Below are 41,876 nucleotides of genomic sequence, written 5' to 3' on the forward strand. Positions count from 1 at the left end.
ATGAGTGCCAGCAGGAAATCCGTCTCCGCGTACATTCAGCGGCCGGCCTCGTCTATCGCCGCGTTCCGCGCACCGTGGCGGAGTTCTTCGGCCGTCTTCTCGACGTCCGCGAACTCGGTGCGGAGCGCATCGAGCGGGTCATCCTCGATTGGAATCAGCTTGATACCGTCGTGCAGTTGGACGATGTGGTAGTGTTCGCCGTACCGCTCTCTGATCTCTTTGGGGAGCGTGAGGCGTCCGCGACCGTCCAGCGTCGCTTCGGACATACGCTCACTACGGTGGGTATACTGAAGTAATTTCCCCACATCTCGATCACTACCCACGCGGAGCGGACCGTCTCGGTCGGTGCGCTCCCGCTGTCGTGTCGCTCGTGTTCTGTCCGGTGCTAAGAGGTTTGACGGAGACGGATTATTCGAATTATTCGGAGCGTTCCTCGTCGACGCCGCGCTGTTCGAGGACGCGTTCGACGATTTCTTCGGGGTGTTCGGTGGCCACGTCGAGCGCGGCGTTGTGGAGTTCGCTCTTCGTGACGCCCTTGAGCCCGTGGTCGCGGGTCAGGTCCCGCTCCACGTCGTAGGTGATGATGTCGTCGAACTCGTCGGCGACCGCTTCGAGCACGTAGAGCGCCTTGTGGACGGTCTCATCGAACTCGAACGCGGGGCGCTCTCGGGGGTCGACCTCCTCGACAGGCTCCGGTTCTGTCCCTCCTTCCGATTCGACCGCGTCGTCGGTGCCGGCGTCTTCGGACGCTGGTTCGGGTTCCGGTTCGGGGTCCGCCGCGGACTCCCCACTCCCCATCGCGGCGTCGAGGTCGCCGAAGGGGTCTTCGCTCATCGGGCCACCTCGCCCTCTTCGACGATTTGCGCGAGTTCATCGTAGCACGCCAACTGGTCGCAGGTGCTGTCGTAGTCCCGAAGCGGCATGTGCTCGCGAATCGACGCGTCGATGGCCGAGCGGTGTCGAATTCCCGGCTTCGGCAGGTCGTCGTCCCACTCGCCGTTGTCGATGGCCTCGAACACTTCCGGGTCGGTGTACGCGAAGTTCGGGAGCTTCGACGCGATGTTCGGCTTCGAGACGAGCGCCTCCACGAGCCGTCTCGTCGGACGGTCGTGGTCGATTCGGTCCCGGAGGTCGGTCGGCACGACCGCGAGGATTTCGAGGTCGAAGTGTTCGCGCGCGGGCGTGATGAGTCGCTTGACGGTCTTTTCGAGTCCCGAGAGCGCCCCTGACTCGGGTCGCATCGGCAAGACGAGGTTCTGCGTGGCGTACAGCGCGTTGTCGTTGAGCTTCCCGCGCGCCGCGGGGCAGTCCACGACGACGTAGTCGTAGTCGTCGCCGAGAAGCGGGTCGATGACGCGCTGTTTGAGCCGCGCCGACCCCATCATCACGCCGCCGAGGTCCGACTCGACCTGCTCGATGCGGTCGTTCGACGGGAGGAGGTCGATTTCGAACTCGGTCTCCAAGATGAGCTCCCGCGGCTCCAACTCGGCGTCGTCGAGGAGCACGTCGCCGAGATGCGCTTCCGAGTAGAACTCCTCGCCGAACCCGAGACCCGTCGTGGTGTGTCCGTTCGGGTCGAGGTCCACGAGCAGTACGTCGCTTCCCCGGTGTGCGAGCTCGCGGGCGAGGTTGATGGAGGTCGTCGACTTGCCGATACCGCCTTTGAGGAGACAGACGCTGACTGCACGTGACATGATGGGGATATCCGTGATAGCGAGATTCTCGGCACAGTTGAAATAATTATGGTTACTCCGGCCCTTTGGACTGCTCAAACAATCCAAATAATTCAAATAATTCAAATTGGGGTTGTCTCTCCTCGATTCGCGCTCTTCCCTCGATTGGCGGCCCGAATTGTCGCCGGCAGTAGCTATTTGGACCCGTTGTGTGCAGGTACGTTCGTGATAGATTGGTTGCCCGACCGAGGGCTGCGCGCCCCGGAGCTCTCCTCGCAGACGGTGACGCTCGTCGCCGCCGCCGCCCTGCTCCTCGCAGTCGTCGGGCTCCACCCCGTCTCCGTCCTTCCGGTCCGGTCGCAGTACGCGCTTTCGGTTTTCGTCGTCGCGCTCCTACTTTGGTTGACCAAACCGGTCCCGTACGCGATTTCGAGTCTGGCCTGTGTCTCCTTGTTGTACGCTCTCGGCGTCGTGGACTCCTTCGAGGCCGCGGTCAGCGGCTTCACCTCCTCGCTCGTCTACTTCCTCCTCGTGTTGTTACTCCTCGGCAACGCGGTCCGGTCGGTGGGGTTGGATACCCGGTTAGCGAACCGACTGCTGTCCCCGGACAGCACCCCTCGTGGGGCGTTTCGATCCATCGCCCGGAACGTGCTCGTACTGGCGCTGTTCATGCCGTCCGCAATGGCCCGTGCGGTCGCGTTCATCCCCATCGTCGAGGAGGTGACCGAGGAGTTCGACCTCCCGTCGGGAAGCGGGTTCGAGCGCGCGTCGTTCCTCCTCTTGGGTCACATCAACCCCATCGCGTCGATGGCGCTCATGACCGGCGGCGGGATGGCGCTCGTCACGTCGGGCATCCTCTCGACGAGCGTCCGACCGCTCTCGTGGGTCGAGTGGGCTGTCTTGATGATTCCGCCGACAGTGGTTCTCTACGCGCTCGCCGCCGCGGCCGCTGGTCTCTTCAACGCCGTCGATGCCGACTCGACTGTTGACCCCGGGAAGCCGGGGATTGCGGACGCGCCCTCCGACGGCGAGTTGACTCGCGAGCAGGGATTCGTCGCGGTGGTGATGGCCGGGACCGTCCTCGCGTGGGTCGTCGGCTCGTTCGTCGGTCTTCCCGAGATTTTCCCGGCAGTCGTCGCGGTCACCGTCCTCGCGCTCCCGGGAGTCGACGTTATCGACACCGACGACGTCAAGGGACTCAGCTGGGGCGTCCTCTTTCTCATCGGCGCGACGCTATCGATTCTGGACGCCTTGGAAGCGACCCAAACCATCGCGCTCGTCGTCGACCTCCTCGCGCAGTTCGTCCCGTTCGGGGCGTTCAGTCACTGGCAACTCGTCGGATTGCTCCTCGGGTTCGCGGTCGCCGTTCGCGTGCTCTTTTCGACCGGGTCGGCCGCCATCGTGGTGATTCTCCCCATCGTGCTGCGGTTCGCGGAGACGTTCGGCGTGACGCGGCTCTATCTCGGACTCGCCGTCCTCCTGGTGGTGGGGTCGACCACGATTCTCCCGTTCAACACGACCGCCGTGCTCGTCTCGCTCGACCGCGGACCGCTGACGAATCGGGACGTGACGCTGTTCGGGTTCGTGACGATGGGCCTGTCGCTCGCCGTCGTGACTCTCTCGTGGCTCTTCTACTGGCCGCTCGTCGCCTGACTCGGCGGCCGGCCCAGTGCCCCGTCCGCGTGAACTCGGCCCGGTATCGCCGCCCGTTGCGGCAACCACCTGGCTATTTATAGGTGAACGGTATCTGGCCGGTACGGGTGAGTTCGTATCTTACGTGTTGAGTTTACGACGGCTCCGACCGGCGTCATGTCGAAGATAGATCGCCGCCTGCGAGACGCCCGGAGCATCGAGTTGGACAACGCGTTTTACGTCGAGGACGGGACGTGGATCGAGTCGCTCACCATCGCCTCGAACGGCCCCTTCGACGTGGAGTCCCTCCTCGCCGATATCTCGGGTGTGACCGTCTTCTACGACGAGGAGATCCCGACCGCCTCGACCGACGTGCAGATACGCCGAGTGACGATTCTCGCCAACGAGTCGTACCCGTTCATCCTCGGACTGGTGCTCAGACAGGAGACGATTCCGAACCGCATCGTCCTCCAAGACGGCGTCTTCGAGGTCGTCGCCACCGCACAGGATTGGGACCACTTCAGGGAACTCGCCGACGAGATTCAGGAGACGCTCGGGGAGTTCGAACTCCGCTCCGTGACGCAGGACGAGGCCCCCGGTGAACCGCTTGACAGCGGCCGATTAAAGGAGGTGTTAATCTCCAAGCTGACCGACGACCAACTCGCGGTTCTCGAGACGGCGTTCAACCACGGCTACTTCCACATTCCGCGGGAGACCTCTGAGACCGAACTCGCGGAGGAACTGGGTATCGCTCAGTCCACGCTGAGCGAACGACTCCGGACCGCGGAGCGAAATCTGCTCGAACTCATCTACGGCCCGCGACAGGAGTAGCTCACACCTTGCTGGAGAATGTTGCCGATTTTCACCGGACCAGTATATAAAGAGCGATAGATATCGGGGCGTATCGGGAACAGCACCATGGAAGATACTCCATAACAAGCGGTCGCAATGTCGGAGAAAAATCGTGATAGTTCAGGTGTCGAACGTGGAACTGGCCTTACGCGACGCGACTACGTGGCGGCGACTGCGACCGCCCTCGGCGTGACCGGACTCGCGGGGTGTACCGGTGGCGGCGGCAACGGGAGCGGCGGGAGCGACGGCGGGTCGAGTCTCACCCCCGACGTTCCGTCCGGGACCCCGGAGACGGTCGAGACGAAGTACTGGCGCGAGTGGGAGACCATCGACGCCGACGAACCGCCGCTCGACTACAGCGCGACCGCCGGCGCGGTGTTGGACCCCGTCCCGCTCGAATTCTCGAGCGAGGACGACCCGTGGATGCGGGAACACGCGCTCATGGTCCAGCGCGGGCTTGACGCCCTCGGCGTCGGGACGCAACTCAACGACCGACCGCTGAACCAACTGTACGCCCAGAGCTGGGACACGAAGGGACTCGAAGCGATCATCTCGATGAGTACCCACGGTCCGGACCCGCAACGCGGGCTAGACCCGAACCCGCTTTTGATGCGGCGGACCGAGACGAGTCTCTCGAACTACGACAACTACTACCACCCTGACCTGCAGGAGGTGCTGACGGAACAGAGTCGGGCGACCGACCGCGCCGAGCGCGAGGAGCTCGTCGCCGAGGCCCAGCGCATCTTCAGCGAGGACGTGGGCGCGCTCATCACGCTGTTCCCCGATATCATCACCGCGGTCAACACGGAGCGCTGGAGCGGCTACGTCCAGACGCCGGGCAACGGCCCGACGAAGGACTCGTTCGTCTGGTCGGAGGTGAACCTCCAACCCCAGACCGACGACCGGACCTACATCAAGGGCGTGACCACCTCGATGAACTCGCTGAACCTCCCGTGGGCCGCCGGCGGCGCGGAGGCGAAGCGACTGACGTTCATCTACGACGGCCTCTTCGACGCCACGCCGGACCTCGAAGTCGTTCCCGCGCTGGCGACCGGCGGCGGGTTCGTCGACGACACCACTGTCGAACTCACCCTCCGCGAGGGCGTCGAGTGGCACGACGGCGAGCCGTTCACCGCGGAGGACGTGAAGTTCACCGTCGAACTGTACAAGGAACACTCCTCGACCAGTCAGACGCCGTTCTACGAGCCGGTCGAGTCAGTCGAGGTGCTCGGCGACCACGAGGTTCGGTTCAATCTGAAGGGCCCCGACGCGGCGTTCATGACCCAGCGCGTCGTTCGCAGCGTCATCATTCCCAAGCACAAGTGGGAGGACGTGGAGAACCCGTCCCAACACAACCCCGAGTCGCCCGTCGGCACGGGGCCGTTCACGTACGAGAACTGGGAGCAGGGCACTCGCTTCGAGGTGTCGAAAAACGAGGGCCACTGGATGTTCGACGACGACTGGCGGGCCGACGTGCTCGGCGACCAGGCCACGACCGGCGAGGGCGTCGACCGCGTCATCTGGATAAACGTCGGCAACATCGACTCCATGATCGGCTCGCTGCAGGGCGGCGAAATCGACGCCATCGGCACGACGCTCTCGAACTCGCAGGCCGACCGCGCCGCGAGCACCGCCGGCGTCGAGAAGATGACCTCGGGCAACTTCGCGCCGCTCGACACGAAGCTGATGTTCTCCTGTCCGCTCGTTCGCGACAAGGAGTTCCGCGTCGCTCTCGCCAAGTCGGTCGACACCGAGGGCTTCGCCACCGACGTGTTACAGGACCGCGCGACCGTCCCGAGCGGGGAGAACCCGATTTCGGACCTCACGCCGTGGCACACGTCGGATACCACCCACTACGAGTTCGATATCGACGGAGCGAAATCGAACCTCGAACAGGCCGGCTACACGTGGGACGACGACGGAAACCTCCGGTTCCCCAACGGGGACGCGTGGGCCGCCTTCGTCGAGCGCATCCAGCCCGGAAACATGCACCAACGCCGCGACGAACTCGGACAGGCGGACTTCTCGTGAGGTAACGAGCATGTCGAACACTACCCATTCGCGCCGTCGGGGGGTCCGACCATGAGTGAGTTCCAGCGCTTCCTCGCGAAGCGACTCGCCATCTCCATCCTGCTCACCCTCGTGGCCGTCTCGGTCATCTTCGTCGTCCTGCGGCTGCTTCCGGGAAGCCCGTTCGAGTCGCTCGTCACCGCGGGCAATCTGAGCCAGCAGCAAATCACCGAGATTCGGGCGATGTACGGCCTCGACCAGCCGATGTGGCGGCAGTACCTCAGCTACCTCCAGAGCATCCTGCTGTTCCAGTTCGGCTACTCCATCCTGCGGAGTCAGCCCGTCTGGGGAGTGTTGGCCCCGCGGCTCGTCAACACGCTCATCCTGCTCGTCCCCGCGTTAGTGACGACGGCGGTCCTGAGTTCCCTCCTCGGGATGTACGTCGGCTGGAACCGGGGGAGTAAACTGGAGAAGCTCAGCATCATCGCCACGACGTTCCTCCGGTCGACGCCGGTGTTCATCACGGGCATCCTGTTCGTCATCATCTTCGCGTACAACCTCGAACTGGTGCCCGCCTTCGGGATGCGCTCTATCAGCGCCTCGCCGGAGGGCTACGTCGAGACGTTCGCCTCGCTCGACTTCCTGCACCACTACATCCTTCCGTTTACGGTGTCGGTGCTGTACTACAGCGGCGATTTCCTTCTGTTGGCGCGCAACGGCGTCGTCGAAAAGCGGGGCTCTGAGTTCCTCAAGCTTCACCGCGCAAAGGGGCTCTCGGAGATGCAGCAGCTCGCGCGGGCGGGTCGGAACTCCATGCTGCCGATTTTGACCTACTTCGCGCTGCGTCTCGGGATGATCTTCCAGGGGCTCATCCTGCTCGAAGTCGTCTTCGGCTGGCCCGGCATCGGCCGCGAACTCGTGCTCGCCATCCAACAGCAGGACTACCCGCTGGTGCAGGCGGCCGTGTTCATCATGGCGCTCGCGGTCATCGTGGCGAACCTCGTCGCCGACGTGCTGTACGCCTACTTCGACCCGACCGTCTCGACCAGCGGAGGTGGTGCCGCGTGAGCACCGAGACGAAGCCCGAAGCCGAACTCAAAAAGCGCGTCGAGGGTGTCACGGAGACGCTCCGCAACCAGTTCACGTTCCTGCGGCGCGACCGTCTCGCGTTCGCCGGCGTCGTCATCGTCGCCGCGTTCGTCTTCCTCGGTCTCCTCGGGCCCGCGCTCGCCCCGCACGACCCCATCGAGCACACCGTCCGCGACGACACGGGTTCGATGCTGCGGCTGTCCGAACCAACCGGTGCGGCCCCGTTCGGGACGACCGCCTACGGCAAGGACGTCCTGAGCCAGTTCCTCGCCGGTGCGCAACCGACGTTCATCGTCGGACTGTTCGGCGGCATCGGGACCGGCGCGCTCGGCTTTCTCGTGGGGCTCGTCAGCGGGTACTACGGCGGCTGGGTCGACGAGGTCCTCATGCGTCTCACGGACCTTACGTTCTCCCTGCCGTTCACGCCGATGGCGCTGTTGCTCCTGACGTTCGTGACGCCGAGCGTCTGGCTCATGACGGGCATCATCGTCGCGTTCCTCTGGAAGATGCCCGCGCGCGTCGTCCGCTCCGAGGTCCTCTCCGTCAGAGAGCGCACCTTCGTGAAGTCGGCGCGCGCCAGCGGCGCGAGCGACCTGCGGACGATGCTCTACCACGTCGCGCCGAACGTGCTCCCCATCGGCTTTCTCTACACGGCCTACGGCATCGCGTGGGCCATCGCCGCGCAGGCCAGCCTGGCGTTCCTCGGGTTCGGCGACCCGACCGTCACGAGTTGGGGCCGGATGCTCCGACAGGTGTTCGAATCGGGCAACATGCGTGTCGCTTGGTGGTGGGTGCTCCCACCCGCACTCGGCATCGCGGCCATCACCACCTCGGTGTTCCTCATCGGCCGCGCCTACGAAGAAGTCATCAACCCGGAGATCCAGACCGAACAATGAGCCTCCTCGACATCACAGACCTCACGGTCACGTACTCGACCGACAGCGGAACCGTCCACGCCGTCAACGACGTGTCGTTCAGCATCGACGAGGGCGTCAACTACGGCCTCGCCGGCGAATCCGGCTCGGGGAAATCGACGCTCGCCGAGGCGGTTCTCGGTCTCCTCCCGAGCAACGGCTCCGTCGAATCCGGCAGTATCGAATTCCAGGGCCGCGACCTGACCGATCTCAGCGAACGCGAGCGTCGCGACGTGCTCTGGGAGGATATCGCCTATATCCCCCAGAGCGCGATGGACTCGCTCGACCCGGTGATGTCCACCGGCGCGCAGATTCGGCAGGCGATTCAGACCCATCGGAACGTCACCGACGACAAGGCTCGCGCGCGAGTCCGAGAACTGTTCGAAATCGTCGGGCTCGACCCCGACCGCATCGACGACTACCCCCACGAGTTCTCCGGGGGGATGCGCCAGCGCGTGACCATCGCGATGGCGCTCGCGCTCGAACCGGACCTCATCATCGCCGACGAGCCGACCACGGGTCTCGACGTCATCGTCCAGGACAAGATTATCGACAAGATTCTGGAGATACAGGACCGGATGGACAGCTCGTTGCTGCTCATCACCCACGAAATCGGCGTCATCGCCGAGACGTGCGACGAGCTTTCGATTCTCTACGGCGGGAAAGCCATGGAGCAGGGGAGCGTCGACAACGTCCTCGTGAACCCCACGAATCCGTACACGATGGGGCTGAAGAACTCCTTCCCGGAGATTGAGGAGGGCGACCAGGACCCCGTCTCGATTCCGGGGTCGCCGCCGAACCTGAGCGAGTCACCCAGTGCCTGTGTCTTCAAGGACCGGTGTCCGTTCGCCACCGAAGAGTGCGAGGCGTCTCATCCGGACCTCGTCGACCTGCCGAACCGCAACCACCGCTCGGCGTGCCACCACGTCACCAAAGCCGCCCAGATGCGGCGTGACGCCACTGACCCGGAGACGTGGGGCATCCCCGATAGTCACGACGAATCGGACCGCGGCGAGGTGCTTCTCGAAACCGACGGCCTCGAAAAGTACTACGAGCAGAGCCAGCCGCTCTTGGAGCAACTCAGGGGGAACGACCCGAACTATGTTCGGGCCGTCGACGGCGTTTCCCTGCGCGTCCGGCGGTCCGAAATCCTCGGCATCGCCGGCGAGTCCGGCTGTGGGAAGTCGACGCTCGGCGAGACCATCGCGCTCCTGAAACAGCCGACCGGCGGCGAGTTCGTCTTCGACGGCGAGCCCTACGAGCACTACGCGGACGGGAACATGCGCGAGTTCCGCCGGAAGGTCCAGATAATCTTCCAGGACCCCTTCGACTCGCTCAATCCGAGACAGACGGTTCGGCAGTTGGTCGGCGAACCGCTCACTATCCACGACTACCGGACCGAGGAGCGCGAACGGGCAATCATCGAGACGCTGGAGAAAGTCGGGCTCACGCCAGCGCGGAAGTTCCTTGACCAGTACCCACACCAGCTATCGGGGGGCCAACGCCAGCGCGTCGCGGTGGCCAAGGCGCTCGTTCTCGACCCCGACTTCCTCATCTGCGACGAGCCGGCGTCGATGCTCGACGTGTCGCTGAAGGTGAACCTGCTGAATCTCCTTCGGGAACTCGCCGACACAGAGGACATCGGCATCGTCTACATCTCTCACGACCTCGCCAGTCTGGTGCAGGTGTCGGACCGACTCGCGATTATGTATCTCGGGCGGGTCATCGAGGAGGGCGACGTCGAGTCCATCGCGGCCGAGCCGAAACACCCGTACACCACCTCGCTCCTCGCGGCCGCCCCCGAGAAGGACCCGACGGTCGACCGCGACCGCGTTCTGCTCGACGGCGAGCCACCGGACCCGGTCGACCTCCCGTCGGGGTGCGTCTTCGCCCCGCGGTGCCCGAAGGCCGAAGACGAGTGCCGGGAGAGCGAACCCGGACTCGATACCGTCCGAAGCGGCGAGCACCGCGCCGCGTGCTACTTCCCGGACGGGGAGACCCCCGCCGCAGACGACCTCGCCGACGACCGCTCCGGCACATACGGGGACCCTGAGTTCTCGTCGCCGGCTAGTGGTGATTCGGCGAGCGACTGACGCCGCCCTTCGACTCTCCTCGCTTCGTCTCTTTGACGACCTCCCGGTAGCGCCGCGTCCCGATTCAGGTCCGAGGTTCGCCCCGGTGCATCAAAATTGTATAAAATAAAAAATTCTGCCGAAGGAAATATCCAAACAGTTTTCAAATCATTGGGTGTGTACTCCCGAAAAATGGTCTGTAATGGAATCATAAACTCCAAATAGGGGATATTTGACCACAAACATTAGAAAATATGTGTTTCTTTTCCATTCAGAACGGTTGAAAGCCCGAACTATGTACTATATGCGTACTTTAGTGGTTAAATAGCCGTCTTCGACCGAAGATAATATTGTTGTATATTTGGATTTCTATCTCTGGTTTGAACTGCTATCGACCGAAACTTCCCTTACGCCAACTCCGAGATATCGAACACCGGCTTGCACGTCCCTCCTTCGATGAACGTCTCGAAAGCCTCGTCGGCTTCGAGCAGTGAGAACCGGGTGTCGACGAACGTCTCGCAGTCCACGTCGCCGTCGCGAATCAGGCGGAAGGAGCGCTCGAAGTCCTCGTACATCGAGGCGTACGAACACTGCAGGTCGATTTCGGCCCGGACGAGCGGGGAGTAGGGCATCGAGGTCTCACCGGTCTGCCCGACGAGGACGATTTGGCCGCCCTTGCGGACCTCGTCGACAGCCGTCGTGAGCCCCGAGGGGTGGCCGGTCGTGTCGAACACCACGTCGTAGCCGACGCCGTCGGTGTGTCGCTCGCGGCGCGCCTCGGTGTCGTCGTCGGCGACGTTGACGGTCTCGAAGCCGAGTTCCTCCGCGAGCGGGAGCCGATAGTCGGCGTCCTGTCCCACGCCGGAGACGACGACGGTGCCGCCCTGTGCGGCCGCGACCTGGGCCGTGAGCAGACCGATTGGACCGGGCCCCTCGACCAGCACGCGGTCGCCCGCGCCGACGCGAGAGTTCTCGATGACGGCGCGTGCGGCGATGCTCGTCGGTTCCGCGACCGCGGCGTGTCGCTGTTCCACGTCGTCCGGAATCGGGTGCAGGGCACGCTCCGGGACGGCGATGAACCGCTCGTAAGCGCCGTCGTGGTCGACGCCGGTGATGACCGCGTCCTGGCAGACGTTCTCCTCGCCGATGCGACACTGATAACACTCGCCGCAGCCCCGAATCGGGCGTTCGACCACGCGGTCGCCGACGCCGAACTCAGTCACGCCGTCGCCGACTTCGACCACGCGCCCGGCGTACTCGTGGCCGATGACGGTCGGGAGCTCCATCCGCTCGAAGGCGGATTCGAACTCGTAGATACCCGCGTCACTCCCGCAGAGGCCGGCGTAGTCGACCTCTACGAGCACTTCTCCCGTGCCCGGCTCCGGTTTCTGTCGCTCGACGAACTCCATAGCGCCGGAGCTACGCTCCACTTTGGCAAGTCCTCGCATGAGAGCACATGTGGCACGGGCCGGTAAAAACGTATTGCATGCGGCACTCCCATCGCTCGTTCCGCAACTATCATGTCGGCACCGTGCGGACTGGAACCATGGTCGCATATGAGCACACGCCAGTCTCCGTCAGCGACAAGCGCGTAGTCGTCGTCGGCGGGACAAGCGGCATCGGACAGGCAATCGCTCTCGGATTCGCGAGCGAGGGCGCGGACGTACTCGCAACCAGCCGACGCCAGTCGGCAGTCGACGAGACGGCCGACGCAATCGAGGAACTCGGGGCGAACGCGGTTCGGGAGACGTGCGACGTGACCGACCCGGCCTCGCTCGAACGCGTCCGCGAGCGCGCAGTCGAGGAGTTCGGCGGCATCGACGTGGTCGTCGCCTCGCAGGGTGCGATTTCCCGCAAGACGGTCCGTGATATCGACGACGACGCGTGGGACCACGTCACCGACATCGCGCTCGGGGGCGTCCGCCGGGTGACGCAGGAACTTGCCCCGGCCGTCGCCGACGGCGGGTCGATTATCAACATCTCCTCGTTGGCCGCGCGGCTCTCGATGGCGAACCTCCCCGCCTACTCGGCGGCGAAGGGCGGCGTCGAGGCGTTCACCCGCGCGTCCGCGAAGGAACTCGCGCCCGAGATACGCGTCAACGCCATCGCGCCGGGCTTCGTCATCACCCCGCAGAACGCCGACACCTACGCCGAGGGGACCGAAAAGCGCGAGCGAATCGACGAACGAACGCCGCTCGGTCGGGTCGCGGAGCGAGAGGAGATCGTCGGCGCGGCGGTCTTCCTCGCGAGCGACGCGTCTTCGTTCGTGACCGGTGAAGTCATCACCGTCGACGGCGGGTTCGCGGACAGCGCCTTCTGACGGCCCCCTCCGTATCTTCCTCGCGCGTCGTCATCCCATCGCCGGCCGAGAGGGTTCTCTGGAACACCCGTGCTGTCTTCGACGCGCGGTCACCGCCGGCTCCGAAGGGTGACCCGATAGTTGTTCTGTAATGGAGAACAGAGGCTGAGTCGCGGAATCACACTCGGTCTCGCGTCACGACTCCCCTCGACGCTCTCTAGTCCGGTCGCTTTCGCCGGCGTCCGCCTTTCTAGATTACAAGCGTACCTGTGTAATCTCGACCGCGACCGCCCAGAGTCAAGCGCTTGAGTTGTGCACGTTCCCGTTCGATATCGATTCCCCACTGTTCTGTAATAGAGAACTTTTGGATTCGGTCGAGCCCAGGCCGACGATAAGTCGAATGTCCACGATACGCACGCAAAGAGGAATTATCTCTCCTGTCTCTGGCAGACGTGTCTCTTCGGGGAGGCCAACAGACCCGGTGGAGACACGTCCGAAACGGCTGAAATCGTGAACGTCGAACGTTCCGTCTCTCTGCGCTCGCGTTCTGAAAATGAGAACGCCTCTGTCGGATGCCAGCACGACGGTTCCGAGCCCTCGGTGGTCACGTCGCGGCCGCCGGTCGGCAGGTGGCTCCCTATCGCTCGGATACTATCTCCTCTCGAACTCGCTCACGTCCCGCGATTCCGCGCCGTTCCCGCCAGTTGGCGTCCACGTCGGGACGTACTTTTATAACAATCGATGGTAATTGGGATACTGAATGCAGTACCACCAGTTAGAGGTGTCGGGAGAGCGCCGTCTCACGGTGAGTCGCGACTCCACGACCTACGACCTCACGACCGCTGACGCCGACCTTCGGACGTTCGGCGACTTGGCTCGCGTTGCGAGTATTGCCCGCATTCCAATCGACCGACTCGCCGCCGAACTCACAGAAGCCGCCGACGTGATCGACGAGGCGTTCGTCGACCAGCACGCGACCGTCCCGGTCGACGCCGAGGAAGTCTGGGCCGCCGGCGTCACCTACCAGATCAGCGAGCAGGCGCGCGAGGAAGAGAGTTCCATGCCGGACATGTACTACGACGTCTACGACGCCGACCGGCCGGAAATATTCTTCAAAGCCACGCCCTCTCGGACCGTCGAACCGGGCGATGCCATCGGCGTCAGAGACGATTCCGAGTGGGACGTCCCCGAACCGGAACTCGGTATCGTCCTGCGGCGCGGCGAAATCGTCGGCTACACGGTCGGCAACGACGTGAGTAGTCGGTCGATAGAGGGCGAAAACCCGCTGTACCTGCCGCAGGCGAAGGTTTACGACCGCTGTTGTTCGCTCGGCCCGTGCGTGGTCACGCCGGAGGACATCGGCGACCCCCACGAGTTGGAGATGAGCATGACCATCGAACGCGACGGCGAGGTCGTCTACGACGACGCCACCAACACCAGCGAGATGGTCCGTAGCTGTGAGGAACTCGTCTCGTACTTCACACGCCACAACACGGTGCCCGAACTTGCGGTCATCCTCACGGGCACCTCGCTCGTCCCCGAACAGCCGTTCGACCTCCAAGAAGGCGACCGCGTCGACATCACCGTCGAGGGCATCGGCACTCTCTCGAACGGCGTCACCACCGTATGACCTCCACACCCACCGACATCACAGACGAGTTCACGCGCCGCGACTGGCAGGGCGACGACGTGACGGGCACCGTCAGGCTCGCCATGATCGGCCTCGGCTGGTGGACCCGCGACGAGGCGATTCCCGCGGTCGAGGAGTCCGAGTTCTGCGAGACGACGGTCGTCGTCAGTAGCTCGAAGGAGAAAGCCGAGGGCGCGAGGGAGTTGGCCGAGTCGATAACCCACGGGCTCACCTACGACGAGTTCCACGAGGGCGTCGCCGCCGACGCCTACGACGCGGTGTACGTCGTCACGCCGAACGGGTTACATCTCCCGTACGTCGAGACCGCCGCCGAGTTGGGGAAGGCGGTCCTCTGCGAGAAACCGCTCGAAGCGTCGGTTGAGCGGGCCGAGAAGCTCGTCGCCGCCTGCGACCGAGCTGACGTGCCCCTGATGGTCGCCTATCGGATGCAGACCGAGCCGGCCGTCCGGCGCGCCCGCGAACTCGTCGAGGCCGGCGTCATCGGCGACCCGGTGTTCGTCCACGGCCACATGTCCCAGCGCCTGCTCGACGAGGTCGTCCCCGACCCAGACCAATGGCGGCTCGACCCCGAACTCTCCGGCGGCGCGACCGTCATGGACATCGGGCTCTACCCGCTGAACACCGCCCGGTTCGTCCTCGACGCCGACCCCGTCCGCGTCAGAGCGCGCGCCCGCGTCGACGACGAGGCGTTCGAGGCCGTCGGCGACGAACACGTCAGCTTCGGCGTCGACTTCGACGACGGCACGCTCGCGGTCTGCACCGCCAGCCAGTCGGCCTACCAGTCGAGCCACCTCCGAGTGACCGGAACCGAGGGGGAACTCGAAATCGAGCCCGCGTTCTACAACCGCCAGCAACGCGGCTTCCGGCTGTCGTGGGGCACTCAATCCGTCGAGTACGACTTCGAGCAGGTGAACCAGATGACCGAGGAGTTCGACTACTTCGCGTCCCGCCTTCTGACGGAGACCGAGCCCGCGCCCGACGGCGACCACGCACTCGTGGATATGCGTGCGATGGACGCGATTTACGCCGCGGCGGAGCGCGGCACCGATGTCGCCGTCGACGCTGACGTCGCCTCCGCCTCCGACGAGGCGTAAGCCCCGATTCGACGCGTTTTCGCCCGGAGTTTTATTATCGGGGTCGCCGCACCTCCCCGCATGCAGTTTGGTATCCTCGGCACCGCAGGTATCGGCATCGAATCGGTGATTCCGGCCATTCAGGCGAGCGACCACACGGCGGCGGCCATCGCGTCCCGCGACGAGGCACGGGCGAGCGCAGTCGCCGACGAGGTCGGCATTCCCACCGCGTACGGTAGTTACGAGGCGCTGTTGGCTGACGACTCCCTCGACGCGGTCTACATCCCGCTTCCCAATAGCCTCCACGCCGACTGGGTCCGGGCGGCCGCCGACCACGGTCTGCACGTGCTCTGCGAGAAGCCGCTGACCGCCAGCGCCGACGAGACGGCCGCCGTCTTCGACTACTGCGATGACGCGGGCGTCACGCTGATGGAGGGGTTCATGTATCGCTTCCACCCGCGGACCGAGCGGGCCGCCGAACTCGTCGCGTCGGAACTCGGCGAAGTCGTCTCGGTCACCTCGAACTTCTCGTTCCGTCTGCCCGACGGGGCGGAGAACATCCGCATCGAACCCGAACTCGCGGGCGGGAGCGTCATGGACGTCGGCTGTTACGCCATCAGCGCGGCGCGGCTCTTCCTCGGGACGCCCGACCGGGTGTACGCGACCACGACCGACACGCGCGACTGCGGCGTCGACACGCGGATGTCGGGCGTCTTGGAGTACGACTCCGGCGCGAGCGCCAGCGTCGAATCGTCGTTCGACACGCCCGAGACGCAGTACTACCGCGTCCAGACCACCGACGGCTGGCTGGAGGCGAAGACCGCGTTCAACATCGAGCCGACGGCGTCCGCCGAACTCACCTATGCCACCGACGGCCGGGTCGTCACGGAGACGTTCGACCCGATAGACAACTACCGCAGCGAGGTCGAGGCGTTCGCCCGCGCCGTCGAGACCGGCGAGACGCCGCGAATCGACCGCGAGGAGTCCGTCGACCTCATGCGGACCATCGACGCGGTTTACGAGAGCGCCGACACCGGGCGCGCGGTCGACCTGGACTGACCGTCCGCGGCCGCTGTCCGCTCCGGCTCAGTCCAGCCGAACGTCAGAGCGAAACTCGGGGCGACCGGACGCCGCCACGTCGAGGCGGAACAGCGCACCCGCGTCCTCGTCCTCGTCTGCTCCGCCGTCCGGGTCGCCGCCGGCGGTCGTCACGTAGAGCGAATCGAGGTCGGGTCCGCCGAACGCGACGCTCGTCACTTTCTCCGTCGGCACGTCGAATCGTTCGAGTTCGGTCCCGTCGGCGTCGTACTTGACCACACAGCCCCCCTCCCAGCGGGCGGACCAGATGTCGCCCGCCGAATCCACCGTCATGCCGTCCGGTAATCCGGGCGTCGCCGGCGATTCGACGAACCGCTCGCGGTCCGAGACGGCTCCCGTCTCTTCGTCGTAGGCGTACCGATAGATGGTGTGTGCCTCCGTTTCCGTGAAGTAGAATCGTTCGCGGTCGCGGGTGAAACCCATCCCGTTCGGGATGCCGACGCCGGTCTCGACCGTCGTCACCGTCCCGTCGGTGTCGAGACGGAACAGCCGCCCGTCCCCGGATTCCGCTGGCATCGTCCCGCAGAACACCCGTCCGGCGGGGTCGGCGATAACGTCGTTGAACCGGGTCGGCGATTCGACGATTTCGGTCACTCCCGTGAGTTCGCCGTCGACGACGCGCCCGACGCGGCCGCGGTCCATGAACGCCAACAGCGACCCGTCGCGCTGAATCGTCACGCCGGCGAGAACCGACGTTTCGATGGGACAGTCGTGCGCTCCCGTCTCGGGGTCGTAGCGGTGGAGCCGCCCGCTTTCGATGTCTACCCAGTACAGCCGCTTTTCGTCGGGGTGCCAGACCGGCCCCTCGCCGAGTCGGCACGACGTGTCGACCACTCGCGTGACAGTCATGGCCGTTCGTTCGCAACCGACCGCAAAATACGCTTCCCCGTTTTCGGGGGTCGCCGCCGCTCCTGTCGCCGCCTTCAGAAGTGCGAGAGCTTGTCCCGCCGGTAGAGGTCGAGCGAGAGCACCGTGTTCGGCGACCGCTGGCGGACCGCGTAGGCGATGGCGTCGGCGACCTCTATCGCCTCCGTCACCGACCCCTCCTCGAACGACTCTTCGAGCGTCTCGCCGCTCTCGGAGCCGAACTCGGTTCGCACCTCGGTCGGGTTGACGCAGGTCACGCCGACGTTCTCCTCGCCGATGGACCCCTGCAGGCTCGATGCGAACCCGCGGACCCACCACTTCGTCGCGGCGTACACCGGGTTGTGGGGTCGCGGGTGGTTCCCGGACATGCTCCCGAGGAAGACGATATTGCCCTCCGACTCCACGAGGTGCGGAATCGCCTCTCTGGCCGTGTAGAACATCCCGTCGACGTTGACGCCGGTCATCAGTCGGTACTCCTCGTCGGTGAGCTCCGCGACCGGTTTGTCGACGCCGAGGCCGGCGTTGCAGACGACGATGTCGAGCGAGCCGAACCGCTCGACCGTCGCGTCGACGAGCGCCCGGACCGCGTCGGGGTCGGTCACGTCCGTCGGCACGACGCTCACGGCGGCGTCCGTCGCCGCGCGAATTTCGTCCGCGAGCGATTCCAGTCGCTCGACTCTGCGGGCGGCGAGACACACGTCCGCGCCGTCCTCGGCGAGCACGCGCGCCGTCGCCGCGCCGATTCCCGAACTCGCTCCCGTGACGAGCGCCGTCCGCCCGTCGAGCGGGTTTTCCAAAGCGGTTGGTCGGTCGACCATACGCCGTGATTGTGACCCTGTCCCATACGTGTTTTCCCCGTGGCAATCCGGCGACGGACGCTTGGAACACGTTTAATAGACTTCCGTCGATTGTCATGGTATGGCACGTATTGCGGTCACTGGAGCGGCTGGCAACGTCGGGAGAGTCACAGTCGAGACGCTGGAATCGGACCACGACGTGACGCCCATCACACACCGAGAACGCGAGGGGCTCGACAGCGTCATCCTCGACGTTCGCGACGAAGACGCGCTGACGGAGGCGTTCGAGGGCCACGATATCGTCGTTCACCTCGCGGCCAACCCGAACCCCGACGCGGCGTGGGACAGCGTCTACGAGGTCAACATCGGCGGCACGTACAACGTCTACGAGGCGGCGCTGGCGGCCGACGTCGACCGACTCGTCTTCGCCAGCACGAACCACGTCCACCAGATGTACAACATTGCCGACCCGGCCCGTCCGGAGACGCTGGCCGCCGACGCCGAGGCGATCAGCGTATCGGACCCGCCGCGCCCCGACTCGTACTACGGCGTGAGCAAGGTGTTCGGCGAGGCGCTGGGCAACTACTACGCGGACCGACACGGACTGGAAGTACTCAACCTCCGCATCGGGTGGCTCCTGACGGCCGAAGAGGTCCGCGAGAAGATGGACGAGGAAGAAGCGGTCGCGCGCTACGTCCGTGCGATGTGGCTTAGTCCCGACGACTGCGCACAGGGGATGCGTCGGGCCGTCGAGGCTCCGCTTCCCGACTCGCCGCTCGCGGTCAACCTCGTCTCCGCGAACGACGACCGGTATCTCTCGCTCACGGAGACGATGCGCGCCATCGGCTACCGCCCGCGAGACAACTCGGCGACTGTCGTGGAGTGAGCGGCGACCGAGGCGTGACGTGAGCGGGAAATCAACCCGTCGCGAGGTACGCCGCGGCTGACGACGTCCCTCCCCGCTTGCCGGTTGGTTCGGTCGTCGAACGCGGTTTGGAATTATTTTTCAGAACATACACTATGAAATATTTTTGAAACGCATTGATTCAACCCTTCCGTTTTTATATCATCATCAGTCATCCACAACCTATATATGAGGGAAGATAACATGGATACAACATGGCTGAGCATGGCTGTAGCGATGAAAGTGTGAACCGTCGAAAGTACCTGAAGGCCCTGTCCGTGGGTGCCGCTGCCGGCCTCGCTGGATGTACCGGGGGTGGCGGCTCCGACACCGAGACCACCGAGGGCGGGAGCGACTCCGGCGGTTCCGGCGGCGACACCGAGACCGGTGGGGACAGTTCAGGCAGCACGTGGGACTCGCAGCTCGAAGTCCTTCACGGCTGGGCCGGCGGCGACGGCGAGGCGGCGGTCACCGCGCTCATCGAGGCCTTCGAGGAGGAGCACCCCGAGATGGATACGAACTTCCAGGCGGTCGGGGCGAGCGCGAACGTGAACCTCAACGCGACGATTCTCCGACGGCTCGCGAACAACAACCCGATGAGTTCGTTCGCCAACTGGCCGGGGAAGAACCTCGAACGGTACTCGGGCGCGCTGATGGACCTCGAAGCCGACGTGTGGGACGCCGAAGGGTTCAAAGACACCATGCAGGCCCGCGCGGTCGAACTGTGTAAGTTCAACGACAAGATGCCGGCGGTCCCGCTCGGGTCCCACCGGATGAACAACCTGTTTTACAACACCGCCGTCTTCGAGGAGGCCGGCATCGACGCGTCGAGCCTCGACAGCGTCGACGACGCGCTCGACGCGCTCGAAACCATCGACCAGAACACGGACGTGACGCCGATGGCGCAGGCGATGGTCGCGCCGTGGACGAACCTCCAGCTCTGGGCGCAGATTCTGACGAGCCAAAGCGGCGTCGACGCGTACATGAACTTCATCGAGGGCAACCCCGACAGGGCGGCCGTCGTCGAGGCGCTCGAGGCGCTGAAGACGATCAACGAGAACTACATCACCGCTGACGCCTCGTCCATCAGCTTCACGACGGCGGGCCAGAAGGTCATCTCGGGGAAAGCAGCTACCATCCACCAGGGGAACTGGGTGTACGGTATGTTCCGCGCCGACGACAGCTTCAACTACAAAGAGCAGTGGGACTGGATACCGTTCCCGGGCACGGAAGGTATCTACTTCTACCACGTGGACTCCATCGTCGCGCCGAGCAACAACCCGAGCCGCGAGGAGACCATCGCGTGGCAGAAGTTCGTCGGGACGAAGAAGGCCCAAATCGCCTTCAACAACCCCAAGGGGTCGGTTCCGCTCCGCACCGACATCGACCCGAGCGAACTGACCGACTTCCTCGCGATGACCTACGAGGACCTCACCGATTCGGAGGCATACCCGCCGACCATCGCCCACGGACTCGCCGTCACGCCCAAGACGATGGGCGCGTGTAAGACCGCCTTCGGCGACAACTTCATGGGGCCGTTCAAGGTCGAAGCCACCGCCGACGCGCTTATCGAAGCGGTCTCGGAGTAAGCCTTCGGCCGAAACTACACCTTTATCACTCACAAATAAAATATAGGTATATTCATGGCCACACACGATAACACGGAGCACGTCTCTGACACGCCCGACGAGGCGGTCGGGTGGGAGTCGAAGCTCCAGTATTTCCTCAACAGCGACTTCGTTCGCTCCGCGCCGTACTGGGGAATCCCGTTCGTCCTCATGAGCATCGCCGTCTACGGTGGCATCGGCTACAACTTCGCCATCTCGTTTACGGATTACGAGGGCCTCGGAACCCCAGATTACTCCGTTCTCGACCTGGAGATGTACGCCCAGGCGCTGTCGAGCGACGCGTTCATCGCCGCCGCGCAGAACAACTTGGTCCTCCTCGTAGGCTTTACCACAATCTGTCTGGTGCTCGGTCTGTTCCTCGCAATCCTGTTGGACCACGGCATCCGCTTTTCCGAGAAGTTCCAGACAGTGTATCTCCTCCCGATGAGCCTGTCGTTCGTCGTCACCGCACAACTGTGGCTCTGGATGTTCAACGTCGAAAGCGGCATCCTCAACCTCGTTGTGACGACACTCGGGTTCAATCCGGTGGACTGGCTGGGGAATCCATCAATCGCGCTCGGTGCGGTGATATTCGCCCTCATCTGGCAGTTCAGTGGGTACACGATGGTCGTCTACCTCGCGGGGCTCCAGTCGATTCCCGACGACCAGTTCGAGGCCGCCCGCGTCGACGGCGCGAGCATCACTCGGACCTACCTCCGCATCATCGTCCCGCAACTGAAGGAGGCGTCCGTCAGCGCGGCCGTCGTGCTGATGGTGTTCGCGCTGAAGGCCTTCACCTTCCTGTACGCGCTCGTCGGCCGCTACCGCCCGCCGAACGGGACGGACATCCTGGCGACGCTCATGGTGCGCCGCGCGTTCAAGTTCGGTGAGTGGGCCTACTCGGCCGCCATCGCGACCATGCTCCTCGTCATGGCGCTCGGCGTCATCGGACCGTACCTCTACTACCAGTACAAACAGGGGAGTCTCTGACCATGTCACAGTCGTCACCTACAGGCAGCTTCGACGTCGCATCGCTCGTCGAGGACGTGAACCTCCGGCGCGTCGCCCAGTACGCGCTCGTCGTGTTCTTCCTCGGCTTCTTCCTCGTCCCGTTAGAGACGGGAATCATGACCGCCATCAAGACGAACGAGTCGGTTGCCCGCTCGCTCCCCTTCGCGCCGCCGGTCGGCGAGGGCTTCACCCTCGGGAACATCCAGTTCGCCCTCGAACAGCTCTCGGGGTCGTTCTTCAACTCGCTCATCATGTCGATTCCGGCGACCATCGGCAGCGTCCTGTTCGGGAGCATGGCCGCCTACGGCCTCACGATGGTCAACTGGCGGGCCCAGATGGGCGTGCTGATGCTCTTCGTCGTCGGCGTCTTCGTCCCCTACCAGGCCGTGTTGGTCCCGCTCGCGCGCTTCTGGAACAACATCTTCCCACTCGCGCGGATGATAGAGCCGATGGTGGCGTCGATCCCCTTCTTCCAGGGGTACCACGCCGACCTCGTGCCGCTTGTCATCACCCACATCGCCTACGGGATTCCCATCTGTACGATACTGTTCCGGTCGTACTACCAGAGCCTCCCGAACTCGCTCGTGGAGGCCGGTAAAATCGACGGCGCGAGTATCACGAAGATTTACCGGCGCATCATCCTGCCCATCTCGAAGCCGATGTTCGGCGTCGTGTTCATCTACCAGTTCACGCAGATTTACAACGAGTTCCTCTTCGCGTTCACGCTCGTCACCGGGTCCGACGCGCCCGCGGCACCGGTCACGCTGGTGCTTCCCGCAATCGGGGCGTCGACCTCCGGCATCGACTTTGGCATCAGGATGTCTGCGGCGTTCCTCGCCGCGGTTCCGACGCTCATCCTGTACGTCGCGTTCGCCGAGCAGTTCGCCAAGGGACTTCGTACGGAGGCCTAAGCTATGGGACAGATTCAACTCACCGACCTGACGAAGCGCTTCGGCGACACGGTCGCCGTCGACGACCTCTCGCTCGACATCGCCGACGAGGAGTTCCTCGTGCTCGTCGGCCCGTCGGGTTGTGGGAAGTCGACGACGCTCCGGATGCTCGCCGGCCTGGAGACCCCGACCAGCGGGGACATCTACATCGGCGGGGACCACATGAACTACCGCGTCCCGCAGAACCGCGACATCGCGATGGTGTTCCAGGACTACGCGTTGTACCCCCACATGACCGTCCGGCAGAACATCCGGTTCGGGCTGGAAGAAGAGGAGGGATACACGTCTGCGGAGCGCGACGAGCGCGTCGTCGAGGTCGCCGAGACGCTCGGTATTAGCGACCTGCTCGACCGCAAGCCCGACGAACTCTCCGGCGGCCAGCAACAGCGGGTCGCCCTCGGCCGCGCAATCGTGCGCGACCCCGAGGTGTTCCTGATGGACGAGCCGCTGTCCAACCTGGACGCCAAACTGCGGGCGGAGATGCGCACCGAACTCCAGAATCTGCAGGACCAACTCGCCGTCACGACCGTCTACGTCACTCACAACCAGACGGAGGCGATGACGATGGCCGACCGCATCGCCGTCATGGACGACGGCGAACTCCAGCAGGTTGCCTCGCCCTTCGAGTGCTATCACGAACCGAACAACCTGTTCGTCGCGGAGTTCATCGGTGAGCCGATGATAAACCTCGTCCGCGGGACGCGCTCGGAGACGACGTTCGTCGGCGAACACTTCTCGTACCCGCTCGACGAGGACGTGATGGAGTCCGTCGGCGACCGCGACGACCTCGTCTTGGGGGTGCGCCCCGAAGACATCGTAGTCGCCGACACGGATCCCGACGACGCCGCCATCGGCGACCACGAACTCCAGATGGACGTGACTGTCGTGGAACCCCACGGCGACCAGAACGTCCTCCACCTCTCGCACCCGGACCAACCCTCCGACGACGACGCGCTGCAGGCGGTCACGGGGGGAATGCACCTCGTCACGCGGGGTGACCGCGTCACGGTGAGGATTCCCCCGGACACGATTCACGTGTTCGACGCCGACACCGGAACCGCGGTGCACAACCGCCGACACGACCAGGAAGCCGACCTCACAGAACTCGAACAGTAGCTATGGCACGATTGACACTCGACGACGTAACGAAGGTCTACACCGACGACGGCGGCGGCGACATCGTCGCCGTCGAAGAGATATCGCTCGACATCGACGACGGGGAGTTCCTCGTGCTCGTCGGTCCCTCGGGATGCGGGAAATCGACGACGCTCCGGATGATGGCGGGGCTCGAAACTGTCACGGAGGGCGAACTTCGACTCGAAGACCGCGTCCTCAACGACGTGTCCGCCCAGAACCGAGACATCGCGATGGTGTTCCAGTCGTACGCACTGTACCCGCACAAGAGCGTCCGCGGGAACATGTCGTTCGGCCTCGAAGAGTCGACCGACCTCCCGGACGACGAGATACGCCAGCGGGTCGAGGAGACGACCGACATGCTCGGCATCTCCGACCTGCTCGATCGCAAGCCCGGACAGCTCTCGGGCGGGCAGCAACAGCGGGTCGCCCTCGGCCGCGCAATCGTGCGCGACCCCGAGGTGTTCCTGATGGACGAGCCGCTGTCCAACCTGGACGCTAAGCTGCGGGCGGAGATGCGCACCGAACTCCAACGCCTCCAGGAGGAACTCGGCGTCACGACCATCTACGTCACCCACGACCAGACCGAGGCGATGACGATGGCGACCGCGTCGCCGTCCTCGACGACGGCGAACTTCAGCAGGTCGGGACGCCGCTGGACTGCTACCACCGGCCGAACAACCTGTTCGTCGCGGGCTTCATCGGCGAGCCGTCGATGAACTTCTTCGACGGGTCGCTTTCGGGCGACATCTTCCGCGGCGACGGCTTCGACTACCCGCTTTCGGACGCGACCAGAGACCAGATCGGCGACGCGAGCGACCTCACGCTCGGCATCCGACCCGAGGATATCGAGGTCGGCGAGCGGCGCTCCGGTGACCGAACCTTCGACGCCGAGGTGGTCGTCGTCGAGCCGCAGGGCAACGAGAACACCGTCCACCTGCGGTTCGCCGAGGGCGGCGAGGGGGCTCGGTTCACCGCGACAACCACCGGACGGTCGAGGGTCGAATCGGGCGACCGGACGACCGTCTCATTCCCCGAGGACGCGATTCACCTGTTCGACGGGGAGACCGGCAACGCGCTGAAGAACCGAGAGCTCCCGTCGAACCGCGCCATCGGCGCGTTCATCTCCGACTGACGACCCGGTCGACACTCCTTGCCGCCGTCCGTTCTTCACCCCCGCGGACCGCTTGGGCACCCCACTTCCTCGGACTGACCATCCACACCACTTCTGGGACTAACCATCCACACCACTTTTCGGACTGACCACCCACACTTCTCTCGTCTTCTGTTCGCAAGCGCTGCTCGTAGTCAGTACTCGTCTCCTATCAGCACGGTCGCTGCTGCGCGAACCGCGTCGCTCCGGTATCGAACGACTGCGAGTAAAAGGCGGCCGCGGCGGACGCGCCACGAGCGGTGAGACGCTCACATCTCTCGGCTGTGGTGTCGCGTACGCGTCCAGTCGGTGTGTTATGTCAGGCTGATACGGCCGCTGTGGGACAATCCCGCTCGTCTATTCCTCGTCGAAGAGCGTCTCCCCTTCGACCATGTGTTCTCCGACGGCGTCGAGGTCGAGCGTCAGCCCGAGGCCGGGCTTCTCGGGAATCTCCATGCGACCGTTCTGAATCAGGTCGTCCTCCTCGACGAGGTCCTCCCACCAGCCGAGCTGGTAGGAGTGGTACTCGAGGGCAAGCGAGTTGGGGATGGCCGCGGCGACCTGCGCGGAGGCCATCGTCCCGATGGGCGACGAGACGTTGTGCATCGCCACGGGGATGTAGTACATGTCCGCGAGGTCGGCAATCTTCCGCGTCTCGCGCATGCCGCCGACACGAGGCAGGTCGGGTGCGATGATGTCTACCGCCTGCGGTTCGAGCAGCGTCCGCTGGCCGAACTTCCGGTAGACGTTCTCGCCGACCGCGATGGGCGTCGTCGTGGACTGGGTCACGAGCTTCTGCACGTCGTGGTTCTCCGGCGGCACAGGGTCTTCGAGCCACCACACGTCGTAGTCTTCCAGCTCGGACGCGAGGCGCTTGGCGCTCCCGCCGGTGAAGGACCAGTGGCAGTCGAACGCGACGTCGGCGCGGTCGCCGACGGCCTCGGTGACGGCCTCGACGATTTCGACCTTGTGGTCGATTTCGGGGTTGCGGAGGTGGCGGTTCGCGCGGTCCTTCTCGTGGCCCGAGGGCACGTCGAGGTCGAACTTGATGGCGTCGTAGCCGAGCTCCTCGACCACGCGGACGCCCTCCTCGGCGCAGGCCTGCGGATTGGCCTCGTCTTCGGTGTGGAGGTCGCAGTAGACGCGCACCTCGTCGCGGTACTTCCCGCCGACGAGCTGGTAGGCGGGCACGTCGAGGAGCTTCCCGGCGACGTCGTGAAGCGCGATTTCGATGCCCGAGATGGCGGAGATGACCTTGCCCGAAACCGAACCCTCGCCGGACATCTTCTGGACGAGGTGCTCGTAGAGACGGTCGATGTCGAGGGGGTTCTCGCCGACGAGGAACGGTTTCATCCGCTCGATGATGGCGGTGTCGCCGCCGCCCCAGTAGGCCTCGCCGGTGCCGACGACGCCTGCGTCGGTGTAGACGCGGACGAGAATCCACGGGTAGTTCCCGTCGACCATCGTCGTCTGTACGTCCGTGATTTCGGCGTCGCGGACACCGCCTCGCGGATTCGTGATATCCATCGTCTCCGCGGACAGGTCGCGCATCGTGTACTCCGCGTTCGGGTCGCTAAGCTTCGCTTGCTCAACCATTGCGCACGTATATCTCGAAAGCCACTACAAAAGTGTGTGGGTTGGTAGTTCGTCGCTCAGTTCACGTGTACGCCCCGAGCACTAACCGTCGCTGTCCTCCGAGCACCGACCGTCGCTCGCGGCTTACAAATGGTGACAATTTCGCAAGAATTGTATGTCGGAAGAGAGAACACACGAGCGATGACGGAACCCAGTAGAAACTACGTCAACGGTGAGTGGGTCGCCTCCGAGACCGGCGAGACGGCCGAGGTGACGAACCCCGCGAACCCGAGCGAGGTAGTCGCGACGTACCAGCACTCGAACGAGAACGACGCTGCAGCGGCCGTCGACGCCGCCGTAGCGGCCGAAGACGAGTGGCGAAACACGCCCGGTCCCGAGCGCGGGCGCATCCTCCGCGAGGCGGGCACGCTCCTCGCCCAGCGGAAGGATGAACTGACGGAGATTCTCATCGCCGAGGAGGGGAAGGCGCGGCCCGAAGCGGCGGGCGAGGTACAGCGCGCTATCGACATCTTCCACTACTTCTCGACGAAGGCCGCCGACCTCGGCGGCACGAAGAAGGGTGCGAGCGGACCGAACACGAACCTCTACACGCGCCAAGAGCCCGTCGGCGTCGCGGCGCTCATCACGCCGTGGAACTACCCCATCGCCATCCCGGCGTGGAAGCTCGCCCCGGCGCTCGCCGCCGGCAACACCGTCGTCCTGAAGCCCGCCTCCATCGCGCCCGGCGTCGTCATCGAAATCGCCCGCGCACTCGACGAGGCCGGCCTTCCAGACGGCGTCCTCAACGTCGTCACCGGGCCCGGTAGCTCGGTCGGCAGCGAGTTCATCGGCAACGAGGGCACGGACCTCGTCTCGTTCACCGGCAGCAGTCAGGTCGGCGAGATGGTCTACGAGCAGGCCACAGACGCCGGCAAGCGCGTTCAGACCGAACTCGGTGGGAAGAACCCGACGCTCGTCGCCGACTCGGCCGACCCCGCCGAGGCCGCCGACATCGTGGCTAACGGCGGGTTCGGAACCACCGGCCAGTCCTGTACGGCCTGTTCCCGCGCTATCGTCCACGAGGACGTGTACGACGACTTCGTCGCTGAACTCGTCGACCGCGCGGAGTCCCTCGACGTCGGCCCCGGAACCGACCACGAGATGGGCCCGCAGGTCAGCGAGTCCGAACTCTCCTCGACGCTGGAATACATCGACATCGCCGAGGGCGAGGGCGCAACCCTCGTCGCCGGCGGCGGCGTCCCCGAGGGCGAGGAAGTGGAGACGGGCCACTTCGTCGAGCCGACGGTGTTCACCGACGTCGACCCCGACATGCGTATCGCACAGGAGGAGGTCTTCGGTCCGGTCGTCGCCGTCATCAAAGTGAGTGACTTCGACGAGGGGCTTGCGGTCGCGAACGACGTCGACTACGGCCTGTCGGCCAGCGTCGTCACCGACGACCACACCGAGGCGAACCGCTTCGTCGACGAGGCCGAAGCCGGCGTCGTGAAGGTCAACGACAAGACGACCGGCCTCGAACTCCACGTCCCCTTCGGCGGGTTCAAGCGCTCCTCGTCCGAGACGTGGCGCGAGCAGGGCGACGCGGGTCTCGACTTCTACACCATCGAGAAGACCGTCTACGACAACTACTGAGCGGCTCCCTGCGGTCGTCGATGCGACCGGCTGCCATCGCCTCGTTCTTTTTTCTCGTCTCTTCTCATCTCCTCTCTTTTCCTCTCCCATCACCTGCACTCTCACCCGGCCGATACCGTCGGCTCAGCCCGCCCCAAACATGATTCTCTATAACAGAACGAGACTCAACGGGTTATCGCAGCCTGAGTTACACGCATAGCTATGTAATCTTAAGCCGTGGTCACACGCCGAGAGCTGTGTTAACACGGTTCCACATAGAGAATTCGAGGGGCTCGCGGCCTGTTCCGAGATAGCAAACGGGGCGTCAGTAGTTGATGTTGAGTTCGACGACGTTCGCCGCGCTCAGGACGCGTTCGGGGAGCGACCCGTGGAGGTCTTCGTCGCTGACCCGGCTGGCGGGTGCCGAGACGCTGATGGCTCCGAGCACCTCGCCGGAGGACGATTTGATGGGTGCCGCGAGACAGCGCAGCCCTTCGAGACGCTCGCCGTCGTCGATGGCGTAGCCCCGCTCCCGGACCGCTTCGAGCACCTGAAACAGCTCCTGTCGCGTGCCGATGCTCTTCGGCGTCTTCTGTTCGAGACCGTGGCGTTCGATTATCTCGTCCACCCGGGACTCCGGGAGGTTCGCGAGAATCGCTTTCCCGAGGGCGGTCGTGTGCAGGTTCGTTCGGAGGCCCGCGTAGGTGTCGAGGTCGACGGCGTCGTCGCCTTTCGCCCGCATCAGGTAGACGCCCATCCCCTGTTCTTCGACGAGCAGGTTGGCGAGTTCACCAGTGTCGGCGGCGAGCGATTTGACCTCGGGTTCGGCGACCTGATACACCTCCATCGACTTCCGACTGTGACCGCCGACTTCGAGGAACTTCAGCCCGACGCGGTAGTCGTCGCCGTCCTTCAGGACGTATCCGTGTTTCTGGAGGGTCGTCAGGTGGTTGTGGACCGCGCTCTTTCCCATGTCGAGGTCGCTCGCCAACTCCGTGACCCCACAGGGACCTTTCTGCATCAACTCCTCGACGAGCGCCAGTGTCTTCTCGGTGGTTCGCACCGGATGTTTGGCGTCCATAGCTACTCGTTGTCAAGTATCTGAATAAGTGTTCTGGTCCGGAGAACGGTGACGCCGAGTCGCAGAAGGGCGTCCCGTTCGACTCGGAAAACCGCTTTCGATGGTTGATGCTGAGCGTAGCGCGAGAGTCAGCGGTGGGCGTTCATGAGTTGGACTTGTCACGGCACCCGCCGCCGACTCGCGCGTACTGGTATGACTGACACGTCACACGGTCGGACCGCTCGCGCCGACCACGCGTAACCTCGTGCCGGTGCATGATAGTTCTTGGCATGGGTGTAGAGCTTGCCCGCGTCTGCGCCCCGCCGGCGCCGGCCGGCATCGATGCCCTCGCCTTCCGTGCCGATATCGGTTTCGAGCGATCACCTCTGAAGTTGTCGGAATAATTACACAAATCAACTCAGAATTTATATGCTTTTCTCCGTCCGTATCTGTTCATTCGTTTTCGACTGGTGGTTCATCTACTACGGTACAAGCTGTTATGTTCCTCACGGCGCGGTCGTTTGCGACGGGCTCTGATCCCGGCTCGCGACGCGAAGAACTGTCAGATCCTCACGACCAAACAATCAAAAATTCGAGGGGTGTTACGTCTTCGTGCGTCAGCCGCTGACCGCCCCGCGGGCGTCAGTCGTCGCCGGCCGCGGTTCTCATCAAACCGCTTCGAGAGAGTGAGCGCCGCCGGACGGTCCGGTAGAACCACAGCGATGCGGCGCCGCCGCCGACGACGTTCGAGGCGGCGAACGCGACCCAGATACCACCGGGACCGACGGCGTTCGCCCCCCACAGCGCGGCCGGAATCCGCACGACGCCGAGCGCGAGGATGACGATGAGCGACGCCGCCGTCGTCCGACCCGCCCCGCGCAGTCCGCCGGTGAATACCCGCATCAGGCCGACGAATCCGAACGAGGGGGCAATCGTTCGGAGGAAGGAAACGCCGGCGTCGACGACGGTCGCGTCGGTCGCGAACAGACCGACGAGCGGGCGGGCGGCGACCCAGACGACGACGCCGCAGGCGCTCATGACGCCGAACAGGAACACCGCGGCGAAGCGGTTGGTCGCCGTCGCGCGGTCAGTCGCTCCCGCGCCGAGGTTCTGTCCCGTCATCGTTTCGACCGCGCTCGCGAACGCGACCGTCGGGAGGACGACGACCGAAAAGACGCGCGTCCCGACCCCGTAGCCGGCGACCACGCCGGTCGAAAACAGCCCAACGACGGCCAAGAGGAGGTTGATTGAGACCGCCCGTCCGGTCTCTTCGAGGGCGGTCGGCAGGCCGAGTCGGAACAGTCGCCTCGCGGCCGTGGCGCTCGGGACGAACTGCCTCGGTCGGAGTCGGAGCCCACGCCGTCCGTCGAGGAGGATGCCCACACCCACGACGGCGGCCAGTCCGCGACAGCACACCGTCGCTATCGCCGCCCCGCGGATGCCGAGTTCGGGCGCGCCCCACCACCCGAAGACGAGCACCGGGTCGAGGACGACGTTGAGCACGACCGACCCTGCCATGACGAGCATGGGTGTGACGGTGTCGCCGCGGCCCCGCATGAGTGAGATGAACGCGTAGAACGCGAACACGAACACCATCCCCAGCGAGACGATGCGCATGTAGGTGGTCGCGAGCGGGAGGACTGTGGGTGACGCGCCCATGAACGCGAGCACGTCGTCGACCGCGACGTAGGCGACAGCGCCGACGCCGACGGCCGCGATGGTCGTGTACGTGAGCGTCTGCGCCGCGGCCCGCTCCGCATCGAGCGATTCACCCGCACCGGTGTGTTGGGCGACGAGGACGCTCCCGGCGATAGACAGTCCTAGTCCCAGCGAGAGGAACAGGAACACCAGCGGGAACGCGAACGAGATGGCCGCCAGCGCCTCGGTGCTGTACCGGCCCAGCCAGAGCGTGTCCGCGACGTTGTACGCCGTCTGGAGCAGGTTCGTGACGACGATGGGTGCCGCGAGGTAGCAAAGCGGCCTCGCAATACCTCCCTCGGTCAAGTCGAACTCCGACGGGTCGACGAACAGGCCGTCGAGGCGCTTCCGGAGCTTCGTCGCGCGGCCCATCAGTCGTATCGGTCGCGCCAGTAGCGCGCGAGTTCCGCACAGGTCGTCACCCACGTGTCGCCGGTCGAGAGCATCCGCTGGAGCAGGGATTCGAGCGCGTCGACGCGGCTCGCCCGGCCCACAATCTGCGGGTGCATCGTCAACACGAACAGCCGACCGCGTTCGCGGATGCCGTCGAACTCGGCTTCCCACGTGTCGAACACCGGGCCGTGCGGCGAGATCCCCGACTGGAACTCGAACGTCGGCCCCATGTTGAACCCCCAGTAGACGAAGTCGTCCAACAGGTAGTCGTTAGGAATCTCCACGAGGTCGCGGTCCTCGCGGAGGTACGGCATGTCCGTATCCTGCCACGAGGCGTCGTACAGCATCCCGGCCTTCTCGACGAGGTCGAGCGTCTGGTCGCGCATCCCGCCGACGGTCCGGTAGCCGACCGGGGGCTCGCCGGTGAGGTCTTCGAACACCTCGACGGTCCGTCGGAACTCGGTCGCCTCGCGCTCGGCCGACATCTCACGGGGCGAGACGTGCGTGTAGCCGTGGTGGGCGATTTCGTGGCCGTGTTCGTGGAGGAGTTTCACCGCCTCGGGCCACTCTTCTGCGACCTTGCCGGGGACGAAGAACGTGCAGTTCACGTCGTACTTGTCGAACAACTCGACGAGCCGCGGCACGCCGACTTCCGGCCCGTAGTCGCCGCGGTAGTCCAACCGGGCGAACTCCGGGTCGAGCGCGGCGGCCGCGCGCCACAGTTCGTTGGCGTCGAGGTCGAACGTGAACGTCGCCGCGGCGCGGTACTCGCCCCACGGGTCCGGCTTGTGGTTCGAATCGACGCGCGCGAACAGTTCGTCGCTCATCGGTCGCTCCCGTCTCCCCCTGTTCGCACCGCCGGTTCGAGGTCGAAAAGCGCGTTCGAGACGGTCCCGTGGGCCGTCACCGCCGGCGGCGCGTGGTCGTCGTCGTAACCGTACTCAACCAGTCGGTTCCGGTTCAGACAGAGCTTGTCGTACTCCGGTTTGAACAGGTCGAACAGCTCGAAGCGGTCTTCCAGTTCCGGGAACCGCTCGTGGTACCGCTCGATGCTCGCGCGGACCTGCCGCCACAGGCGAATCTCGTCGTAGCCCTCGCGGCGCTCCAGCAGGTCGGCCACGTAGCGCAGGACGCAGACGAACAGCGTGCCGACGATGTGCTGACACATTCCCTCCGGCGACTTCCGGTGGATGATATCGTCGTGTTCGTACAGGTCGTCGGGGAGCCTGTCGAGTTCCGGCAGTCGCGTCTCGCTGACCGCGATTTCGTCCACGTAGTCCTTTACCGCCAGCCGGGTCGGCCGACCGTCCCGCAGGACGAGCATCGTGTTCGTTCCGTGGGGCATGAACACCATCCCGTAGCGGTAGAGGTAGTGCAACAGCGGCGGTAGCAGCACGTCGAAGCAGTCGGCCAGCCACTCGTCGATAGAACAGCCGGCCCGCTCGGCGAGCTTGGAGACGACGGGCGTGCCGTCGGCGTCCTCGTGCATGAGCGCCGAAAGCGTGAGCACCTGCTCGTCGTCGTCGACGAGGGCCTCGACGCTCTCGCGCCACACCGCCCCGAGCAGTTCGTGATACTGGTACGGCGCGTCGTCCAGTTGCGAGAACTCGGGATGGTCGTAGTTGAGGCTCGCAATCTCGCCCGGCAGCACTAACTCGCAGTCGTCGCGGAGGAACGGGTCGTCGTCGCGAATCGACTGCACGTACTCCGTGACCCGCGGCGCGGCGCGCGCCTGCTCGCCGGGCAGTCCCCGATAGACGATGGTGTTCAGCACGCGAATCGGGACCTTGACGTGTGGCTTTTCGGGGTCCGAGAGGTTCGTCAGCGTCCGCACCGACTGCTGCGGGAGGTAGCTGTCGGGGCCGGTCCCCAGCGGGACGATATCGCCGGCGGCGATGTCCTTGGCGAACAGTTGCGCGACGGTGTTTTCCCACTGCCACTCGTGGACCGGGAGGTAGTAGTAGTCGTCCGGGTCGTGGCCGCCGGCCCGGAGCGTCGCGTCGAACTCCGCCGCGGCCCCGCCGAGTTGCTGGGCCATCAGCGACTCATACCGCAGGCCCTCGACACTCCGGAAGTCGGCGCGGTCGCGGCGCGCGGCGACCCAAACGAGCGACTGCGGCGTCTTGCGTTCGGGCGCGTACGCCCGGTAGTCGTCGTAGCCAAAGCCGATGCGGCCCTTGCTGATGGTGAACCACGGGTGGCCCTCCATCTCGCCTTCGACCGCGGCGTACGGCATGTCCAGTAGGCTCTCGTCCGCATCCGCCTTTCGGGCGTCGATGTGGGCGTCGGCGACCAGCGTGTTGTTGTACTCCCGAACGAGGTGACTCGCCGTCTCGGGGGCCACGCCGAGCGACTCCCGCGCGTCGAGGAGGAACTGGACGGGGTCGGTCGCGGGCCGCCAGCCATCGGCGTCTCCGCCTCTCTCCGACTTCTCGCCGGCGTCTCCGCTCTCTGTCTCGCCACTATCGCCGTCTGCCCGTCGCTCGATGCTGTCGGGGTCGACACGATAGCTGTCGAACGGTCGCGATTGGGCCGCAAACCGGTAGGAAACGCCGTCGTACTCGAGGCGGTACCGGGTCCACTCGCCGTCGGAACCGCGCGCTTCGGGGTCGAGCAGTTCCTCGTACAGGAACTCCTCGAACAGCTTCGTGAGCAGGTCGTGGCTCACGTTCGTCCACCGGTCCGCGTCGAGCGCGGTCCGGAGCGTCTCCAGTCCGTCTATCCGTCCTGTCCGTCCGTTCGTCCGCAGTTCTGGTCCGTTCATTCGTCTTCCTCCGCCGTCGATGCCGCCGCGGTCGCGCCGCCGGTCGTTTCGAGGAACCGCTCGACGGCGAAGTCCTGAAACACGGTGTCCTCGTCTTCGGGGTAGACCGTTCGGTCGCAGAGTCGGTTCACGATGTGCGCGTTGCGATAACAGCCGAGGCCGAGGTCGGGCGCGCCGACCCCGTGGGTGTGGCGCTCGGCGTTCTGGACGAAGATGCGCCCCGTCACGTCGTCGTCGAGGCGCAGTCGGTAGTCGTCGGTGACGCGGTAGCGACCCCTGTCGTCCCACTCGATGCGCGATTCGAGCGACGAGAGGAAACTCGGCGTCGGCCGGTGGTAGCCCGTCCCGAGGACGACGACCTCGCTCTCGTGGGCGAACGGCGTCTCGGACTGCCACTGCTCGCAGTCGAGACGGTAGCGCGGCCCGCCGGGACCGGACACCCGCTCGATGCCCTCCACCGAGGTCATGGCGAACAGCCCCACGTCGGGGTCGCGGTCGCCGATGGAGCGACGGTAGAGTGCGTCGTATATCTCGGCGCTGGTGTTCACGTCGATGCCCTTGTACAGCAGGTCCTGTTCGGGGTACACCTCGTCACGGGTCTCTTGCGGGAGGTCGTTGAAGTACGACGTGTACTCCGGCGTGAAGTGCTGGAGTCCGAGCTTCGAGTACTCCATCGGGAAGAAGCCCTCCGAGCGCGTGAGCCAGTCGAGCCGGTAGTCCGCGTCGGCCTGCGCCTCCAAGAGGTCCAAGAACACCTCCGCGGCGCTCTGGCCCGACCCGACGACGGTTATCGAGTCGGCGTCGAGACACCGCTCTTTTCGGCTCCGATACGCCGCGGTGTGGAACACGTCCCGCTCGGGGTGCCCGCCCAGATTTTCGGGGACGTGCGGTCGGCTTCCGACGCCGAACACCACGTCTTCGCCCCGGTAACGGTGCTCCTCACCGCTTTCGGGGTGGCGGGCGGTCACCTCGAAGTAGCCGGCGTCGGCGTCGGACCACTCGATGTTCGTCACCCGGCGTTCGAACCGGCAGGCGTCGAGTCGCCGGCTGACCCAGCGCAGGTAGTCGTCGTACTCCCGCCGGGGAATCTGGAACGTCTCGTAGAAGTAAAACTCGTAGATGCGGCCGGTCTCCCGCAGGTAGTTGAGGTAGCTGTGGGGACTCGTCGGGTCGGCCAGCGTCACGAGGTCCGCGAGGAACGGCACTTCGAGGGTCGTCCCCTCGATGAGCATCCCCTCGTGCCACGCGAACTCGGCGTCCTGTTCGAGGAACACCGCGTCCACGTCGTCGGGCGCGTCGTCGAGCATGGCGGCCAGTCCGAGGTTGAACGGCCCGAGGCCGACGCCGACCACGTCGTGGACGGGCGTCTCGCTCATCGGTCCACCCCCGTCTCCACGCCGAAAAACCGCTCGCGCTCGCAGTGCATCAACAGCGCTTCCTTGTCGGGGAGGTCGATGCGTTCCTGCGGTTCGTAGCCGCACCGCTCGAAGACGCGGATAGCGATTTCGTTGCGAACGTCCGGTTCGCTGACGACCCGCTCGGCGTCAGTTGCGCGGAACTGAAACGCGGTAATCGCCCGCAGGAGCGGCGCGGCGTAGCCGTGCCCGAGGTACTCCGGCGGCCCGATGAGCAGGTGGACGCCGCGGTCTTTCGGCTCCGCGCCGTAGCGCTCGCCGACCACGTCGTCGGCCGCGCGGTACGTCTCCCAGTAGCTCATCGGCGTGTGGTCCAGCAGGCCGACGTAGGGCGTGAGATGGTCGTCGTCGAGTTTTTCGTTGAGCTTCGCCCGAAACGCCGCCTCCGGCAGGTCGAGTTGCCAGTACGGCTTGACATGGTCGGAGCCGAACCACGCGCAGAGCCGGTCGAAATCGAGGGCCGGGTCGACCTCGGCGAACGCCACGGTCCGGTCGATGCGCTCGTTTCGAACCCGATACGCGTACTCGCGGGCCGCGCCCGCTCGCGTCGTCGCGGTCGCGGTCGTAGTCGCCGGGTCGGCGTTCGAACCGGTCATGGCGTCGGCACCTCCAGTTCCGTGACCAGCGGGTTGTCGATATCGGCGTACACCGACTGGTTCGCCAGCGAGCCCTCCAGTTCGTCCATGTCGTGGAACCGCGTGAGCAGGTTCGCCTTGCAGGGAATCGTCTCTTTCGTGAGGAGGTCGTCGAGGAGCGACGACGACGGTCGGTCGTACCGGCGAAGCGATTCGAGTTCCTCGCGGAGGACGCCCAAGAGGCGTCGCTCGTCGACCAGCCCGGCCGTGCCGAAGGCGTTGACGAGGCCGAGGGCGTTGTTGATGATGACGTAGTACCGGATGCGTTCGTCGGCGACGGCGTCCGGACAGACGGTGTCGGCGCGCTCGCCGATACCGGGCAGGAGCGCGTTCACCTCGTCGTACATCGACTCGGGGAGGTAGTAGCCCTGATTGTCGCGGTAGCGGAACGTCTCGGGATAGCCGCCGTCGAGAGTCAGGACGCTGTTCTGCTGGTGGGCTTCGACGCCCAGCCCGCGTTCGAGATAGAGCCACAGCACCGGCCGGACCGACAGTTCGAGGTACTGACGGAACCAGTCTTCCGCCACCGCGTCGGTCGGTCGCCCCTCGTGGTCGGCGATTCCCTCGACGAGCGTCGCCAGCCGCGACGACCCGTCGCCGAGGTGGTCCTGACAGAGACCGACCACGGGCGTCGCGTTCGTCGCCGCGTTGCCGCGGAAGGGGTTCTCGCGGAGGACGGTTTCGAAGCCGGATTCGCCGTCGTCGAGGTCGACCGTCAGGTACGCCGGGTCGCGGACGACGTCGAACGCCGGGAACCGCTCTTCGAGGTCGTCGCCGAGTTCGGTATTCAGCAGTTCGGTGATGGCGACGCCGCGCTCCAGTTCGGGGAGTTTGTTCGTCCGCTCGGAGTTGGTGATTTTGACGTTCAGCGACCCCTTGACCATGAATGGCGCGTCCGGCGAGTACAGCGTCCGCACCGAGGAGGTCGGGTAGAACTCTCGGCCGACCTGGCCGACGTATTCGAGGCCGTCGCCGAGGTGCGTCTGCACTTCGGGTTGCGCGCGGAGGTAGTCCGCTTGCCACGGGTGGACGGGAATCAGCACCCTCTCGCTATCGACGTGTTCGGCGACGAACGACTCGGGGACCGACTCGTCCGCCCGGAGCGCCGACGCGACCCACTCGGCCGCCGAGTCGTCGCGCGCGGAGTCCTGCGAGACGAGCGAGGGGTCGGCGCTGAAGTACGCCAGCGGGAACGACCCGCGGAGTTCGGGCGCGTAGGTCCGCGACTCGTGGTCGGGGATGCCCTGCCTGCTTTTGGGCGTCGGGTGGAGCGGGTGACCGAAGACGAGCGACTGCTCCGCGTTGCGGAAGGTGGTGTCGAAGCCGTACAGTCGCTCCTCGTCGCCGCGGCGCCCCTCGACGAACTGTTCGATATTCTGACAGCTCTTGACGACGCGAAGGAGCAGTTCGTCGGCCGCGCCGGTGTCGTCGCGGTCGAGTCTGAGTTCGGTCGTGACGAGCGTCACGAGCATCGTGTACTCGAGCGGGAGCGTCTCGCCCCGGGGAAGTCGGTAGACGCCGGGCAGGTCGAACAGGTGTCGGTCCGTCGGCGACCGGTACGAAAGCGGGACGTAGAGGTCCACGCCCTGATGGAACAGCGGCGCGTGGACGACTTCGTCGGCGTCCGTCTCGACCGGTGCGTCTCCGGCGGGGACGACGGTGTAGTCGCCGGTCTCCCGGAGGTAGCAGTTCAGGAAGCTGTGTATCGTCGCTGACTCGGCTGTGTCGTTCGGGTTCATGCGTGTTGGTCGTCGGTTGTCGTTTCGAGTTCGGTTCCGCGGGTCGAAATCTCGCGCAGGAGTTCTCGGAGGTCCTCGCGCGTCGTTCGGGGGTTCAAGAGCGTCAGCTTCAGGCACGTCTCGCCGTCGACGGTGGTGCGAGCCACCACGGCCTCGCCGTCGTCGAGGAGGGAGTCGCGGATGGCCTCGTTTAGGTCGGCGACGCGCCGTTCGCCTGCTGTGTCGCCGGTCCGCCCGGTCTCAGGGACGTACCGGAAGACGACGACGTTCAGGTCGGAGTCGTGGACGAGGCGGAGGTCGGGGTCGGCCTCGACGAGCCTCGCGGCGTCGTCGGTGAGGTCGATGGTGTACTCGACCATCGACGCCAGTCCCTCGCGGCCGAGCGCCTGCATCGTCACGAAGGGTTTGAGCGCGTCGAATCGCCGGGTCGTCTGGACGGACTTCGAGACGAGGTTCGGAACGCCCGCGTCGTCGTCGCGTTCCGGGTTCAGGTAGGCCGCGTTGCGGTCGATGAGGTCGTACGCCGACTCGTCGCGGACGAGCACCGCGCCGCAGCTAATCGGCTGGTAGAACAGTTTGTGGAAGTCGACCGCGACGGAGTCCGCGGCCTCGATACCGGCGAGTTTGTCGGCGTGGTCGTCGCTCAGGGCGAGCGCGCCGCCCCACGCGGCGTCGACGTGGTACCAGCAGTCGAGTTCGGCCGCGCGGTCGGCCAGCGGGCCTAACGGATCGATGCTCCCGAAGTCCGTCGTCCCGGCGGTCGCGACGATTGCGAACGGGCGCTTTCCGCGCTCGCGGAGGTCAGAGACCGCCTCGTCGAACGCTTCCATCGACAGGCAGCGGTCGTCGTCGGTCGAGACGGTGACGACGGCGTTCTCGCCGAGACCGAGGTGCGACGCGGCCTGTTTGGCGGTGAAATGGGCGTCAGCCGAACAGAGGATGCGCAGGTCTCTCGCCTCCGGTGGGAGGCCGGCCTGTTGTACGTCGACGCCGTACTCCTCCAGGAGGACCCTGTTGCGCGCGAGGAGCAGGCCGACGAAGTTCGACTGCGTGCCGCCGCTTGTGAACACGCCGTCGCCGTTTTCGTAGCCGAACAGGTCGCACAACTCGTCGACGAATTGCCGTTCGAGTTGTGTCGCGGCGGGGCTCTGGTCCCACGAGTCCATCGACTGGTTCGTCGCCGTCAGGAGCACCTCGGCCGCGAGCGCGGGAATCGTCGGCGGACACTGGAGGTGTGCGACGCAGGTCGGGTCCGACACGCCGACCGAGTTCCGCAGAACCGGCTCGGTGCGGTCGAGCGCCGCGACCAGGCCGTCGCCCTCGTGGGGAAGCATCTCGAACCGGGCGAGCGCGTCGTCGAGCTCCTCGGGTGTCGCCCCCGAGTACGGCGTCGCCTCGTCGGCGAACTCGTCGAGAACGAGATCGCACGCCCGCCGAATCGCGTCCCGGTAGCGCGCTCGGTCGTCGTCGTCGCCGCTCAGGAACCACTTCGCGGCGTCCGGTCGCGGGTCGTGGCGCTCGCCGTCGGCCTCGACGCCGCCGACGCCGTTCATGCGGCGACCTCCCGGCGGCCGTCAGCGTCGACCTCCTCGATTGCGGCCTCCACGGCGTCCGCGAAGATGCTCCCGATGGCGTCCACGTCGTTCGGAGTGACGACGAGCGGCGGGAGGAACCGGACGACGCTCCCGTGGCGGCCGCCGAGTTCGACGATGAGCCCGCGGTCGAAACACGCCGCGCGGACGGCGTCGGCGAGGTCCGGATGCGCCGGGAAGCGCCCGCAGGCGTCGGGCTCCCCCGCTGGGTCGACGAGTTCGACGCCGAGCATCAGCCCGCGACCGCGCACGTCACCGACGGCGTCGTGAGCGCGCTTCGCCGCGTCGAGGTGGCCGCGGAGTCGGTCGCCCATGCGCGCGGCGTGGCCGTCCAGGTCGTGTTCGAGCACGTGTTCGATGGTGGCGATGCCGGCGGCCATCGCGAGTTGGTTCCCGCGGAAGGTCCCGGCGTGTGCGCCCGGCTCCCAGACGTCGAGCGACTCGTCGTAGACGACGACCGAAAGCGGGAGCGACCCACCGATTGCCTTCGAGAGCGTGACTGCGTCGGGGACGATGTCGGCGTGTTCGAAGGCGTACAGCTCGCCGGTCCGGCCGAGGCCGGTCTGAATCTCGTCTACGACGAGCGGGATGTCGCGCTCGCGGGTCACCCGCCGAATCTCGCGGGTCCAGTCGTCGGGCGCGGGAATCGCGCCGCCCTCGCCCTGGACGAGTTCGACCACCATCCCGGCGGGGTCCGTGATGCCGCTTTCGGGGTCGTCGAGAGTTCGCTCGACGTACCGGGCGGCGAGTTCGTGGCACTCCTCGCCGCCGACGCCGAACGGACACCGATACTCGTACGGATACGGGAGGTGGTGTACGTCGGGCATCAGTCCCGGCACGTCCTCCTTCGGGTCGGTGTCGCCCATCAGGCTCAGCGCGCCGTTGGTCATGCCGTGGTAGCCGCCCTGAAACCCGAGGACGCTCCGGTTGCCTGTCGCCGTCTTGACGAGCTTGAGCGCGGCCTCGACGGCGTCGGTCCCGGCGGGGCTACAGAACTGCACCCGCGCGTTGTCGGCGAACTCGTCGGGGAGGCTGTCGAACAGCGTGTCGACGAACCGCTCTTTGACGGGCGTCGTGATGTCGAGGGTGTGGAGCGGGCGGTCCTCGGCGAGGACGCGCTCCATCGCCTCGACCACCTTCGGGTGATTGTGCCCGAGCGCGAGCGTGCCGGCCCCCGCGAGGCAGTCGTAGTACTCCTCGCCGTCCATGTCGGTGACGGTGACACCCGAAGCCTCCCGTATCGCGTGCGGGAGGTGTCGGGGGTAGGTCCGCGCGCTCGACTCGCGGGCGGCCTGCTGTTCGAGCAACGCCTCGTTGCCGGCCGTCGGGTCGGTCATCGCGCTGTCCTCCGCCGATTCGTCGTCGGTCTGTCGCTGTCGAGCATACAGTTTTAGGCTAGCCTAAAAATACAAAAAGTTTACTGCAGTCACACCTTTCGTGAATAATAAATCGGCAGCGCGGCCGCTACTCGGTCGCCGCGGAGCGTCCGCGACGACCCGCCTTCCGCCGCTTTCGGCGGTTTTCTCCGCCCGAACGCCCACCCACGCACCGGCCGCGTTGGGTCGAGTCGAGTTTTGGGCTTCGCGTCGGCCGCTCGCGTCGCCGCCGCGTCAGCTCACCGCTCCCCGTCGAACTCCGTCACCAGCGGATTGTCGACCTCGACGAAGAGCGGCGCGTCGTCGAGGGAGTCGTCCAGTTCGTCGATGTCGTGGAACCGCGTCAGGAGGTTCGACTGGCGCGTCAGCGTCGGCTCGGAGAGCAGCCGGTCGAGGAGCGACGACCCCGGCGCGTCGATCTCGCGGAGCGATTCGAGTTCCTCGCGGAGCGTCGCGAGCAGTCGCCGTTCATCGACCAGTCCGCTCCGGCCGAGCGCGCTGACGACGCCGAGCGCGTTGTTGAGAATCGTCCAGTATATCATGCGCTGGTCCGCGATGTCGTCGCCGCAGACGGTGTCCGTCCGCTCGCCGACGCCGGGGAGGAACTCGTCGAGTCGGGCGTACCGCGATTCGGGGAAGTAGTAGCCCTGATTGTCGCGGTAGCGGAACCCTGCTGGGTAGCCGTCTTCCAGCAGGACGACGCTATTCTGCTGGTGGGCCTCGACGCCGAAGCCGTACCGGAGGTAGAGCCACAGCACCGGTCGAAGCCCGACCGAGAGGTACCGCCGAAACCACGACTCGGCGACCGCGCCCGGCGACCGCCCCTCGCGTTCCGCGAGCGTCTCGACGATAGTCCCGAGTCGGGAGCGACCCTCGCCGATGGGGTTCTGACAGAGTGCGACCACGGGCGTCGCGTTCGTCGCCGCGTCGCCGCGGAAGGGGTTCTCGCGGAGAACGGTCTCGAAACCGGACTCGCCGTCGCCGAGGTCGACGGTGACGTAGGCCGGGTCGTCCACGAGGCCGAACTCGGGGAACTCGGCGTCGATAACGTCGCGGAGGCCGGCGTCGAGCAGTTCGCTGACGGCGACGCCGCGCTCCAGTTCGTGGCGCTTGTTGACCCGTGCCGAATTGGTGATTTTGACGTTCAGCGACCCCTTGACCATGAATGGCGCGTCCGGCGAGTACAGCGTCCGCACCGAGGAGGTCGGGTAGAA

At 65.4% G+C, this 41,876-nt stretch carries 33 protein-coding genes and 1 pseudogene; 17 read left to right on the forward strand and 17 right to left on the reverse strand.

All coding sequences use genetic code 11. The features are described from left to right. Positions 1 to 35: 35 nt before the first annotated feature. The 3 genes from NKF06_RS06180 to NKF06_RS06190 all read right to left on the reverse strand — a co-directional run bounded on the left by NKF06_RS06180 (position 36) and on the right by NKF06_RS06190 (position 1,694). Positions 36 to 266: an AbrB/MazE/SpoVT family DNA-binding domain-containing protein gene (locus NKF06_RS06180; RefSeq protein ID WP_042662220.1), complete on the reverse strand. Its 231-nt coding sequence runs from the start codon at positions 264 to 266 to the stop codon at positions 36 to 38. 151 nt (positions 267 to 417) lie between these two features. Next, a complete protein-coding gene (locus NKF06_RS06185; protein WP_042662221.1) occupies positions 418 to 834 on the reverse strand; it encodes a hypothetical protein in 417 nt (138 codons plus the stop codon). Then, positions 831 to 1,694, reverse strand: coding sequence for a ParA family protein (locus NKF06_RS06190; protein WP_058828587.1), 864 nt, complete (start codon positions 1,692 to 1,694; stop codon positions 831 to 833). The genes NKF06_RS06185 and NKF06_RS06190 overlap by 4 nt, the downstream gene beginning before the upstream one ends. A gap of 261 nt (positions 1,695 to 1,955) precedes the next feature. On the opposite strand from NKF06_RS06190, the gene NKF06_RS06195 reads away from it, so the two are divergent. The 6 genes from NKF06_RS06195 (at position 1,956) to NKF06_RS06220 (ending at position 10,263) form a co-directional block, all read left to right on the forward strand. Continuing rightward, on the forward strand, positions 1,956 to 3,326 hold the full coding sequence (locus tag NKF06_RS06195) for an SLC13 family permease (RefSeq protein ID WP_309142113.1): 1,371 nt from the start codon (positions 1,956 to 1,958) through the stop codon (positions 3,324 to 3,326). A gap of 156 nt (positions 3,327 to 3,482) precedes the next feature. Continuing rightward, complete coding sequence (locus tag NKF06_RS06200; RefSeq protein WP_004972231.1) at positions 3,483 to 4,136, forward strand: helix-turn-helix domain-containing protein; 654 nt, start codon at positions 3,483 to 3,485, stop codon at positions 4,134 to 4,136. Between the two features lie 183 nt (positions 4,137 to 4,319). Further along, the gene (locus tag NKF06_RS06205; RefSeq protein ID WP_253244843.1) at positions 4,320 to 6,188 is read left to right on the forward strand and encodes an ABC transporter substrate-binding protein; all 1,869 of its coding nucleotides are present in this window, start codon (positions 4,320 to 4,322) and stop codon (positions 6,186 to 6,188) included. 51 nt (positions 6,189 to 6,239) lie between these two features. After that, positions 6,240 to 7,235 carry an ABC transporter permease gene (locus NKF06_RS06210; protein WP_058828585.1) on the forward strand — a complete coding sequence of 332 codons (996 nt, stop codon included), beginning with the start codon at positions 6,240 to 6,242 and terminating at the stop codon, positions 7,233 to 7,235. Next, a complete protein-coding gene (locus tag NKF06_RS06215) occupies positions 7,232 to 8,152 on the forward strand; it encodes an ABC transporter permease (protein ID WP_253244844.1) in 921 nt (306 codons plus the stop codon). The genes NKF06_RS06210 and NKF06_RS06215 overlap by 4 nt, the downstream gene beginning before the upstream one ends. Further along, positions 8,149 to 10,263, forward strand: a complete 2,115-nt coding sequence (locus NKF06_RS06220) for an ABC transporter ATP-binding protein (RefSeq protein ID WP_253244845.1) — start codon at positions 8,149 to 8,151, stop codon at positions 10,261 to 10,263. The genes NKF06_RS06215 and NKF06_RS06220 overlap by 4 nt, the downstream gene beginning before the upstream one ends. A gap of 386 nt (positions 10,264 to 10,649) precedes the next feature. On the opposite strand, the gene NKF06_RS06225 is transcribed toward NKF06_RS06220, so the two are convergent. After that, positions 10,650 to 11,690: an alcohol dehydrogenase catalytic domain-containing protein gene (locus NKF06_RS06225; protein WP_253244846.1), complete on the reverse strand. Its 1,041-nt coding sequence runs from the start codon at positions 11,688 to 11,690 to the stop codon at positions 10,650 to 10,652. 98 nt (positions 11,691 to 11,788) lie between these two features. On the opposite strand from NKF06_RS06225, the gene NKF06_RS06230 reads away from it, so the two are divergent. The 4 genes from NKF06_RS06230 (at position 11,789) to NKF06_RS06245 (ending at position 16,324) form a co-directional block, all read left to right on the forward strand. Beyond that, positions 11,789 to 12,562: an SDR family NAD(P)-dependent oxidoreductase gene (locus NKF06_RS06230; RefSeq protein WP_115882873.1), complete on the forward strand. Its 774-nt coding sequence runs from the start codon at positions 11,789 to 11,791 to the stop codon at positions 12,560 to 12,562. 739 nt (positions 12,563 to 13,301) lie between these two features. Beyond that, the gene (locus tag NKF06_RS06235) at positions 13,302 to 14,171 is read left to right on the forward strand and encodes a fumarylacetoacetate hydrolase family protein (RefSeq protein ID WP_058828580.1); all 870 of its coding nucleotides are present in this window, start codon (positions 13,302 to 13,304) and stop codon (positions 14,169 to 14,171) included. Further along, a complete protein-coding gene (gene gfo6, locus NKF06_RS06240) occupies positions 14,168 to 15,286 on the forward strand; it encodes a D-xylose 1-dehydrogenase Gfo6 (protein ID WP_253244847.1) in 1,119 nt (372 codons plus the stop codon). The genes NKF06_RS06235 and gfo6 overlap by 4 nt, the downstream gene beginning before the upstream one ends. Before the next feature lie 60 nt (positions 15,287 to 15,346). Then, the gene (locus tag NKF06_RS06245) at positions 15,347 to 16,324 is read left to right on the forward strand and encodes a D-xylose 1-dehydrogenase (protein ID WP_253244848.1); all 978 of its coding nucleotides are present in this window, start codon (positions 15,347 to 15,349) and stop codon (positions 16,322 to 16,324) included. 27 nt (positions 16,325 to 16,351) lie between these two features. Here the strand turns inward: NKF06_RS06245 and xacC are convergent, their stop codons facing one another. Together xacC and NKF06_RS06255 are read right to left on the reverse strand one after the other, a co-directional pair. Continuing rightward, positions 16,352 to 17,212, reverse strand: coding sequence for a pentonolactonase XacC (gene xacC, locus NKF06_RS06250; protein ID WP_253244849.1), 861 nt, complete (start codon positions 17,210 to 17,212; stop codon positions 16,352 to 16,354). A gap of 74 nt (positions 17,213 to 17,286) precedes the next feature. After that, positions 17,287 to 18,048, reverse strand: coding sequence for an SDR family oxidoreductase (locus NKF06_RS06255; RefSeq protein WP_253244850.1), 762 nt, complete (start codon positions 18,046 to 18,048; stop codon positions 17,287 to 17,289). A 100-nt stretch (positions 18,049 to 18,148) separates the two neighbouring features. Between NKF06_RS06255 and NKF06_RS06260 the strand changes: the two genes are divergently transcribed. The 6 genes and pseudogenes from NKF06_RS06260 to xacK all read left to right on the forward strand — a co-directional run bounded on the left by NKF06_RS06260 (position 18,149) and on the right by xacK (position 24,768). After that, positions 18,149 to 18,913: an L-arabinose 1-dehydrogenase gene (locus tag NKF06_RS06260; RefSeq protein ID WP_253244851.1), complete on the forward strand. Its 765-nt coding sequence runs from the start codon at positions 18,149 to 18,151 to the stop codon at positions 18,911 to 18,913. Between the two features lie 296 nt (positions 18,914 to 19,209). Beyond that, positions 19,210 to 20,520 (forward strand): ABC transporter substrate-binding protein, encoded by a 1,311-nt coding sequence (locus tag NKF06_RS06265; protein WP_309142114.1) that lies wholly within the window; start codon positions 19,210 to 19,212, stop codon positions 20,518 to 20,520. 54 nt (positions 20,521 to 20,574) lie between these two features. After that, positions 20,575 to 21,528 (forward strand): xylose/arabinose ABC transporter permease XacH, encoded by a 954-nt coding sequence (gene xacH, locus NKF06_RS06270; RefSeq protein ID WP_253244853.1) that lies wholly within the window; start codon positions 20,575 to 20,577, stop codon positions 21,526 to 21,528. Positions 21,529 to 21,530: 2 nt separating this feature from the next. Beyond that, positions 21,531 to 22,460: a xylose/arabinose ABC transporter permease XacI gene (xacI, locus tag NKF06_RS06275; RefSeq protein ID WP_253244854.1), complete on the forward strand. Its 930-nt coding sequence runs from the start codon at positions 21,531 to 21,533 to the stop codon at positions 22,458 to 22,460. A gap of 3 nt (positions 22,461 to 22,463) precedes the next feature. Next, positions 22,464 to 23,615, forward strand: a complete 1,152-nt coding sequence (gene xacJ, locus NKF06_RS06280) for a xylose/arabinose ABC transporter ATP-binding protein XacJ (RefSeq protein ID WP_253244855.1) — start codon at positions 22,464 to 22,466, stop codon at positions 23,613 to 23,615. A 2-nt stretch (positions 23,616 to 23,617) separates the two neighbouring features. Further along, positions 23,618 to 24,768: pseudogene (xacK, locus tag NKF06_RS06285) on the forward strand (xylose/arabinose ABC transporter ATP-binding protein XacK). Between the two features lie 375 nt (positions 24,769 to 25,143). Here the strand turns inward: xacK and NKF06_RS06290 are convergent. Continuing rightward, on the reverse strand, positions 25,144 to 26,382 hold the full coding sequence (locus NKF06_RS06290) for a xylonate dehydratase (protein WP_004972176.1): 1,239 nt from the start codon (positions 26,380 to 26,382) through the stop codon (positions 25,144 to 25,146). Positions 26,383 to 26,562: 180 nt separating this feature from the next. Here NKF06_RS06290 and NKF06_RS06295 point away from each other — a divergent pair, with 180 nt between their 5' ends. Further along, entirely contained in the window at positions 26,563 to 28,011 is a 1,449-nt protein-coding gene (locus NKF06_RS06295) for a 2,5-dioxovalerate dehydrogenase (protein ID WP_058828570.1), read from the forward strand. Positions 28,012 to 28,315: 304 nt separating this feature from the next. Here the strand turns inward: NKF06_RS06295 and xacR are convergent, their stop codons facing one another. The 10 genes from xacR to NKF06_RS06345 all read right to left on the reverse strand — a co-directional run. Then, a complete protein-coding gene (gene xacR / locus NKF06_RS06300; protein ID WP_042663580.1) occupies positions 28,316 to 29,071 on the reverse strand; it encodes an HTH-type transcriptional regulator XacR in 756 nt (251 codons plus the stop codon). A 621-nt stretch (positions 29,072 to 29,692) separates the two neighbouring features. Then, on the reverse strand, positions 29,693 to 31,120 hold the full coding sequence (locus NKF06_RS06305; protein ID WP_253244856.1) for an MATE family efflux transporter: 1,428 nt from the start codon (positions 31,118 to 31,120) through the stop codon (positions 29,693 to 29,695). After that, positions 31,120 to 31,968: a polysaccharide deacetylase gene (locus tag NKF06_RS06310; RefSeq protein WP_253244857.1), complete on the reverse strand. Its 849-nt coding sequence runs from the start codon at positions 31,966 to 31,968 to the stop codon at positions 31,120 to 31,122. The genes NKF06_RS06305 and NKF06_RS06310 overlap by 1 nt, the downstream gene beginning before the upstream one ends. Then, entirely contained in the window at positions 31,965 to 33,905 is a 1,941-nt protein-coding gene (locus tag NKF06_RS06315) for an IucA/IucC family siderophore biosynthesis protein (protein ID WP_253244858.1), read from the reverse strand. The genes NKF06_RS06310 and NKF06_RS06315 overlap by 4 nt, the downstream gene beginning before the upstream one ends. After that, positions 33,902 to 35,281, reverse strand: coding sequence for a lysine N(6)-hydroxylase/L-ornithine N(5)-oxygenase family protein (locus tag NKF06_RS06320; RefSeq protein WP_253244859.1), 1,380 nt, complete (start codon positions 35,279 to 35,281; stop codon positions 33,902 to 33,904). Before NKF06_RS06320 ends, NKF06_RS06315 begins: the two co-directional genes overlap by 4 nt. Further along, positions 35,278 to 35,916 (reverse strand): GNAT family N-acetyltransferase, encoded by a 639-nt coding sequence (locus NKF06_RS06325; RefSeq protein ID WP_253244860.1) that lies wholly within the window; start codon positions 35,914 to 35,916, stop codon positions 35,278 to 35,280. Before NKF06_RS06325 ends, NKF06_RS06320 begins: the two co-directional genes overlap by 4 nt. Then, the gene (locus tag NKF06_RS06330) at positions 35,913 to 37,694 is read right to left on the reverse strand and encodes an IucA/IucC family protein (RefSeq protein WP_253244861.1); all 1,782 of its coding nucleotides are present in this window, start codon (positions 37,692 to 37,694) and stop codon (positions 35,913 to 35,915) included. The genes NKF06_RS06325 and NKF06_RS06330 overlap by 4 nt, the downstream gene beginning before the upstream one ends. After that, positions 37,691 to 39,247 carry an aspartate aminotransferase family protein gene (locus NKF06_RS06335; RefSeq protein WP_253244862.1) on the reverse strand — a complete coding sequence of 519 codons (1,557 nt, stop codon included), beginning with the start codon at positions 39,245 to 39,247 and terminating at the stop codon, positions 37,691 to 37,693. The genes NKF06_RS06330 and NKF06_RS06335 overlap by 4 nt, the downstream gene beginning before the upstream one ends. Beyond that, positions 39,244 to 40,674 carry a diaminobutyrate--2-oxoglutarate transaminase gene (locus NKF06_RS06340; protein WP_256477237.1) on the reverse strand — a complete coding sequence of 477 codons (1,431 nt, stop codon included), beginning with the start codon at positions 40,672 to 40,674 and terminating at the stop codon, positions 39,244 to 39,246. Before NKF06_RS06340 ends, NKF06_RS06335 begins: the two co-directional genes overlap by 4 nt. Before the next feature lie 227 nt (positions 40,675 to 40,901). Continuing rightward, positions 40,902 to 41,876, reverse strand: a 975-nt coding sequence (locus tag NKF06_RS06345; protein WP_305882045.1) for an IucA/IucC family C-terminal-domain containing protein, incomplete at its 5' end; no start/stop codon positions are given.

The sequence above is a fragment of the Haloferax sp. AB510 genome, assembly GCF_024136985.1.
In the GTDB taxonomy this organism is placed as follows: Archaea; Halobacteriota; Halobacteria; order Halobacteriales; family Haloferacaceae; genus Haloferax.

Bases quoted from the DNA above. Each gene is read 5' to 3' on its own strand.
- NKF06_RS06180 (WP_042662220.1), bottom strand. From the start codon at position 266: ATGTCCGAAGCGACGCTGGACGGTCGCGGACGCCTCACGCTCCCCAAA.
- NKF06_RS06185 (WP_042662221.1), bottom strand. From the start codon at position 834: ATGAGCGAAGACCCCTTCGGCGACCTCGACGCCGCGATGGGGAGTGGG.
- NKF06_RS06190 (WP_058828587.1), bottom strand. From the start codon at position 1,694: ATGTCACGTGCAGTCAGCGTCTGTCTCCTCAAAGGCGGTATCGGCAAG.
- NKF06_RS06200 (WP_004972231.1), top strand. From the start codon at position 3,483: ATGTCGAAGATAGATCGCCGCCTGCGAGACGCCCGGAGCATCGAGTTG.
- NKF06_RS06210 (WP_058828585.1), top strand. From the start codon at position 6,240: ATGAGTGAGTTCCAGCGCTTCCTCGCGAAGCGACTCGCCATCTCCATC.
- NKF06_RS06220 (WP_253244845.1), top strand. From the start codon at position 8,149: ATGAGCCTCCTCGACATCACAGACCTCACGGTCACGTACTCGACCGAC.
- NKF06_RS06225 (WP_253244846.1), bottom strand. From the start codon at position 11,690: ATGCGAGGACTTGCCAAAGTGGAGCGTAGCTCCGGCGCTATGGAGTTC.
- NKF06_RS06230 (WP_115882873.1), top strand. From the start codon at position 11,789: ATGGTCGCATATGAGCACACGCCAGTCTCCGTCAGCGACAAGCGCGTA.
- NKF06_RS06235 (WP_058828580.1), top strand. From the start codon at position 13,302: ATGCAGTACCACCAGTTAGAGGTGTCGGGAGAGCGCCGTCTCACGGTG.
- gfo6 (WP_253244847.1), top strand. From the start codon at position 14,168: ATGACCTCCACACCCACCGACATCACAGACGAGTTCACGCGCCGCGAC.
- NKF06_RS06245 (WP_253244848.1), top strand. From the start codon at position 15,347: ATGCAGTTTGGTATCCTCGGCACCGCAGGTATCGGCATCGAATCGGTG.
- xacC (WP_253244849.1), bottom strand. From the start codon at position 17,212: ATGACTGTCACGCGAGTGGTCGACACGTCGTGCCGACTCGGCGAGGGG.
- NKF06_RS06255 (WP_253244850.1), bottom strand. From the start codon at position 18,048: ATGGTCGACCGACCAACCGCTTTGGAAAACCCGCTCGACGGGCGGACG.
- NKF06_RS06260 (WP_253244851.1), top strand. From the start codon at position 18,149: ATGGCACGTATTGCGGTCACTGGAGCGGCTGGCAACGTCGGGAGAGTC.
- xacH (WP_253244853.1), top strand. From the start codon at position 20,575: ATGGCCACACACGATAACACGGAGCACGTCTCTGACACGCCCGACGAG.
- xacI (WP_253244854.1), top strand. From the start codon at position 21,531: ATGTCACAGTCGTCACCTACAGGCAGCTTCGACGTCGCATCGCTCGTC.
- xacJ (WP_253244855.1), top strand. From the start codon at position 22,464: ATGGGACAGATTCAACTCACCGACCTGACGAAGCGCTTCGGCGACACG.
- NKF06_RS06290 (WP_004972176.1), bottom strand. From the start codon at position 26,382: ATGGTTGAGCAAGCGAAGCTTAGCGACCCGAACGCGGAGTACACGATG.
- NKF06_RS06295 (WP_058828570.1), top strand. From the start codon at position 26,563: ATGACGGAACCCAGTAGAAACTACGTCAACGGTGAGTGGGTCGCCTCC.
- xacR (WP_042663580.1), bottom strand. From the start codon at position 29,071: ATGGACGCCAAACATCCGGTGCGAACCACCGAGAAGACACTGGCGCTC.
- NKF06_RS06305 (WP_253244856.1), bottom strand. From the start codon at position 31,120: ATGGGCCGCGCGACGAAGCTCCGGAAGCGCCTCGACGGCCTGTTCGTC.
- NKF06_RS06310 (WP_253244857.1), bottom strand. From the start codon at position 31,968: ATGAGCGACGAACTGTTCGCGCGCGTCGATTCGAACCACAAGCCGGAC.
- NKF06_RS06315 (WP_253244858.1), bottom strand. From the start codon at position 33,905: ATGAACGGACCAGAACTGCGGACGAACGGACGGACAGGACGGATAGAC.
- NKF06_RS06320 (WP_253244859.1), bottom strand. From the start codon at position 35,281: ATGAGCGAGACGCCCGTCCACGACGTGGTCGGCGTCGGCCTCGGGCCG.
- NKF06_RS06325 (WP_253244860.1), bottom strand. From the start codon at position 35,916: ATGACCGGTTCGAACGCCGACCCGGCGACTACGACCGCGACCGCGACG.
- NKF06_RS06330 (WP_253244861.1), bottom strand. From the start codon at position 37,694: ATGAACCCGAACGACACAGCCGAGTCAGCGACGATACACAGCTTCCTG.
- NKF06_RS06335 (WP_253244862.1), bottom strand. From the start codon at position 39,247: ATGAACGGCGTCGGCGGCGTCGAGGCCGACGGCGAGCGCCACGACCCG.